We start from the raw sequence: 57,214 nt of genomic DNA, 5'->3' as shown, positions 1-57,214 counted from the left end.
TGGTTTTTACCTGCTCGAAATTGAAATGCGGGCAATAAATATCTGCGGAGATGGCAATAAATGGCGCATCGCCCAGCAAATGACGCACCTTCGCGACGCCGCCGGCGGTTTCCAGTGCGGTGCCCTCGGCGGAGTAGGTGATTTTGGCACCGAATTTGCTGCCATCGCCAAGCGTATCTTCGATTAATTGGCCCAGATGCGCGTGGTTAATAATGATGTCGGTGATGCCTGCGCGGACCAGATTGACGATATGCCAGACGATCAATGGACGACCGCGTACTTTTAGCAAGGGTTTAGGAGTGGTGTCAGTCAGTGGGCGCATACGCTCACCGCGACCTGCGGCAAAAATCATTGCTTTCATGGAGTTCAGTTTGCTCGGTTAGGCGTAAATATTATGAAGAAGTGTGCGGGAATAGCGTCATCAGAATTTGTGTTCAAATTTTTGTGATGAAATCCCGCGCAGGTTTTTAAAACGTATAGCCTATCGTCTGAGGTGTTTCTTCCAGTTTATCGATCAAGCGTACCAATGGAATCAATTCGCGATAACGCAGTGCAGTTTTGCGCACATAGTCCATTACTTGCGGTAAATCTTGCATGTAAGCCGCTTTGCCATCGCGATAATTCAGGCGGGCAAACAAGCCCAGGATTTTCAGATGTCGTTGCAAGCCCATATATTCAAAATCGCGATAAAAGGTGTCAATGTCGGGCGCGACCGGCAAACCGGCACGTTTTGCACGTTCCCAATAGCGAATCACCCAATCCAGCACTTGCGCTTCTTCCCAAGGGCGATAGACATCGCGGAGTAGGGAGGCCAGGTCGTAAGTAATCGGCCCATACAATGCGCCTTGAAAATCGAGTACGCCGGGATTGCCTGTTGGCAATGCCATCAGATTGCGCGAATGATAGTCGCGGTGGACATAAACTTGCGGCTGCGCCATATTATTGGCGAGGATCGCGTTGAAAACTGCGTCGAGACTAGCAGATTGCTCGGCCGTTAATGTGACGTTCAAATGTTTGCCGATGTACCACTCGGTGAAAATTTGTAATTCTTTTAATAAGAAAGCCCGATCATATTCAGGCAGCACATCAGGTTTGCTATGCGTTTGCAGGCTAACCAGTGCATCAATTGCCTCTAAATACAGCGCGTTGGCGTTGTCGTCGTTAAGTTGCTGCAAATAAGTTGTCGGTCCGAAGTCGGATAGCAGTAAAAAGCCTTGTTCAATGTCTTGCGCCAGAATTTTTGGTGTTGACATTCCGGCATCACTAAACAGGCCCGCAACAAAGATGAACGGGCGCACGTCTTCTTGCGGCTGAGGGGCATCCATCACGATCAGGGTCGCGCCATCGACTGCATCCGGATCAATCGCATCGATTCTGAAATAACGCCTGAAACTGGCGTCAGCAGAGGCTGGGCGGATTGATGCGGCAACGGTTGGATGGCTTTCCAGCGTGGATAGCCATGCCATTATTTGCGTCAGGCGCAGATCAGGTATCGCAGCTGATGAAGAGGGGTCGCCTTGGGGTGACGTTTGAGGTAATAAGTGAGGCGATGTCATTAAGCGATCCAGGAATACGGTTGTAGGTAGTCAGTTCCCATATAATAAGGGATTAATTTTAAAAAATCGCCTGCGATGGTGTTTGCTCAATGCATTTCTTGACACGGTTTTTATCAGTGCCCCCTTCACAATCATCTTCGCAATCATTGTTGTCGCCCCGATCACGTCCTCAGAAGCACGGACGTTACGTTGCGTCAACACGCCGATTGCCATCATTACCGTTGCCGCGTGTGCGGCGTCTGGCTTGGCTGATTGCTTCAGCGTTGGCGGCTGCAATGCCTGTCGCGACGGCAATATTCGTCTCGCCGGCGGCAATGGCGCAAGTTCAGCCTCCTGCCGCCAGGCCGCCACGTGTCGATGAAAGTAATTTGCCAACAACTGTTGAAGCTGACCAGATGACCGGGCGCCCTGATCGCGTGCTGAATCTCGATAACAATGTCGAGTTGACGCGGGGACAGACAGAAATCAAAGCAGACAAAGCTACTTATCGGATAGTCGAAAACGAAGTCGAAGCGCACGGCTGCGTACGCATGAATCGTTACGGTGATCAATATACTGGGAATGACCTGCAACTAAATATGGACTCGGGCCAAGGGTTTTTGACCCAACCGACTTACAAATTTGGGATAAACGGCGGTCATGGCGATGCTGAACGCTACAATTTTGAAGATGAAGACCATGCCAAGGCGATAGCCGGTACGTATACGACTTGTGCCGGGACTAAGCCAGACTGGTATATCAAGTCCAGCACGATGGATATCGATACCGGGATTTCTGAAGGTATTGCGCACGGGGGTGTGTTGTATTTCAAGAGCGTCCCGATCCTGGCCTCGCCGATTATGTCGTTCCCGCTCTCGGGCGATCGTCAGTCAGGCTTCTTGCCACCGACCATAGGTACTACGAGTACCGGTGGTTTTGAGTTCAGCGTACCTTATTATTTCAATATTGCCCCTAATCGTGACCTGACCCTGACGCCGAATGTGATTACGCGACGTGGTGTGCAGTTGGGTGCTGAAGGGCGTTATTTAGGTGAGGGCTACAGCGGCGTGACCCGGCTTGAATATCTGCCGGACGACGCCATCACCAAAACCAATCGTTATGCTATTGCATCGACCCACACGCAAGTTCTGGGTGGTGGTTTTGGCATGTCATGGAATGTTAATTACGCATCAGATAATCAATACCCGGATGATTTTGCCCGGTCGATTACACAGAGCGCGCAACGTTTGTTGAATCGCGAGTTGGATCTGACCTATGCCGGGAATTTCGGCAGCGTGACCGCGCTGGCTTCGCGTTATCAGGTATTGCAAGATTTCGATGCCAACGGCAATCCATTGATAGCACGTCCTTATGACCGCTTGCCGCAAGTGACTTACAACGTCGGACGTCAGGATGTCGGCGGATTTGACTGGATGGTGAACGCGCAATATACCCGCTTCAAAAATAGTGCCTACGATGTCCCCACCAGCGTGCAGTTGCCGGGCGAGGGCGATCGGATCTACATCAATCCGCAGATTTCCTATCCGATTATCGGTGCTAGTTATTTCGTGACACCAAAGCTGCAACTGGATGCGACTTCGTACAGCTTGACGGATGTTGTGCCGGGCTCGGCGAAGAGTTTTAGCCGGGTATTGCCGACCTTCTCGTTAGACGGTGGTTTGACCTTTGAGCGCGATGCAAAATTGTTCGGCAATGCGGTCACGCAAACCTTGGAGCCGCGTTTATTTTATGTCCGCACGCCGTATAAGGATCAAAATAACTATCCGTTATTTGATACTGGCGTATCCGATTTCAACTTTGCGCAAATTTTTACCGAGAATAGTTTTTCGGGACATGATCGCATCAGTGATGCAAATCAGCTAACAACGGCGGTGACTTCGCGTTTTATTGAAGAAAGTGGCATCGAACGTTTACGTCTGGCGATTGGTCAGCGGTTTTATTTCACGCCGCCATTGGTTTCGCTCGATAGCAGTATTGTCAACAGCCGTTCCGATTTATTGCTGGCCGCAGGTGGGCAGTTAACGCGCACCGTTGGCATCGACAGCAACATCCAGTACAGCCAAAGTAATAGCCAATTAGTCCGCGCCGATTACAATATTCGTTGGCAGCCAGCCCCGAAAGAAGTAATTAATCTGGCATACCGGTTGGATCGCACGCCTACCGCCGTAGTACTGAATAATAACGAAATTCTGAAGCAGGTTGATCTATCCGCTCAATGGCCAATTTCCAAGCGTTGGTACGGTGTTGGGCGAGTTAACTACTCGTTGGAGGACAGAAAAGTTGCTGAAGGTTTGGTCGGCTTAGAGTATAAAGCTGATTGTTGGGTTTTCCGCGTAGTGGCGCAGCGGACGCCGACCTCGACGGCACAGGCTAGTTCGGCGCTATTTTTCCAGCTTGAATTGAATGGATTGACGAAACTCGGCTCTAACCCGATGCAGGCGTTGCGTAGCAGCGTTCCGGGTTATCAGAATGTAAATCAACCTGACAACATCATCAATAATTGAATCCGTCATACTTATATATGAATGCTCACCTCACTATGCGTATAGCTAATACACCAGCCAACAAGTCGGTCACTAAGTTAGTCAACAAGTCAGCTACCAAATCTACATTAGCTGTAATAATTGTCTCGATGTTATGCAGTGCAGTGCCTTCGGTCTGGGCGCAAAATTCAGCTGCCAGCAAGTCCGGTCCGCCAACGATGGTTGCCCCAACTACTACGGCAGCACCTGCACCAGCGGGCGTTACGAGCCCTTCAACTGCAACACCGCAGACCATCGATGCGATTGTTGCAGTGGTTAATAATGAAGTCATCACGCGGCAGGAATTAGCACAGCGTCTTCGTGACGTGATCCAGCGCATGAAAGCGCAGGGAGTAGAAGCTCCGCCGCCTGCTGATTTGCAAAAGCAATTGCTGGAAAGGTTGATTCTTGAGCGCGCCCAAGTACAGGCGGCGAAAGAGTTCGGTCTGTCGGTCGACGATAAAATGCTGGACACAGCGATTGGCCGGATCGCAGAGCAAAACAAGTTATCAATGGCCGATTTCCGCAAACAGCTGGATCATGATCAAATTCCTTATGCTTCTTTCAGAGAAGATATTCGTAAAGAAATTTTGTTGCAGCGTCTGCGTGAGCGTGAAGTTGACAACAAAATTCAGATTACCGAATCGGAAGTCGATAATTATCTGACCGCTGAAGCGAACAACAAGCTCACCCAGCCAGTGCAGCAAGAAGTCAATCTGGCGCAGATTTTGATCCGTGTACCTGAAAACGCTACCGCTGCGCAAGTTGCACAGCGCCGCCAGCGTGCCGAAGAAGCAATGCAACAACTGCGTACCGGCGGTAATTTTGGCAAAGTCGCGGCGACTTACTCCGATGCGCCAGATGCCCTTAGTGGCGGTGAACTGGGATGGCGTCCGCAAGATCGTTTGCCGCAATTGTTTCTTGATGCTGTGATATCGCTAAAGCCGGGACAGGTTTCGACGATTTTACAAAGTGCCAACGGCTTCCACATTATCAAAGTCAATGACAAGCGCGCGGCAGCCAATGTGGAGAAGCCAGCAGCAGTTGCTCCGGTCGAACAAACGCATGCGCGTCATATTTTGATCAAAGTGACGCCAACCGTGTCGGCAGTTGAAGCCAAGCGTCGTTTGCTGGAATTAAAAGAGCGTCTGGATAATCATGCCGCGACGTTTGAAGACCTGGCTAAATTGTATTCAAACGATCTGTCAGCTTCTAAAGGCGGCGATCTGGGTTGGATCTATCCTGGCGATACTGTGCCGGAATTTCAGCGTGCCATGGATGCACTCAAACCGGGACAAATCAGCGAGCCGATTGAATCACCGTTCGGCTATCACCTGATTCAGGTATTGGAGCGCAAAACCGACACAGTCTCATCAGACCGCAAACGCCTTGCTGCACGTCAGGCAATTCGTGAGCGTAAACAAGAAGAAGCCACCAACGACTGGCTGCGCGAGTTGCGCGACCGTGCTTACGTTGAATACCGTTCAGACGATAATTAATTACACAATTTGCGCCTTTAATGGCGCAATTTGCCTCGCGGAAATGTCCTGATGGTGTGACCGCGAGGTGTGTAGACCAGCCAGCATGACTACCTTATCTCCGCAATGACCGCTCAGAAATTTCCTGCCTCTGCCATCCCAACTGATGTCTTCCGACGTCCGGTTCTTGCTATCACCTGCGGCGAACCGGCTGGCATTGGACCGGAAATTTCGATCAAGGCAGCGTGGGAACTACGGGCTGAAATCAATAGCGTCCTTATCGGCGACGCTGCATTTTTAGCGATGATCGCAGCCGAAATGGATCCTGCGATTAAATTGGTCGCTTTGTCCGAAAGGGCGTTTAGTCATGACGGCTTGCCGAGTTTTGGCCCAGATCGGATTGCAGTCGTTGATTGTCCCTTCAGCGTGCATGTGCGACCAGGCATACTGGAACCGCGCAATGGACGCACCATTCTGAAAACACTGGATATTGCGATTACCGGTGCATTAGAAAAACACTTTGATGGCATCGTTACTGCGCCGCTACAAAAAAGCACTATCAATGACGCCGGTGTACATTTCACCGGCCATACCGAATATCTGGCCGAAAAAACCGGCACTGCCCAAGTGGTGATGATGCTGGCGACAGACCGCACTACGCCACCGTTGCGCGTAGCATTGGCGACTACGCACCTGGCGTTGAAAGATGTTGCCGCAGCAATTACTGCCGATAGTCTGAACCGCACCTTAGAGATTCTGGAACACGATTTACGATCCAAATTTGGCATCGCCCAACCGCGAATTTTGGTGACAGGTTTAAACCCGCATGCGGGTGAAGGCGGTTATCTGGGGCGCGAAGAAATCGACGTTATCGGGCCGGTATTAGAGGCTGCTAAAGCCAAAGGCATGGCAGTCAGTGGGCCATATCCAGCCGATACGCTATTTCAGCAAAAATATCTGGATCAGGCTGATTGCGTGCTGGCGATGTATCACGACCAAGGTTTGCCGGTCTTGAAATATGCCAGTTTTGGCCATGGTATTAATATTACGCTGGGGCTACCGATTATCCGCACCTCGGTCGATCACGGGACAGCACTGGATTTGGCGGCTGCCGGGTTGGGTGTGGCCGACCATGGCAGTATGCTGGCCGCGTTAAAGGCGGCAGCGCAAATGGTGCGTTCGGCTGCGAATCCCAGCGCTGCGGAATAATGTAATCGAACAACGTAGACTAAAGAGTCATCCAGCAAAAACGCCATCCTGTCGCGCCAGTGTTTAGTTTGCTGAAACAGAGCGCAGCGGATGGCATTATCTTTTGCATCGCGCAGTGTCTTATTTTTGCCGACGCATTGCATCAACTCATCGCACTAATTCATCGCTTTAACACATCACCACAATGAAACATATTCCACGTAAGCGCTTCGGCCAGAATTTTCTCACCGACCAGTTAGTCCTGAGCGACATCATCACCGCAATCGCGCCGCAAGCGGATGACAATATGGTGGAGATTGGCCCCGGTCTGGCAGCCATGACCAGCCTATTGCTGAAGTCGGTAAAACAGTTGCATGTGGTTGAACTTGATCGTGATTTGGTGACGCGTCTTGAGAAAACCTTTGATACAACGCGGCTGCACATTCATTCTGCCGATGCGTTGAAATTTGATTTCAGCAGCATTCCCCGGCTAGGCGAAGGTAAGCTGCGCGTAGTCGGCAATCTGCCTTACAACATTTCCAGTCCATTACTATTTCACCTCACCGAGATCGCGCCGCTGGTGCAGGATCAACACTTTATGCTGCAAAAAGAAGTGGTGCAGCGCATGGTCGCCGAACCCGGCAGCAAAACCTTCGGTCGGCTTTCGGTGATGCTGCAATGGCGTTACAAGATGCAATTGATGTTCATCGTGCCGCCGACCGCATTCGATCCGCCACCACGGGTTGAGTCTGCAATTGTGCGCATGATCCCGATTGCGGAACCGTTGGCTTGTGATCAGAAAAAGCTTGAAGATGTCGTCCTAAAAGCCTTCACGCAGCGCCGCAAAGTCATCCGTAACGGCTTAGCGGGGATGTTCACCGAAAATGATTTGATCGATGCCGATGTAGATCCGCAAGCACGGCCTGAAACCATCTCAATGGAAAAATTTGTCGGGCTGGCAAATCGATTGAAATAATCTTCTGCCTTGGCATCTGTTCACGGCAATAAAAAGGCCGATACCCTTATCAGGATATCGGCCTCAGCCATTCACAGCGTCTATTACGCATCTAAGTAAGCATCTAAGTGAGCATCTTTTTCAAGTCGGACCAATCAGTAGCGGCCCGACTTCGATCGTTTTCTCGATAGCGTTTCTACGTCACCGTGGTTACAGCTTTTCGCTAGTCCAATGTCCAGCTTTGCGCTCGATCAACTCAATCTTATAGCCATCGGTACTTTAAAGTAATCGACTAATGGACTGGCATTTAGCATTTAAAATCAAGCGCTTATAAAAATCACTGCTGTCCATTTATTTTTTTTGAAAATGGACAAATCTTAGCCCTCAAGTCCATTCGAAATTTGTCGTTCACCACGGTTCCGCATTGATGCTGGTGGCTATCGACCAATAGCTACCAGTCTATTATTCAACGCCAAGGGTCTGCATCAGGCAAAGTGCGGCCGATATGTACCAAGCGCCACTGCCCGCAAACGCGTTCGCCGATAGGTGTAGTTGCGGATGCGGCAAAGGCTGCGGTCGAGCGTGTATCAGACTCAATCGACTACCTCCTGACATTTGTTGAGGCCAGCAATAGGCGAATTGCTGCAATGGAACCCTAGTCAGAGTGCTTCCTGATTGGTTAATGCAGGATGTTGATGTCCACGGTGTATACCCTCCTGGACGTATGCCGAAGCCGTCGGCGCGAGCGTTCGTCGACTATTTGATCACAGCGCTGGCGGCGGCCGACTGTCCGTGATCCCTGCTGTCATGGTTTGATTTGTGATCTAAATAGCTTCAAAAGCGATCAGGATGTTTTCGTGACGCAGTTTTGAAGAGCACTCACTTGTATTTGTCTGCCAATTCTCGCAATGGAGTAATTCGCTCAATAAGGCACATTTCCTCTTGTGCAATGTTTGCCTGGGTTGACACTGTACGCTTCACGAACGCGATTAACTAATTACGAAATTCTGGCCCCGCACACAGAATTTCTGACAGGTCCGAGTGCTTTCATTCAGGCTCTCCATTGCATTTACATTGGCCAAAGTGATATATAAACTACAAAAGCCATGCATGAACAATCGATACCGATTTAATCAAGAAGTGTCGAAGAACATCACACGTACCAAACATAATAGCGACAAATACAATTACTCCTAACGCGAACCTAGCGCTAACAGCAAGCCACCTTCCATGTGATTAACCTACTGCATCATCACAATCAGAGATGGTGACGTTCTGAAGATTGTTGCTATCATTCTTATAATTCTGATCCATATTTTCCTTTATCAATTCGGCTGTTTCAACCTAGCTAAACATTTGACACATGTAATGGCTCTCGCGCTCGATATCCAGGTTTAGGAAAGCGCCGCTCGACTTGGACGCCAATACTCCGCACAACTCTCCAGCTCGAAAGAGTTTGTTGTACTCATCGCAATTGGCCGTCCCTGCGGTTTCGAGCGGTTTTACTTTTATCGCGATTTGAATCAACTCGCGATAAACTGCCGCTTCATCAATTGCGTGATCAAGGCCATCAAGCAGATATTTTTTTTGCCGAGTTTGATTGAACCAATCAAACTCGGCTGCGTTCCAGAGCCGCCGCATGAAAACATCCATTGGTTCTTGTACCTCTGGTCCCAGGCGTGCCATTCCGCACGCCATCACATAGGCTTCAAATTTTTTTGAAGGTTTCATAAGCAATTTTCCTAGCTAGTAACAAACAGATCGCCAACTCAGGCAGTGCGCGGTGCGTTGCTGTTTCATCTAATTACGGCGCTGATGTGTAGTACTTCAAGCAACGCGGGGCACCATATCTTTATCGACGCGACACCGTTCGAGCCCAAGATGCAGCGCGCGGAGCTGGCGAAGAACTACGTCGGCTTGTTCTGATCGCGCGCCGTTTAGAACATGTGCCGTATGCCCGCCATGACGCCGCTCTGACACTTGCCCGTGCCGACGGAGCCGCCGGCGTCGAGCGCGATGACGGCATTGCCAGCGTTGTTCATGCAGCCTATCGCCGAATACAGCGAGGTTCGTTTCGACAGGAAGTAACTGAGTCGCGCCACCAGCATTGTGGTGTCGCCACCGCCGTTCCTGACATTGCGGCGCGCGGCCTGAACGTCCAGCTGCGGCGCCGGTGACAGCGGCTGAGTCACGCCGGCATAGTACAAATCCGAGTTGGATGCATCGGTGGAGGCGCACACTCGGCGGGCGATGACGCCGGCGCCGATTTTGGTGGAGCCTCCGCTTTATGTCTTATGGTGATGCGTGGTGCTACTCGGCATCCCGCTGGCGATCCGGTGCGGCGTCGCGGAAGGCTGGCAATGCTTCGCAGTTGGCGTCGATGCGCGTCAGCGTTGGGTAAGGCGAGAGATCGCATTCGAAGCGGCGCGCATTGTAGAGTTGCGGGGACAGGCAGCAATCGGCCATGGTCGGTGTGTCGCCGTGACAAAAGGCTCCGGTGGCGCTGTCGCTCGCCAGTTGCTGCTCCAGTCCCTGCAGGCCGAGCGTGACCCAGTGGCGATACCAGGCATTCTTCTGGTCCGGTGTCACCTGTAATTGTTCGCTCAGGTATTTCAGCACACGCAGATTGTTCAACGGATGGATGTCGCAGGCGATTGCTTGCGACAGCGCGCGTACGCGGGCGCGTCCAGCGGTGTCCGATGGCAGCAGCGGCAGTATAGGGCGGGTCTCGTCCAGGTACTCAATGATGGCTAGCGACTGCGTCAGCAGCAGGCTGTCATCCTCCAGCACTGGCAGCAGGTGCTGGGGATTTAGCGCGTCGAATGCGGCGCTGAATTGTTCGCCGCCGTTGCGCGACAGGTGGATGTAGGCCTCATCGGCATTGAGCTGCTTCAGGTTCAGTGCAATGCGCACGCGATAGGACGCGGAGCTACGGTAATAGGTATGCAGTTTCATGTTGCGGTGCTTTCAGTGACGGTAGGAGATGGGATAAGGGCTGATTTTGCCCGGCTTTGCAGCCGACCCATTGCTAGCAGGGCACAGGCGGCAAGCACGGCGGGAATGGCCAGCAGCAGGAAAATGGCCTGGTTGCTCAGTTGCGCAGCTAGCAGCGCGCCACCGACCATGGAACCGACCACTGCGCCGCTGCGGCCGACGGCTGAGGCCCAGCTGACGCCAGTAGCGCGGCTGGTGGTCGGATAGAAAGCGGCCGCCAGCGCGCTGACGCCGACCTGCGAGCCGCTAACGCCGAAGCCGACGCCGAACACGGCCAGCACCAGCACGGGGACGTTATTGGTCGACAGACCGACAGCCACGATGCATACGGCTGCCGCCAGGTAGGCGATCGCCAACACGCGTTGGGGACGGTAGCGGTCCATCCAGCGACCCAGAAGGATGGCGCCGGCGGTGCCGCCGATCTGGAACGCGGAGCTGATGAAGGACGCCTGCGACAAGCTGTGACCCGCACCACTTAGCAACATCGGCAACCAGCTGGAGAGCAGGTAGATTATCAAGAGACTCATGAAGAAGGTGCTCCACAACAGCAACGTGCCGCCCAGCAGGCCGGGACGGAACAGCTGCGCCACCGGGGAACCGGGTAGCTTGCGATCGCTGACCACTAGCTGCGGCAGGGTGTGCTCGGATCGCGCCTTGATCCGGGAGGCGATGGCGGCGATGGCGACGGCGCCGCGACCGCGCATCACCATCCAGCGCAACGATTCCGGTAGCGCCATCCACAGTACCGGTAGCAGCAACAGCGGCAAGGCGCCGCCGATCAGCAGCACGCCACGCCAGCCTATCGATGCCAGAAGCTGCGCGGCGATCAGGCCGCCGAACGCGGAACCTAGCGTGAAGCCACAGAACATCAGCGTCACCAGGCTGGCGCGGCGTGGCTGCGGGCAGTATTCGGAAGTCAGTGTGATTGCGCTCGGCATCGCGCCGCCCAGCCCCAGGCCGGTGAGAAAGCGTAGCGCTAGCAGCATCGGCAGGCCGGTGGCGAAGGCCGATAGCAGGCTGGCGACGGCGAAGAAGCCAACCGATAGCAGCAGCACTGGCTTACGGCCGTAGCGGTCCGCCAGTGGGCCGAGCAGCAGCGCGCCGGACATCAGGCCGAACAGGCCGATGCCAAACAGCGGCGCCAGGCTGGCGGTCGTCAGATGCCATTCGGCGCGTAGCGCCGGGGCGATGAAGCCGATCGATGCGGTGTCGAACCCGTCGATGGCGACCACCAGAAAACACAATACCAACAGCTGTTTCTGGAAGCGGGAAAAGGGATGGCCGTCGATGAACTGCTGGACATCCATAGTGGGTGAGGTAGTCATCATGTCTCCGCGTGTTGTCGGATGCGGCCAGCCAGCAGGCGGCAGGCTTCTGTGGCCTGCTGGCTGGCCGCAACGGTGTATCAGACCATCTTGACTGTAATCGGCGTCAGGCCCGCGATGTGCGCGACCATGGTTTGGCCGCGCACCACCGCGCCGACGCCTTCGGGTGTGCCGGTCATGATCAGGTCACCCGGCTGCAGCTCGAACAGCGTCGACAGTTGGGCGATGGTTTCGCTGACGGACCAGATCAGGTGCGTGAGGTCGCTGCTTTGGGTGGTTTTGTCATCGACTTTCAGCTCGATGGCGCCACTACGTACTTCGCCGCTGTCGGCCAGGCGAGTCAGCGGGCCGATGGGCGCCGAATAATCGAAGGCCTTGCCAATTTCCCATGGCCGGCCTTGTTCGCGCATGCGCATCTGCAGGTCGCGGCGCGTCATATCCAAACCGACGGAGTAACCGAAGATGTGGACTGCCGCCTCCTCTGGCGCAATGTCTTTGCCGCCCTTGCCGATGGCGACTACCAGCTCAATCTCATGATGGTAGTTCTCGGTGCTGGCCGGGTATGGCAGTTGCGCCGTGGCACCAGCGGGCACCGGTACCACCGAGGCGGCATCGTTCGGTTTGCAGAAGAAGAACGGCGGTTCGCGATCCGGGTCGAAACCCATTTCGCGGGCGTGCGCCGCGTAATTACGGCCGACGCAGTAGATGCGGCGTACCGGGAAGGTGGCGTCCGAACCGTTGACGGGCAGGCCGACGATGGCTTGCGGGGGAAAAATGAAATTGGCAGTCATGATGTGCTCTTGATGTGATGAGAGGTTTAATCGGGTAGGAAGGCTTCGCGCAGCAGGCCCATGGCTTGCTGCACCGGTCGATCGGAAAAGCTGAACAACACCACGTCCTCGGGCGCATCGAAAGCGACGGTGGCCCACGAAGGCACCACGAAGGTGTCGTGCGGCACAAAGCTGAAGCGGGTGTTAGCGATAGTTACACTGCCGCTGCCCTCGACCACGTTGTAGACGGTGCCGTCGGTGCTGCGGTGGCGCTGACCTCGGAAGCCTTTCGGCAGCAGCTGCATGCAGGCACCGATGGTCGGCATTGGTGAACCACCGGTCAACGGGTTGATGTAGCGAAGCTTGACGCCGTGCCAGGCATCGACCGCCTGGGTGCGGCGTAGCGTTTCCAGTGCCTCGCGGGTGCGGGCATAGGGATAATTGAACACCGGCGAGTTGAGTGTCGCATGCTGCTGTTTTACGGGTGCCATGTTGTTGCCGTAGGCGGCGTAGCTCTGGCCTTCCGGGCGCGCCACATGCTGGATTGTTTCCTCACCGTTTTCGGCAAAGCCGGCGTCGAAGAAGCGCAGCATCGGAATATCGAGGCCGTCGAGCCAGACCACCGGCTCCGTGTGGCCGTCGATGCCGGGATTGCCATGGTCGTGCCAAGTCCAGGATGGGGTGATGATGAAGTCGCCGGGATGCATGATAGTGCGTTCGCCATCGACGGCCGTGTAGGCGCCCCTGCCGCTAACGATGAAGCGCAGCGCGGCTTGCGTATGGCGATGCGCCGGAGCGACTTCGCCCGGCAGAATCAGTTGCAGTCCGGCATACAGTGATTGCGTGATCGACGCCCGGCCGGGCAGAGCGGGATTTTCCAGCACGAGCACGCGGCGCACGGCTTCCTCGGCCGAGATCAGTTCCCCGGCGCGGTGCAGGTGCGGCAGGATATCTTCGTAGCGCCACAGGGCCGGCACATACGGCGGCGTCGGTTCTTTCGGCACCAGCGTGTGCAGCGAGGCCCACAGTGGGGCCAGGTGTAGCTGCTGCATGTCGTCGTACAGGGACTGGCGGGCGGCGATCAGATCGTTATGCATGCTGGTGCTCCTTGTCGGTGACGGTGGCCAGGCAGGTGTCGGCGGTCCAGCCGTACAACCATTCCAGGGCGTTGTAGAAGCCGTTGGCATCGCGCCCCTTCCAAAGATCGTTGCGCACCAGGCGTTCGACACCAGACGCGTGGTACAGCCGGCCCATTTCGCGCGCCGACAGCACCACGCGGGCGGTGCGGGCGATGCGCGATTGCTGGTACAGTGCGAATGCGGCCGTCATGTCGTAGTTGCAGTGACTGATCGCTTCGCCCAGCGTCACTGCGTCTTCCAGCGCCATGCAGGCGCCCTGCGCCAGGTACTGCAGCATCGGGTGGGCGGCGTCGCCCAGCAGCGTGATGCGGCCGGCGGTCCAGTTGCCGACCGGCTCGCGGTCGGCGGTGCTCCATCGGCGCCAGTTGTCCGGCATCTCCAGCAACTGGCGTGGCAGTGCGTCGATGCCGGTGAAGTAGGACAGTACCTCTTCCTTGCTGCCGTCGCGTACATCCCATACTTCTGCATCGCGGCTGTGGAAGGTGACCACCAGGTTGTATTGTTCGCCACCGCGCAGCGGGTAGTGGACCAGGTGACAGTTGGGGCCGACCCACACGACCGGTGCGTTCATGCGTAGCGGCATCGGCATGCGTTCGGCTGGCACTACGGCACGGTACACCACGTGGCCGGAGACACGCACGTCGTCACCGACCACGTGCTGGCGCACCACCGACTTGACGCCGTCGCAGCCGATCAGGTAGCCGGCGCGGAAGGTACGGCCCTGGTGATCGGTCACGGTGACGCCGGTGGCATCCTGCCTGACGCTGTCGATATGACAAGAAGTGATCAGTTCGACCTGCGGGGTTTTTCGTACCTGTTCCAGGATGGCGGTGTGGATGTCGGCGCGGTGGATCACTGCATAGGGGTTGCCGAAGCGCCGACGGAACGGCTCGCCGACTTCGAATGTACCGACTTCGGTGGCGTCCACAGCATCCATCATCACCAGACGTTCCGTGAACACAGCGCGATCGCGCACGGCAGCCCCCACTCCCAGCGCGTCCAGCGCGGCGAAGGCGTTAGGCCCAAGTTGAATGCCGGCGCCAATCTCGCTCATGACGGCGGCTTGTTCCAGCACAGTTACCCGTATGCCGAGGCGCGCCAGCGACAGTGCTGCTGCCATGCCGCCGATACCGCCACCGGCGATCAGGATGGACGGAAGTTCAGTATTATCAGATTTCATGATGGTCTCCATACGTCTCGTGAATGGCATCACTTTGCGCTTTTTAAGCTATTTATGAAATGGATGAAACTTGATTGTTATAATCAAGTTTTTAAATAATGGTGGGTGATGTCATGGCCCGTTTTGACCTCGAACTGCTGCTAGTCTTCGACGAGATCTACAAGACCCGTAACGTGACGCGCGCGGCGGATAATCTCGGCCTGCCGCAATCGACGGTCAGTATTGCTCTGGCCAAACTGCGCGAGCATTTCAACGACCGCCTGTTCAGCCGTACCGCCAAAGGCATGGAGCCGACGCCGCGCGCGCAGAACGCTATCGCCGATGTGCGGAGCTCGATTCAGGCGTTGCAGCATGCACTGGCCGAGCAGCCCGTATTCGAACCTGCCGACAGCAAGCGTGAGTTCCGCATCTGCATGACGGACATCAGCGAAGTGGTGCTGCTGCCGCAGCTGCTGAACCATCTAAGGAAAGTTGGGCCGGGCATTCGCCTCGACGTTTCGAAGATTTCACCGGGCAGCCCGGCCGATCTGGCCGATGGCACGGTCGATCTGGCGGTCGGTTTCATGCCGCACCTGGAGGCGGGTTTCTACCAGCAGACGCTGTTCAACCAGCATTTCACCTGCCTGGTGTCGACCGACCATCCGCGTATAGGTAAGACTCTGCGGCTTGAGGCACTTCAGCGCGAGGCGCATGTGGTGGTGCGCACCTCCGGTACCGGCCACGCCATCGTCGACAAGGTGCTGGCGCAAGAATCAGTGCAGCGTAACATCGCACTCCAACTGCCGAGTTTCCTCGGCGTAGCCCGCATCGTCGCGGAGACTGAGATGATTGCCATCGTGCCGCATCGCTATGGCGTAGCCATGGCAGGACGCGAGCATATCCGCTTGTTTCCTGTGCCGGTCAAGTTGCCCAGCTTCTCGGTCAAACAGCATTGGCACGAGCGCTATCACGCGGATGCGTCGAATCGCTGGCTGCGCCAAGTGATGGCGCAACTATTTTCTGAAAGTATCGCCAAAACAGATGGATAGTTGGCTTGCTAGCGGGTTGTAACATTTGAATATAGAGTGATGCTTCGAAAACAACGACCCAATGCGGGATTGCAGAGCTTCGATATGACGCAGTCAAAATCAGCGCCGTGGGTCAAATTCGCGTCAGCGGCAACGGCAACGGTTCTAAACTTTTTTGGATAATTTCCGCCATATTGATCGACTTGCGTAAATATATGGTCTGCCCGCGGGCAGACCATAAGCTAGCCGGCCAACAGTTCCATAAGGCTGGTGCGCGCCACCTCGGCAGCCGCGACGACCAGGGGATTGCTCGGCTGTTGGGCCTGCAGCACCATGCACAAGGTCGTTTCCAGCTCCGGATTGGCGATTTTTTGCCAAGACAGCGCTGGCAAACCAGAGCCCCGCCCTACCAACCGTGGCATGATCGAGTAACCCATACCCTGCGCCACTAGCTCCATCGTCGAGAACGACGCGTCGACCTGCAACGTGACGTTCACGCCCAAGCCAAGCCGAGAGGCCGCGGATTCGACCGTAACACGGATCGAATGATTTCCATGTGGCAAAATGAGCGGCAACTTGGCCACGGCGGCCAGGCTCACGCGTTCAACATCGGCACCGACCGGATTGGCGCCGATTAGGTACAGCGGTTCGGCGACGATCGGCATGATCTTGATATTTGGGGAAGCGGCGGGGTTGTACACCAGTGCAAAATCGAGTTGGCCCAGTAGCACCGCATCGTACAGGGCGCCGGACAAGCCTTCGACCACGCTGATCGCCGCGCGCGGGTAGAGTTCACTCAGTTTCGGCAACAGCATCGGGATGCAGGCACGGCCAATGCTGGGCGCCATGCCGATTACGAGCTGGCCGGAAAAGGCTGATTCCGAGTCGCGCACCGCAATCGCGGCCGAATCCATCAAATGCAGCACCGCGCGCGCATATTCGAGGAATTTCTTGCCCGCTTCAGTCAGCAGGACGCCACGGCCGTGGCGATAGAAAAGGCTTGCGCGCAGCTCGACCTCAAGCGCGCGCACCTGCCGGCTCAAGGTCGACTGGCCAATGTCGAGGAGGTCGGCTGCCTTGATATAACTGCCCGTTTCGGCGATACGCACGAAGTGGCGAATCTGGGTAATCTCCATACTGGCTCAGCAATCGTAGTTAGGTGTTACCCGCAAACACAAAATAGTGTACAGCCCATGCGCCGCGCATGTCGAGTAGGCACGGAGATCGCCCGGGCAGCTCAGACGCGCAGCTGTTCTCGTCGCGATGCGATCGTCTTCTCCAATCTAGCCGCTGATTGCTGAAGGCGCTCCAGCCATTGCCGGATCTGGTGCATGTCCGCTCTAGGCGGCACCGCGCTCAGGCGCAGTACCAGTAGCACGTGCCCGGATGCATCGTGCACCGGAACCGACAAGTGTCGAACGTCGTAGGCCACGTCTTCCAGCAGTTCGTCTGGCTCATGCAGGCTGGCGCGCTCTTTGGCCGCTGCGAGGAGACGCCGCTCCTGTCCTGGCGTGCGATGCGGATTCGAATACAGCGCGACCATCTCGTCAAGATTCTCGTCGTCGTTCGGGCCCTGCAGCGAGATTGACCAGCCGCGGCTGCGTACCCTTTCGAGCTGGGCCAGCGAACTATCGATCGTTTCCTGGTCCGGGCGACTTAGGCGCTTCAACCACTCGCTGTCGGCGGGCGCACCCGGGTTGCCCACGAAAAGCGGACCTAGGGGCGGCGCACACGGCACGCGGAAGCCGAGCCGGCTGCGCAGGCGCCAGTGCGGCGAACAATTTTCAACCGCGACGTAGACGACGTCGCCGCCGACTGCTGCAATGATGCTGCATTCCGCATTCAGTTCGGTCGCCACAGCTTCCATCTCGTCACGACCCATCTCGGCCAGCCGCACCGCCTGAATGGTCTCGCGCTCGGCGGCCGCCACTAGCGGCCCCGGCGAGAAGCGTCCGTAACCACGCTGGAAAAACAGCAGCGGCGCCGTATCGCGCTCTAGCTGCATGTCAAGCGCACCGCCCAGCACGATGTAGTGGTCGCCCACTTCGGTCACGCTGGCGTAATCGCAGTCGATCCATGCCACCACGCCGTCGAGCACTGGGTTGCCAGCCGGGCTGGGGTGCCAGGCTATGCCGGCGAACTTGTCCTCTACTTGGGAGGCAAAATGCTGGCAGATGGTTTCCTGATCGGCCGCAAGGATATTCACGCAAAAGGTCGAAGAGCCGCTCATGCGCGCAAAGGTGCGTGACGTTTTCATCGGCAGGTAGGCGATCAGCGGCGGATCAAGCGAGACCGAGGTGAAGGAGCCGATCACCATACCAGTCGCCAAGCCGTTCTCGTCCATACAGGTCACGATGGCGACACCGGTCGGGTAGCTTCCGAGCACTTCCCGAAAACGGGCGCCGTCAATTTGTCTTGCTGGGTTAAGGATTTGCATAAATGTCTCACTGTCTCGTCATGAATGATTCTTATCGCACCGTGATGAAACTTGAGTGGGCGGGTCGTTTTATATATTATATAGTTCTAGAATATAAATTCAACAAATTTAACGACATTTTGAATAAGTCTTGCGCGCGGGTTTTCCTATCTATGCGATTTCCGCATATTAGCCTTGAAGGTATTCGCCTTGTTTCACATCGAGCAAGCGCTAACAATACGTTACGTTGACAGCAAAAAAGCTGTTCAGGGAACCCCGGAGACAAACTAATACTATGGACAGATTAAAAGACAAAGTCGCTATCGTGTTTGGCGCAGGACCGAATATCGGCGGCACCATTGCTCATTTCCTGGCACGCGAAGGCGCTAAAGTATGCGTGAGCGATGTGAAGGAAGAGGCCGCGACCGCGACCGCCGAATTCATTATCGGACGCGGCTGGAAGGCCATGGGCATGGTGGGCGACGCCCGCAATGACGACGACGTCAAGCGCATCGTCGCCAAGACCGTCGAACAATACGGGCGCCTCGATGTCGTGGTGAATATGGCGGGCCGGGTGCACTGGGATGACGTACTCGGCATGCAGCTCGACGACTGGAACGACTCGGTTGCCAGCTTTGCCACAGCCGGACTGTTGACCACACAGCACGCCGCGCGCGCCATGTTGGCTTGCGGTTCGCAAGGCAGCATCATCCACTTGCTGTCGACCGCTGCCCACTTCGGCGAGGCCGATGGCGCCGCCTACTGCGCGGCAAAAGCAGCGCTGCTGAATTTTGCCCGTTCCGCGGCCATGGACCTGTCCCATCATGGCATCCGCGTCAACACCGTCACGCCGTGCTCGATGGAGCACCAGCTCTGGACAACGATGCGTGACGAAATGTTCGATCCCGACTGGCGGCAGCCGGAGCGGCGCGGCTTTTATTCGCGCCAGGAATACCTTGACCAGTTGCCGCTACGCCGCTTTCCACGCGCGGCCGACCTGGCCTGGGCCACGGTCTTCCTCGCGTCAGACGAATCGTCATGCATGACCGGTGCCGACCTGCCGGTCGATGCCGGTTTGCGCCACAAGTATCCCACCTGGACGCCGGGCAGTCACGATCCACGCCACATCAACGATTACGCGCGTGCCACTCGCGTGACGCGCTACGGCGAAGAGCAGGAGCTGCTGACCGATCTGCTGGGCGACCCGATTGAACGTTCTTAAAATTTAGACGGAGGCAAATATGAACAACATCCCGGACCAACGGCACGAAGAGCGTGCCCAAAAATTCAAACAGCTCACCGAATGCAGCCGCTGCAAACCGATGGGGCGCCTGCTGCGCAAATTCTGGCAGCCGGTGGCGCTGGCTGAGAGTGTGCCGGTGAGCGGCGCGATTCCCCTCACGATCATGGGCGAAGAACTGACCCTGTACCGCGGTGACAGCGGCGCCCTGCACCTAGTCGGCGGCCGCTGCGCACATCGCCGCACGCTGCTTCATACCGGCTGGGTGGTGGGTGAGGAAATCCGCTGTATCTACCACGGCTGGCAGTTCGACGCCAAGGGCGCCTGTGTCCGGCGTCCCGCCGAAGCGAACACCGGCATGCCGCGCACCCAGATCGCGGCCTATCCGGTCAAGGAATATTTGGGCCTCGTCTTTGCTTATTTGGGTGAGGGCGAGCCGCCTGAATTTGATCTGCCGCGCAAGCTCCTGCTTGAGGGCGAAGGCACGCTGGTTGCCAACGGCCGCGAACGCTGGGACAACAATTGGTTCCAGCAAGTGGAGAATTCGCTCGACGCCGTCCACGTCAGCTTCGTGCACATGGCGCTGACGGTAGGCCCGTTCGGGGCGGCCGTGACCGGCGCGATTCCCGAGCTGTCATACGATGAAACCTCATCGGGCATTCGCCAGACCGCACTGCGCTCGGCCACCAATGTTCGCGTCAGCGACTGGACCTTCCCTAACAATAACCACGTCACCGTGCCGGGTCTTTCCCCGGAAGATCCCTGGATCGATGTGTTCGTGTGGATGATCCCGAACGACGAAGAGAACACCACACGCTTCATGATCTACGGCCAGCAGGCCGGCGCCACAGAGGAATCCCGCAAGCGCTTCCAGGATTATTTCGCCAAATACGGCAAATACGATCCGGCCGAGCACCATGACGAATTGTTCGCCTCGCACGTCTGGGACAATCCGGAAGACACCTTTGTCGGCCTGACCGCCGCCCAGGATTACCTGTCGATTCGCGGCCAGGCACGCATCACGGCGCGCGAGGATGAGATCCTCGGCCGTTCCGACCTCGGCATCGTAACCTTGCGCAAACTGTTCTTCCGCGAACTGGAGTTGCAGGAAGCGGGCCAGCCGACCAAGTCCTGGCGTTCATCGACCGATTCGGTGCATCTGCCGAAGCAGCCGGGTCAGGAAAGCACTGCCTGATCGACAAGCGTACCGGCGGCGAAGCCAGCCAATGGCTGGCTTCGCCGCCCTGCCTCCCACTTCTTCTTCCTATACCCTATGCTCGATCTCATCCCCCATGACTCGCTTTCCGAGGAGTTGCTGCAGTTTCGCTCCTCCATCCGCCGTTTTGTCGAACGTGAACTGATTCCGCTTGAACACGCCGTTGGCGCGAACGGCATGCTCCCGCCCGACCAGGCGGCCATCCTGCGCGAACGCGCCAAGAAAGCCGGCTTCTGGTTGATGGACGTGCCAGAAGAGTTCGGTGGACAGGGGCTGCCACTCCTGGCACTCGCTGTGTTCTGGGAAGAGGTCGGACGGAGCACCGTCGCCTCCTGGGTGCGCGACCATGGCCTGTTCGGGCCGACAGTCGGCCCTATCCTGCTCGGTTTGAACGAGGCCCAGCGCGAAAACTATTTGTACCCGGTGCTCGACGGCACCAAGCGCTCCTGCTTCGCACAAACCGAGCCCGATGCCGGCTCGGATCCGTCGATGATGCGCACTCGCGCCGTGCGTACCGCCAGCGGCTACCGGATCACCGGTGTGAAACGGTATATCACCCGTGCGGCGGTGGCCGATTTTGCCGTTGTCATGGCTGTCACCGATCCAGAGAAGGGCGCGCGTGGCGGTATCTCCTGTTTCATCGTCGATATAGGCGCCCCGGGCGTGAAACTGGCGAGCTCGGAAAAGACCTTGATGGGTGACTCCCCGTGCGAAATCAGCTTCGAGGATGTCGAAATCCCGTTGGCCAACCTGGTTGGCGAGGAGGGGCAAGGTTTTGCCTTGGCCCAGGGCTATATCAATTACGGCCGTGTGCGCCAAGGCGCGCATGCCTGCGGCGCGGCCGAGCGTTGCTTGGCGCTGACGGCCGAGTATGCGCACCAGCGAAAGACCTTTGGCGAAGTGCTGGCCGCGCGCCAAGGCGTGCAGTGGATGATCGCCGACGCCTTCACCGAGCTGTATTGCACACGTCTTCTAGTGTATGACGCAGCGCGCAAAACCGATGCGGGACGGGAAGCGCGCATGGAGACCTTCATGATTAAGACCTTCGGCGTCGAGGCGGGCTTCCGGATCATCGACACATGCATGCAGCTACACGGCGGCATGGGCTTGACCGAGGACACCCCGATCGAGCGCTTCTGGCGCGATTTACGCAGCTATCGCATCACCGAAGGACCCACCGAGGTGCTGCGCACTACGCTTGCGCGGCAGATTCTGAAACATTACAGCTGATGAACCGGAGCCAAACATGAACAACGCACTTGATTCCATCTTAGTCATCGAACTCGGTACTGTCCTGACCGCGCCGCTTGCCGGCATGATGCTCGCCGATCTCGGCGCCCGCGTCATCAAGGTCGAGCACCCGAGCGGGGGTGACCCGTTTCGCCGCCATGCGGGCAAGTTGTACAGCCCGCACTTCTCGTCCTACAACCGCAACAAGGAAAGCATCCAGCTTGATCTGCAATCCGATTCAGGGAAGGCCGATCTCCTGACTCTGCTGGCCCGTGCCGACGTCCTGCTGGAAAATTATCGCCCCGGCGTGATGGCGCGCCTAGGGCTGACCGAAGCGGCGTTGAAAGAAATCAATCCGGGCTTGGTCTGGTGCTCGATCACCGGCTTCGGTACCGAAGGCCCATACCGCGATCGCCCCTGCTACGACGCGGTGGCCCTTGGCCTAAGCGGCCTGGACAGCCTGATGCTCGATCCGGAGCAGCCGGCAATGACCGGCCCGACGATTTCCGATAACGTCACCGGCATGTATGCCAGCTACGGCATCCTGGGCGCGCTGATGCGGCGCGGTTGCACCGGAGAGGGCGCACGCGTCGAGGTCAACATGCTTGAGGCCTCAATCGCCTTCTCGCCGGAGGGCTTCGCGCAGTATACCCGGCTCGGCATCTGCCCGATGCCGCACACCCGGGTGGCGATCTCGCAATCGTACGCATTTCCCTGTGCGGACGGGAGGCTTGTCACAGTGCACCTGTCCTCAGTCGAGAAGTTCTGGCAGGCTTTTGTGGCGGTGATCGAACGCCCGGACCTGCTGATCGACGAACGCTTCCTGACCCCAGGACTCCGCACCAGCAACTATTCGCTGCTGAACGAGGTAGCGGCCCAGATCTTCCGTACCGGTACACGCGATGAATGGTGTGAGCGGCTGGCCCAGCACGATGTGCCAGCCGCCCCCGTTTATACCGTGCCCGAGGTGATGGAAGACCCGCAGGTCAAGCAGGCCGGGACCTTCTACGAGGTTGTGCACCCTGAGCACGGAAAGATGGTCGGCATCCACCGGCCGGTGACCATCGATGGCGCACGCGGGCCGACCACCCGCGCGGCGCCAGTCCTGGGCGAACACAGCGCCGCGATCCGCGCCGAGTTCAAGCTGGGTTGACGACGCCAGCGCGCCAATTCATTCCTTACTTTTAAAGAGCACACCATGAACCAACAACAGATCAGTGACATTGCCGACTTGCTCTGGGCGGCAGAGGCGGGGCGCGCCCCGTGCGCGCCCCTGCGCGAACGCATCCTGGCCGCGGCCGGCGGTGACGACCCGGTCGCTTGCGCCTACGCAGTCCAGCAACATAATGTGCGGCGCCGCATCGAAACGGGGGGGCGCGTGGTCGGGCGTAAGATCGGCCTGACCTCGGTCGCCGTGCAGAACCAGTTGGGCGTCGACTCGCCCGACTTCGGTATGCTGTTTGCCGACATGGCCTTTGGCGACGGTGAAGAAATTCCACTCTTGCGTACCCTGCAGCCGAAAGTGGAAGCCGAAATCGCGCTGGTGCTGGAGCGCGACCTTACGTTTGAGCGTCATACCTTCGCAGACCTCATTTCGGCCACCGCCTATGCGCTGCCAGCGATCGAGGTGGTGGGAAGCCGCATCGAAAACTGGAGCATCAAGCTGCTCGACACGGTGGCCGACAATGCGTCCTCCGGCGTGTTCGTGCTGGGCTCACGGCCCGTCAAACTAGGCCGCCTGGATCTAGGCAACTGCGCGATGACGATGGAACGGCGCGGCGAACAGGTTTCCGCTGGCAGCGGCGCGGCTTGTCTTGCCAATCCGCTCAATGCGGCGGTCTGGCTGGCCGACATGATGGTGCGCGTCGGTACGCCCCTGCGCGCCGGCGACATATTATTGACCGGGGCCCTGGGTCCTATGGTCACGGTAGCCGCTGGTGACCAGTTCGTCACGCACATCGAAGGCCTGGGCGAGCTGCGCGCAGTTTTCGGAAACTAACAAGGATTTCAGCATGACTCAACAGACGAAAAAACGGGTTGCCATCATCGGTCCGGGAAATATCGGCACCGACCTAATGATCAAGATTCTTCGAAACGGCAAGCACGTCGAGATGGGCGCCATGGTCGGCATCGATGCGGCTTCCGACGGCCTGGCGCGAGCCGAACGCATGGGAGTGGCCGTCACCCACGAAGGCGTGGAGGGCCTGGCCCGGCTGCCAATGTTCGACGAGATCGACATCGTATTCGACGCCACCTCGGCCGGCGCCCATGTCCGAAACGACGCCTTCCTGCGCGGCCTGCGTCCTTCGCTGCGCATGATCGACCTGACCCCGGCCGCCATCGGACCATATTGCATCCCGGTGGTCAACGGCGACAAACATGTTGACGCACCGAACGTCAACATGGTCACCTGCGGCGGCCAGGCAACCATCCCGATGGTTGCCGCAGTCGCGCGTGTGGCCCAGGTGTACTACGCCGAGATCGTAGCGTCGATTGCCAGTAAGTCGGCCGGTCCCGGCACCCGAGCCAACATCGACGAGTTCACGGAAACCACGTCGCGGGCGATCGTGGAAGTCGGCGGTGCGCAACACGGCAAGGCGATTATCGTACTGAACCCAGCTGAGCCACCGCTGATCATGCGCGACACCATCTATTGTCTGGCCGCGCTGGATGCAGATCAGGAAGCGATCCGCGCCTCGGTGTGCGCCATGGCGGCCGCAGTGGCCGCCTATGTACCGGGCTATCGCCTGAAGCAGGAAGTACAGTTCGAGCGCTTCGGGCCCGAGAACGCGCCAAACGTGCCGGGCATCGGCCGCCAGGCCGGCCTGAAGGTGTCGATCTTCCTTGAGGTCGAAGGCGCCGCGCACTATCTGCCTGCTTACGCTGGCAATCTAGACATCATGACCAGCGCTGCGCTCGCGACCGCCGAGCGCATTGCATCCGGCATGAGCACCGCCCCGCGGGCGGCATAACGTTCAATGGAGAAAACCATGTTTGACCATAATAAACAGATTTACGTCTCGGACGTCACCCTGCGTGACGGAATGCACGCGGTGCGCCATCAATACTCGCTGGAGCAGGTGGTGAGCATCGCCCGGGCACTCGATGCGGCTAAGGTCGATTCGATCGAAGTAGCGCACGGCGACGGGCTGCGCGGTTCGAGCTTCAACTATGGCTTCGGCGCGCACACCGACCTCGAGTGGATCGAGGCGGTGGCCGGCAGTGTCACCCATGCCAAGGTTGCAACCTTGTTGTTGCCGGGCATCGGTACCATCCACGATTTAAAAAACGCCTATGACGCCGGCGCCCGCATCGTGCGAGTGGCGACTCACTGCACCGAAGCGGATGTCTCTCGCCAGCACATTGAGTATGCGCGCGAACTAGGCATGGACACGGTGGGTTTCCTGATGATGAGCCACATGAATACGCCGGCAGGCCTGGCGCAGCAGGCCAGACTGATGGAAAGCTACGGTGCGCAATGCGTGTATGTGGTCGACTCAGGCGGGGCGATGAACATGTACGATATCGCCGAACGCTTCAAGGCCTTCAAGGAGGTATTGAAGCCGGAGACCCAGACCGGCATGCATGCACACCATAATCTGAGCCTGGGCGTAGCAAATTCGCTGGTGGCGCTGGAACACGGCTGCGACCGCGTCGACGCCAGCCTGACCGGCATGGGCGCCGGCGCAGGCAATGCGCCGCTCGAGGTGTTCATTGCCGCGGCTGACCGCATGGGTTTGAAACATGGCTGCGATGTGAAAAAGCTGATCGACGCGGCTGAGGACCTGGTGCGTCCAATGCAGGAGCGCCCGGTGCGAGTCGACCGCGAGACCCTGGCCCTAGGCTATGCCGGCGTGTATTCGAGCTTCTTGCGTCACGCCGAAGCCGCCGCCAGCAAGTATGGTTTGCCAGCGTTTGACATCCTTGTCGAACTGGGCAAGCGCCGCATGGTCGGCGGCCAGGAAGACATGATCGTCGACGTTGCCCTGGATATGCTGAAACTGCGCGCGATGGCTGCAGCATGAAGCTGCTTTCCCCCGAACCGTAGATAAGTGGCGTCACTGCCGCGAACGTTCACACGTTCCAGTACGGGCGCCCACCCGCGATCCCTCAGACAGGTGTTTCATGCATCGTTACCCGCAACGCAACGACTTTCGACTTGGCACCCGGGCACATTCGACACGCGACCGACCGATGCAAAAATCGTATATCAGCCATGCATAGTTTCTAGTTGCAAAATTCTGCGTAAATGTGGAGAATTCTAGAATATAACTTCCAGAGCATTAATCTGGTAAATAATTAAAGGAGACCATCTCATGCCCCAAGCGCCAATTCGCCGCACCGGGAGACGACCAGCCAGCCCAATCCGGTGTGTGCTGCGCGTGTTTCCGACTCCATGCTCACCCCGGCACGCATGGGCGCGCGGCAAACATCTTCATCAGCATCACCGCTTTTCGCTTCAATAATTGGTCGCACATCGAGCCTACGTCAGATAGGCCGCGACAGTCGAGCAGTACCAGATTTCAATCAGGTGACGCTTGCAACATCTGTCTGGGGTTTGGCAGGAGGGCCTTTGTCGGCCTTGCATACAATAATAATGGAGACACCATGAAGAAGTTTGTAGTTGGTATGACCGCGTTGTGCGCGTCGACCGTTTCGTTCGCTCAGATCGCGACAAGCGCCCCGGAAGCCCAAGCCGCTAGCCTGAAAATCTATGGCGTCGCCGATATTTCGCTCGCCCAGTACAAGACCTCGGGCGTGTCGAAGACCGCCATGCACTCCGGTGGCTCGGGTTCGCGCATCGGCTTTCTTGGTAGCGAAGACCTGGGGCTGGGATGGATGGTCAATGCCCGGCTCGAGAGCGGCGTCAACCTGGACACGGGCACCTTGAGTTCCACCAATGGCAACTCAAACCGCCTGTTCAGCCGGCAAGCTTATATCGAGCTAAAGAACAACGAACTGGGAGCCGTTCGCTTTGGCAGACAGGAAGGTCCCTCATACAATTTCTTCCCGACTTACGATCCGATGCTACTGCCAGCTATGGATGCCTGGGGCGTGCTTACGACCCTAGGCAATCCAGCGCCTGGAAAAGCCTCCGGAAACGGGACCTCGACGGGCTTCATGATCAATCCGACCGCGCGCACGGAAAACACGATTGGCTATATCTCCCCGCGTCTCGTCGGCGTGCAGGCCAACCTGTCGTATAGTTTGAACGAAGGCGTGGCCACACAACCAAGTTTACTGGAAGCGGGGTTGGACTATGTAGCAGGTCCCCTGCAGGTTGGCGTTCTGTATGTGAAAGCTGGCAGCACGCCCGGTGCTGGTGCCATCCTGGCTACCGATTCTAACTCCGAGATCGCGATCGGCGCAAAATATCAGGCTGGTCCCATCCAACCGTATTTCAGCTACATCCGGCGCGAGTCAACCGATCCGACGCGTGGCGCTGGCGGCCGCGTTCTCAATGGCAACGCAGAGACCGTCAAGCTGTTTGGTCTGGTGATTCCGGTCTCCCAGCGCGGTGCCGTGCGCATTACCTATGGCCGGTATGCGAGCGGTATGGTCGACAGCGATGCAACGAACTACGGCATGGCCTACACCTACGAAGTCAACCCTAGGTTAATGCTGATGGCCGCCGTGACCCGCCTGACGCAAGGCAATGCAGCACGCTACCCGGTGTTCGTGAGTCCCCAGCCCGACGCAGGTAAGCCGGTCACCGCCGTGACGACAGGCGTGACCTGGCGCTTCTGATTCTCCTTGTCTGCAAACGCGGCACCGGGTGTTCCACACCCGGATTGAAGTTCTAACTTAGGATTTAACATGTCAACAAAATCACCCTGGTATTACATTATTCACTGGCTGCGCCTGTACTTTGGAGCTCACCTGCTGTTTTCCGGTCTGCGTTATGCAGTGTCCGGGTATGTCCCCGAGATTCCCGGAGTTGGTGGAGAGTGGGTGCAAGCAAATGCCAACATCTATCTGTACCAGATGATCAAGTACTTGGAGATCGTCACCGGCGCCATGATTTTCTTTAACCGCTTCACGGTGGTGGGATTGATCTTGGAATTCCCGGCCACCGTAAATATATTCTGGCTCAACACCTTCATCGTGGCCACCCCGCGCCAATTGTTCACGGGACCTCAGGAATTGTTCATGAATGGCGTGCTGCTGCTGGCCTACAGCGGATGGATCTACGCCGCGACCCGTCCGAAACTTGAGCCGCTGTGGTTGTGGGATGGCGCACTTGCTTACCGGCCCGGGATTGGCAGTCGCATCAGCTGTAAAGACAACGTGCGCGGTACTAAATTTAATAGCGAGGTGAACTGATGGATAAAAATAAATGGATTGCCGTAGTAGTGTGTCTGTGCCTGACGGCCGGCGCCTATATCGGCTCGACGGGTCTGTTCTACACGGATTTCCGGCCGATTCGCAACTATGACCTAATCTCCTTTGCCGGCTCATGGGGTGGGCTCATCTACATGCTTATCCGCGATCGGAAACGCACGGTCTGATCTCTGGACCGCTTGCAAGTACAACAACAAGGAGACAATCATGGAAACGAGTCGTAGAAAATTTGTACAGATGTCGGCACTGATGGCGTCAAGCTGGGCAGTCACGCCAGCTTGGGCCTTCCTCAACGACGGCGCCGCCATGCCGGGCGCTGGGAGTGTGCAAGTTCCCGATGCCATTTATACGCTGGTGGATTATTGCCTGAACACGCGCTACGAGGCTCTGCCGGCGGATGTCGTGGCCGTCACCAAGACCCAAATCCTGGATACGGTAGCGGTCGCGCTGCCGGCGCTCCGCGCCGATGGCATCAAACAAGTGTATGCCTGGAGCCGCGAAACCGGTGGAACCGCCGAAAGCCTGATCCTCGGCACGAACATCCGGATGCCGGCGGAGAAGGCGGCACGCCTGAATGCCTCGATGGCCGCTGCCCTTGAGTTCGATGACACCTACGAGCCCTCCCTGATGCATGCCTCCTGCGTCACCGTCCCCGTCGCATTAGCGGTGTCGGATTTCATGGGCCACGTCAGTGGCAAGGAACTCATTGCCGCTGTCGCCATCGGTACCGATGCGGCCTGCCGTCTGTCTCGTGCCGGTTCGCCCGGTGTATCGCCATTCATCGTCGGCTGGGATCCGACCCCGATGTACGGCTTCCTGGCCGCCGCGCTGGTCGCTGGCCGCCTGATGGGACTGACGCGCGAGCAGCTGGTGGCCGCGGTCGGACTGGCTTACCATCAACTCTCTGGCAACGCCCAGGCCAGCATCGACGGCACCCTTGCCAAGCGTCTCGGCGCCGGCTTTGCTGCCTACGGCGGCGTGATGTCGGCGCGCCTGGCCAAGCATGGCGTGTTCGGTTCCGATCATGTCCTGCAGGGCGTCAAGGGCTTGTTCAAGCAATACCACGGTGGCAAATACTCCGAGGAAGCATTGCTGGGAGGGCTCGGTACCCGCTTCGCGGGCATCGACATCGCGCCGAAGCCCTATCCATGCTGCAGGGGAGGGCATGTTGCCATCGATGGCATCCTCGACATCGTCAAGACCAACGATATTAAGGCCTCCGATGTGGAGGGTGTGATCATCTACAGCCCGCCGGCCGAGATCATGCTGCTGGGTGCACCGCTGGAAAAGAAGCAGAATCCGAAGACCATCGTCGAAGCCCAATTCAGCAATCCATGGATGGTGGCGGTGGCGATCCAGGACCGGGAAGTCGGCCTGCGTCATTTTTCCGAGGCAGCATTGCAGCGGGCCGATCTGCGCGCACTTGCCAGGCGCATGGTTACTGTCGAAGACAAAAGCCTGACGCGTCCGGACGGCGGACCCGGATTCGTGCGCCTCGAGCTCAAGACGAAAAGTGGCAAGACCTATACCAAATTGGTGAAGTTTGCAAAAGGCGATCCGAAGAATCCGATGTCGCCGGACGAATACAAGAAGAAGGTGCTTGAGTGCACGGATGCGGCCGGCATGAAGCGCGCGCAAGCGATCGCTCTCATGGTGCGCATCCTGAATCTGGAAGCGGAGACCGACGTGTCGGCATTGAACGCTGCGATGTCGATCGGCTGAGTGCTGGGATAGCGTGGCCGGGTATTAAGACACGACGCTTTTGCGTTCCGGCCCCTAACCTATGCGTTTATCACATAGCAGACATTTATACTTGGCATTGAATGCATGATGGACAGATATGACAATCTCCAAACACCATATAAAGAATAGATCAATGCTGGAGACAATCTTCAAGTGCGCTGCCGACATGGCCCGTCATGTGTCGTGCCGCACGTTTATCGAGCCGTTGGCTCGCCTCGTTCTCCCGCTGCTTGGAGTTGTCGTGATGGGAACCGGCACCACGGCCGCAGCGCAGTCGCCGGTGCGCCAGCTCGACATCGCCGACTACCGCGGCTACCTCGCAGAGGACCACCCGGTGCGCCAAGGCATGCGAAAATTCGCGCAACTGGTGGATGCAGGGAGTGCGGGCAACCTGCACGTGAACCTACGTGCCGGCGCCTTGCCCGGTACACCGGCAAAACAGATCGCCGCGCTGCAGGCAGGCAAAACGGGTGCGCCGGCGCTGATGCTGGTAGCCAGCACTGGCCTGTCGGTGGTCGCGAAAGAATTCGAACTGCTCGACTTGCCATTCTTGGTGCGCGACGAGCAACAGGCCGATGCCTTGCTCGATGGCGCTTTTGGTAACGCTTTGCTGGCGCGCATGGCGCCGACCGGCCTTGTCGGGCTGGCATGGTGGGAAAACGGTTTTCGCCAGATCACGACCTCGAGCGGGCCAATACGCCGTGCCGAGGATCTGCACGGGCTGAACTTCCGTGTCATTGGCGAACCTGTTTTTGTCGACACGGCGCGCGTCATGGGCACCAACCCCGTGCCGTTGCCGTTCAATGAACTATATGAAGCGCTGAAATCGCGGCGCGTCGATGCGCAAGATAATTTCACCTCCCAGATCCTGGCCGGCCGCCTGTACGAAGTGCAGTCGTCACTGAGCCTGACCAACCATTCGTATAGCCCTTTGGTACTGGTAGCGAATGCGGCATTTTGGAAGAGCTTGAGCACTGCGCAGCAGCGCGTTCTGCAAACGGCCGCGATCGAAGCGGGGCACTTTCAACGCCAGGTAGTGCGCTATGAAGCACGCGCGGCACTCGTAGCACTTGCGCAACATGGCCTAGCTATCAACCAGCTCGACGAATCTGAATTAAAAAAACTGAACGATCTGACGGAGTCTGTGCGCGAGCAGTATTTCGGCCGCTACAAGGGCGATCTGCGGCAGTTGTACCAAGCCGAAATCGGTCGGGTTCAGTGAATCGAGCGGCCTGCCGTCCCACGTCGCTACCCTGAACTGGAGCGGTCCATACGGAGTTCAAACCGTCCGTTACGCGGCAATATAAGCATAAACATAGAAAGACGAGACATCCCCATGACAAACAATAAAACACCGAGTTACGCATGGCATGCGCATAGGAGGCATTTCCAGTGATCACCGATAAACAACTGAACACCATTTCGATCGTAGTGGGCTTGCTGCTGACAGCCTATGTGGCGCAAGATTTGCATTTCAATCCGCGCTGGTATGGCGACAATGGCCCGGGCGTCGGAAAGCTCCCGCGCGGGATCGTCTCTGGTTATATGGGCATCGCCTATGGAAAAGGCCAGGTTGCCGAAGCGGCGAAGCTGTACTACACCCCGAAGACGATCGACGTGACGCCCAAAGCGGTTTACCGCAGCGACTCGCCGCCCCTGACCTCCACAGTGCGCGAGGTGGTCGCTGAAGGCTTGAACGTCGTGGTTCATCATTGCGTCGACGCCAGCGGCAACCAACCTGCGAATGAGGTCGTCGACATGTTCCGCACCGAGAACGGACGCATCGTCTGGCGCAAGACCATCGCGCAGGCGCTGGACGGGCAGTCCTGCGCCTGCAGCAGCCTGGGCAAACCTGTCAATCTCGGGCTGAAATGAAGTTCCCGATGAACCGGGCTATACGCGTTCCCGCGCTTTCAAGCAAAGTCCGGTCATCAAAATAACAATTATCTGGAGATAAGAATCATGGCATTTTCCAATCCCGCTGGCCTCAGCACCACCAACAAGTTCGATATCTGGTTCCTCGGTAAGCTGTTATTGATTTTTTTTCGCGTCATGCTCGGCGCCTGGATGATCGTCAGCGGCGCCAGCCACCTGCTTCCGTTGTTCGGGTTCCCGCCGATCTTTCCTCAACCGCTGGGCACCCTGCATCCATCTAACGTGATGCTCGTGTCGCTGCTCGAAGTCGGCCTGTTCGACATTGTCAAAACGGTTGAACTGGTCGTCGGCCTGTGCCTGGTATTCAATATCTTCGTTCCGCTCGCCTTGGCTGTCGCATTGCCTGTCTCGTACATGGTGTTCCATAACTCGATCGTGTTGAACGCTCGCTATGACCGAATCTTCAGCACCTTTATGGCGGTGTGGTGCCTGTACATGAATATTATTCTGGTGCTGGCGCATATCCGCTATTACCTGCCAATGTTGAAGATGAATGCCCCGATGGGCAAGCTGGAGGACTTCAAGCTGCTCCCATCGATTTTCAGCAATTCCGAACAGGAACGAAGCAATGCCGCGGATTGATCCGTGTGGCATTCTGGACGGGTATCGGCGGCACTGCTGCACGGTCCCAAAGAAGACATTTGATTAACTCAATATAGTGGAACTAACATGGCGGACTACTCCAACCCGGCTGCATTGGCCAAGAACAGGCGACGCGCCATTATTGCAAGCTACCTTGGCACGACGCTTGAGTACTACGATTTTCTTTTGTACGGCGTCGCTGCGGCAATCGCCTTCCCGCACATCTTTTTCGTTAATATGGACCCGCTGCTCGGAACGTTGTCGGCGTTCGCGACCCTGGCAGCAGGCTATTTCGCGCGCCCCTTGGGCGCGGTCGTGTTCGGGCATTACGGTGACAGGTTTGGCCGCAAGAAGATCCTGATGATGACGCTGATGATGATGGGCGGCGCGAGCGTACTTATCGGCCTATTGCCGACCTATCATCAGATAGGCATCATGGCGCCAATTCTGCTGGTGGTGCTGCGCCTAATTCAGGGCTTCGCCATCGGCGGCGAATGGGGTGGCGCTACCCTGATGTCTATGGAACACGCGAAGCCCGGGGGGCGCGGCCTGGCGGTATCGATCGTCGCCTCGGGCGGACCGAGCGGCGCCGTGCTCGGCACGCTGGTGATGATGCTGTTCTCCAAGCTGCCGAACGAAGAGTTCCTGGCCTGGGGCTGGCGCGTGCCCTTCTTGCTCAGCGCACTGCTGGTGGTGCTCGGCCTGGTCATGCGGATGCGTCTGGACGAAACACCGGAGTTCGAGGAGGCACGCAAGAGGCGTCTGGCTTCCGGCAAGAAGCCGAGCGTGCTGCCTGTGGTGACGGTCTTCCGCCACAACCGCCTGCAAGTATTGTCGGGTGTGATCGGCGGCCTGGCGCCGCTGGCATTCGCCACTTTTGCTGCAGCCTTCCTGCTCAATTACGCGGTCACTGTGGGGCATACCCGCACCAGCGCGCTGCTTGCCATGACGGTCGCCAATTTGATCCATATCTTCTCGATGCCGTGTTTTGGAGCGCTATCCGATCGCTTCGGCCGTCGCCCGCTACTGATCACCGGGGCACTCCTCGGTGCCGTGCTAATCTGGCCGATTTTCCTGCTGGTCAATGAGGGCAGCACTGGCGGCTTGATCCTGGCGTTGGTGCTTGCGCTGCCGCTGGTGCAGGCCATGATGGGTGGCCCGGTCAACACTTGGATGGGCGAGAAGTTCGCGGCCGACGTGCGCTACAGCGGCATCGCCGTGACCTTCCAATTGGCATCGACTATCGGTTCGGGCTTGGCGCCATTGATTGCATCGGGGCTACTGGCTCTGAAGGGAGGTGGCGATCCGATCTACGTCGCGACGTTCTTCGGTGGCATGTGTGTGATCAGCGCGATTGCCTTTTTCTTCAGCGCGGAGCGCTTCGACCACGAGCTGCCCCTGCACACGGCCGGCTCGGAAGAAGCGCTGGACGCTGCCCGCGAGCGATCGGAGGCCGACTCACCCAAGGCGCAAGTGGGTTAATTGGCCGATGCTGGCGCCCACAAGGCGCAGGCATTCGCAGCGAGGGCGGGCGAACTGGCGCGGACCGCAGTTCGCAACACTCTTCGGTACTGATTTAACAAGGGCCTGCAGCGTGATCGCCGCGGGCCCTTGGCGTATCTACGGCCACCGTGCAGCGCCCGTCGAAGCATCCGGCATCGGTTCGGTATCACAGCATCCCTTCACGCATCAACGCGAGCGGTTGCCATGCCCGCAGGGCTCACGCCAGCATAGGCAGGCCGCGCAAGCGCGGCAGTGGGGGGATAGTGGATGAGTACCGGCAGCGCGCGATGGCCGGCGGTTCCGCTCTGATCTGGGCGGTGATTTCGAAGGGAATGTCCGAGCGGAGAAAGAATTTTCTCCGAGGTCTTGCAGGTACGCGCTCTTGTCCTGAACCAGGCCGGCGCGCGCCAGCAATTGCCTGTTACAGGTCGAGCACCAGGCGCTCGCCTTTCGCGCGGGAGCAACAGACCATCATCGACTTGTTGCAGGCGCGCTGGGAAGCCGTGAGCACCTCGTCGCGATGATCCACTTCGCCCTCCAGCACTGCGACTTCGCAGCAGCCGCAAATGCCGGCCTCGCAGGAGGAGTCAACGGCGATGCCATTCTCGGTGAGCACTTGCAGCAAGGTTGACTCGATCGGCACGCGCAATTCGATTCCGGTACGGGCTAGCTGGACGACGAAGCTATCGCCGCTGCTGGTGACTGTCTGCGTCGGGGCGAAGCGCTCGAGGTGGACCGTCTCCGGTGCGCGTCCCGCGGCAGCGCTCTCAAAGGCAGTGAGCATCGGGCCCGGGCCACAGCAATAGAAATGCACCTCTACTGGTGCGGCCGTTACGATGGCCTCCAGGTTTAGTACCGCGTTCGCTTCTTCGTCCAAGTGCAGGTGGACACGCTCGCCAAAGCGCGACAGCTCGGGCAAGAAGGCGAGATCGGCGCGCGAGCGGCTGGCGTACCACAGCTCGAAGGATGCCCCGATGCTTTCAAGGCGCTCTGCCATGCACAAGATAGGTGTAATGCCGATACCGCCGGCGAACAGCACCGTGTGCTCAGCATTTTCCGTCAGCGGAAAATGATTGCGTGGCTGCGACAGTTCCAGGATCGTGCCGACCCGCAGCGTTTCGTGCATGTAACGCGAACCGCCGCGGCTGTTCGGGTCGAGCTTGACGCCGACCAGGTAGCGCCGCGCCGAAGCGCTCGCCTGCAGCAGCGAATAGGAGCGCGTGATTCCGTTGGCCAAGTGAACGTCGACGTGGGCTCCAGGGCCGGCCTCGGGGAGCGGTCCGCCGTCCGGGCGCACGAATTCGTACACCTGGATGTCCCTGGTCGAATAAGTGATCGACTGCAGGCGGACCTGCAGCCGGGCGTGCCCGCTAGCAGTGGAAACAGGAGAGGTCGGGGACATGGTGTTCAACCCCACGTCGACTGGACGGTGACCGTCATGGCGCCGATGTCTTCGATCTCGCAGTACATGACGTCGCCTGGCAGCACCTGGCCTACGCCAGCGCAGGTGCCGCTCATGATGATGTCGCCCGGGTGCAAGGTATAGTAGCTCGAAGCCCAGGCGATCTGCTCGGCGATGCCGATGATCATTTCGGCCGTGTTCGCCTTCTGACGCAATTCGCCGTTAACGCACAGGCTGATATCGAGCTTCTGCGCATCCGCGATGTCCTCGGCGGGTACCAGCCAGGGACCTAGCACTGCGTAGCTGTCGACCGATTTGCGCAGCGAACGGTCCTCGGGTCCGCGCACCGTCATGTCGAGTGCGATCGAATATCCCGCGACATATGACATTGCGTCCGCCTGCGACACATTTGCCGCCGTCTTGCCGATCACGACCCCGAGTTCCATTTCGTGATGGGAAAGGCGCTCCGGAAAGCGCAGCGACACGCCCTCGGCCTGGCCGACCAGGCAACTCGCGGCCTTCAGAAACAACCCTTGCTCCTTGACGCCTCCTTTGTAGCGGTCGGTAAACGTGGCCTGGTCGGCATTTGCCTCGGTCACGTGATCAATGTAGTTGACCGGCACACCGATGATCTTGCCCGGATTCGCCACCGGGCTCAGGAAGCGTACTTCCCCGATTGGTTTAGACGAGGCGGTCGGCAGCAGGCGCTCAACCGCCGCCCGTATCGTGTCGAGATGGGCAATGAGTAAGTCGCCCGGCGCAGCGGGGTAGCGTGCGGGGGGGAGAGCCTCCAGGGCCGCGCTAACGTCATAGACCTTGCCATCGACGACGGCGCCAAGTTGTTGTTGGTCGTACCAGCAGATTTTCATGATAGATCGTCTTTCATTTGAAACATGTCATGGGCGGTTAGGCTGTTTGAACTTCTTCCGTCAGCACATTGAGACGACGCAGCACATCGGCGTCGGACACGATGAACAGGCGCGCGTCTCCTTCGCTTCGGCTTGAGAACCAGTTGTGCTGCGGCACCGTGAAGGTGTCGCGCGGGCCCCAGGCGATCGACTGATCGCCGACTCGGCTTTCGCCATAGCCTTCGACCACGGTGCAAACCAGATTTGCATTGGTGCGCGTCGGCAACGTTTGTATGCCGGCGTCGAGCTGCAGCATCGAGGTTTCGAGCGATGGCAAGGCGCCGTCGCCGTTCAGGGGATTGATATAGCGTATACGGCGCGCACCGTCGGGCGAGACTGGCGCATGGGCAAGCGCCCGCACCGCGTCCGCATACGGGTAGCGAAACACCGGAGAGTGGGCGCGGCGATCGCTGATCGTGTATGGCACGATATTCGGTGAGCCGAAAGCCGCATCCATCATCGTGACCGGCGGCTCGATGACTGGGCCCGGCTGGAATATGACTGTGCCAAAATTCTGGTGCAGCGGCACGTCAAGCACGTCGAGCCAGACCACCGGTTCCGTGCCTTCGTGGCGGTGCTCGTGCCAGCACATGCCAGGCGTGAGTACCAGGTCGCCAAATTCCATCGGACATTTCTTGCCGTCGACCAGGGTGACCGCGCCCGAGCCCTCAAGCAGGAAGCGTAACGCGTTCATGGTGTGGCGGTGCGGCCGGGCCGTCTCGCCGGGTAGCAGGCATTGCAAAGCAGCGAGCACATTGCCGCAGGTGTATTCGTCGGCAAGCGACTTTGCATGCGGACTCAGCATCTGCAGCACGCGCCGCTGGACCGACGCCGGTGAAGTTTCCGCGAAGGCCAGGTCGACCAGCGGACGGGTTTCTGCCCAGTGCCAGATATAGCCGGCACTGGGGCCCGGCGGCGTCTTGTGGGCATTTGGGCTTGCCCATAACGGCGCCAGGCGCGCGGCGTGCCAACGTTCATACGACTCGGGATTGGACTGACTCATCGTGGCGCCTTACAGTTTGAAGGATTCGAAGGTGCTCGGATGGAACAGGTCTTCAGGTGTTACGAGCCGCGACGACAGCCCTTGCTGGTGGTGGTGGTCGAAGAATTTCTCCAGCACGTGGCGATTGCCGTCGATGCCGTAGGACCAGAAGTCCTCGCCCATCAAGTCGCGCGCTTCCTTCAAGCGTTCTTCCGCGAAGGGCAGGGTGATTTTGGTGGCCGAGGTGTCGCTCAGGTGTTCCAGCGCCAGGTGCTTCGATTGATTGAAGGCCTTGTAGACGGCGCCCGGCAGCCATGGATGCCGATCCGCAAGTTCGCGCCGCACGCCCATGATGTGCATGATCGGGAAGATGCGCGTGCGGCGGTAATAGTCCTGCGCCGCAGCAACCGGATCCGGGTACAGCCAGCCAATGTTCGGCGTGCCGGCCGGTACATCCGGGTGGCGTGGCGCGATATAGGCGTCAATCTCCCCTTTGGCCAACAGGCTAGAAATGGTTTCACCTTCAGGCGCGTCTTCCAGCTTGACGTTCTCCGGCAGTGTCAGCTTGATTTTTTCCGGCCGCCCCGCATGCGAAATGCCGCCGCGTACCCATGTCACGTCCGACGGCGTGATTTGATGGTCGTCCTGCAGAAAGGAGCGTACCCAGACGTTCGCAGTGAGCTGGTATTCAGGTAGTCCGATGCGGCACCCGCGCAGGTCTTCCGGCTTCTTAATGCGATCTGTGCGTACGTAAATGGCTGTGTGACGGAAGGCGCGCGACAGGAACACCGGCACCGCGACATAGGGCAGGTTGCCGGCCGCGGCCTTCACCGTGGAACTGGAGAGCGACAACTCACAGATGTCGAATTCTTCGCCGCGGAAGGCGCGGAAGAAAATTTCTTCCGGTGACAGAGTCATGAAGATCGGATTGACGCCATCGATCTGGACGGCGCCATCGATCAGGGGACGGCAGCGGTCGTAGTTACCGATGGCTACGGAGAGATTGAGCTTGTTCATGTGTTCCTTGACTAGTAAGACCTTATCGACGATCACCCCTGGCATTGCCGCTCCATGCGCAGGAAAGCCCTCTCGGGCAGGCCTGTCGTACACGGTATGCGCATCGCTGATGGATGGATGCTGCTATTTTTTGCGATCGAAGCTATTGATGCAACGCGTAAAGCTTCATTTCAGTTATGCTGCCAAGGCATGAATGGCCGGGCATCCACTCGGTGCGCCCCGGCCAGCGCCGCTCCCATCGCCGTTTCCTACGGACTTGCGCTTCGCTTGCCATTGGTTTTTTGCAATGTCTCGTGTTACCATTTTTTATTCCAGTCAGGAGAATCTTTGAACAGCCATGTCCTTAATTACTAATCGTCCCCGCCGTTCCGGGGAACACCGTACCAGCGCCGCCTCGCGCGAGCGCATTCTCGATGCCTCGTTTGAGGTCATCTGCGAAGACGGCTATAGTGGCGCGACCATGGCGAAGGTCGCAAAGAAAGCTGAGCTGCCGGTGGGAAGCGTCTATTGGCACTTCGAGAACAAGGACTTGCTGCTGGCAGCGTTGATCGAGACCAGCTTCGAGCGCTGGCACAGTCAGATCATCTCGCGCCACCAGCCGTTGCCGGGAGAGGCATTCGAGCAACATATCGAGCGCATCTTCGGCAACTCCGAAGCAGACCGTCAATATGATGCAGCTGACTTTTGGCGTCTCGGTGTCATCCTGAGTGTGGAAAAATCGGTGCGCGAGCAGGTAGCGCGCGAGCGTTTCCTGAAGATCCGGCAGATCCAGCGTGCGGAGCTCGCCTCCTGGTGGCATAAGACCGTGTCGGCGGAATTGCTCGCGCACGACCCCGATCTGCCGGAGCGCCTCAGCGGCTTTACTCTCGCGCTGCTGGACGGGAACGCGATCGCCGGCGCCTCGGGTGAAGCGATCCAGGCCTTCCGTCCGATGCTCGCATCGAGCCTGATCCACCTGGTGTCGCAGGCGACAGTCAGCTTGGCGGCGGCAACCCCGCAGCCGGCACCCGTTCCGGCCCGGAAGGCCCGGAAGGCCCGCAAGCGGTAGCCCCGACCCCGACCCCGACCCCGACCGCCAGGAGCGCGGGCGGCACCAAAGGTGCAGCGGCCCAGGCATAATTAATCAAGCTGTTTTTTTTCGCAACGCGCCTCTCCTCGCGCTATGTGAACCACAAGACCGGTGCATCTATTGCCGGCTGCTCGTCGTTCTCGTTCTCCTTCGTCCATGCGCTTTAATACCAAATCATCGCTACCCCCTTGCAAAAATAAAATATTGATTCTAGAATATATATTCAGCTATTATGTATCAAACATTCTGGTACTGCGGTGCCACGAAGAGTAAAAGGCTGTGCATGAGGTCAGTTCTACCTATCGACCAGACGGCGGGAATGGGACCCGGCAGCATAAAGTAAGCAATTGACATTAGTTCTTAATGGAGGAAGACGTGGCGATCATTACCGAAGAAAACACAAGTAAGCGCATCAAGACCAAAAGCTGGGACATCCACTATCACGAGGCAGGCGAGGGTCACCCCCTCGTCCTGGTCCACGGTGGCGGGCCCGGCGCTTCGGCCTGGAGCAACTACAACCCGAATATCGCAACCTTGGCCAAGAAATACCGCGTGCTGGCTGTTGATCTTCCAGGATGGGGTAAGTCGCAGTCGGTCACTTACGACAAGCGCGACAACAGCGGTGCGCTGGCCGAATTCCTCGAAGCACTGGGAATTCGACAGGCGGCTTTTGTCGGCAATTCGATGGGTGGCTCATCCTGCATACGCTTGGCCTATGAATGCCCCGATCTGGTATCGCACCTGATCACCATGGGATCGTCGGCCGGTGTACCGGGCATCTTTGATCCGGCTGGCCTCAGCGAAGGCGTGAAGGCATTGGAAGCGGCCTACTTAAATCCGTCCATCAATACCATGCGCAAGTTCGTCGAGGGCATGGCGTTCGACACGCGCCACGTCACCGATGAACTGCTAGCCGAGCGCGTCAAAGCGGCCTTGGCGCGCCCCGACCACATCGAAGGCTGGAAGAGTGGCCATGGCAAACCAATGGTGAAGCTCGAGCCGCTGCGCGTGGCCACCATCACTGCGCCGACCCTCTTGATGCATGGCCGCGACGACCGCACGGTCCACTTCAGTTCTTCACTGACGCTGGCCCGTTCAATCGCCGACTCGCGCGTGTACATCGTCAATCGCTGCGGCCACTGGGTCCAGCTCGAACACACGGACGAGTTCAACCGCGTGATCGATTCCTTCATCGAGAGCCGTCCGGTCGCCGTAAAGCAGGCCACCTGACGGCAGGCTGGCTTCTGTTAGCGCCTGGTAGGTTTGTTGGGACTAAATATAGATTCCAGAGCCTTGGCTAAATAAAAAATTGGAGACACCGGATGATCAAGTCGCTTGCATATCTTGGAATAAATTCCCCGCACTATAAGGAATGGGAAATCTTCGGCCCGGAAGTGCTGGGCCTGCAACATGCCGGCTATGGTCCGGACGGCGCGGTCCATCTCCGGCTAGATGAAGCCGCCCACCGCATCGCCATTCACCCTGGGGAGCGCGACGCGATCGCCTATATCGGCTGGAGCGTTAAGGACGAGGCCAGTGCGAAAACCATCACTGACCGGATTACCGCATACGGCCTCGAAGTAACGCGTTCGCGCACGCAAGAGAGTGCGCAGCGCAAGGTTGAAGGCTTCTACTGGTTTCACGATCCGTCGGGCTTTCGCCATGAGCTAAGCTGGGGCCAGTATCATACGGTCGCGCCGTTCCATCCGGGCCGGGCCTTAAAGGGCTTTCGTACTGCGGAGCAGGGTCTGGGACACATCGTGCTGGCCGTCGCCGATCTCGACGAAGGCGACCGTTTCTACCGCGAGGTACTCGGTTTCCATCAGTCCGACATCGTCAGGGATGGCCCGCTCGAGGCACATTTTTATCACATCAACGGGCGCCATCATTCGCTGGCGATCACCAGCCTGCCGACCCGCGATGTGGCCTTCCTGCACCTGATGATCGAGGCGAACTCACTTGACGACGTCGGTACTGCGCACGACATGTGCGAGCAGCGCGGCATTCCGATCACGACGACGCTGGGCCGACATAGCAACGACCAGATGATTTCCTTCTACATGTACACGCCGTCCGGTTTCCGGCTTGAATATGGCTGGGGCGGCCTGGATGTCGATCATGACCTCTGGGTGCCGCGCACCTATGACAAGCCCAGTAGCTGGGGCCATCGCCGCCAGCACCAAGAGCTGACCGCGCTGAAGATGGTCGACACGCCGTCGAGTTGACCAGGTCAGACAACAAAAGACAGGCATTCTCCCGGTTGCCTGTGCTACCGGGACCTCACAATAATCGTTAAATAGGAGTGCACCATGCATCCGGTACGAGAAACTATCATTGGCAATATCGATCGCTTCGTCAACGAAGAGGTACCCAGCAACGAGTTGGGCCGCGTAACGGACGAAGGCGCAAAACTGATACGAGAAAGCGGCCTGGTGCGCATGCTGCAGCCTAAGGAGTATGGCGGATATGAAGCTGACCCGTGCGAGTTTTACCAGTCCGTGATGGAGCTGGCATCGAAGGCGTCGTCACTCGGCTGGGTCGGCTCCGTGGTCGGCGTGCACCCGTTCCAGTTCGGTCAGGGCGATCCGCGCCTGCAGGAAGAAGTCTGGGGCGAGGACAACGATACCTGGACCGCCTCGCCATATGCTCCGATCGGCAAGGCGCGCCGCGTCGATGGTGGCTTCATTCTGAGTGGACAATGGCCGTTCTCGTCGGGTACTGACCATTGCAAGTGGGCCGTACTCGGCGGCATGGCCGAAAGCGAGACCGGGTCGCCCGGCGAGTTCACTGTTCCTTACCACTTCGTGCTACCGCGCGCTGACTACGACATCCTGCAGGACTCTTGGCAAGTGATGGGCCTGGCCGGTACCGGCAGCAAGGACCTGGTGGTGAATGAGGTCTTCGTGCCGGCCTACCGTACCTACAACGTGCAAGATCTGAACGATTGCGTGTATGCCTCGCGCAATCGTCCGGGCAGCCCGCTGTACCAGATTCCGTTCGATTTATTCTTCCCGGGAGCGATCTCGGCCGCCACAATGGGCATTGCGGCAGGAGTGGTAAACCGCTTCGCCGAATACACTGGCAGCCGTGTTACCCGCATGGGTGCCAAGCAGACGCAGAACCCGTACCATATGGCTTCGCTCGGCGCCGCCCTGGCCGACATCGATGCTTCCCGTCAGCACGTTCTCGGCGAGATCAGCGACATTTATCAGTTCGTTCTGGCCGGCGGTAAGGTCACCAAGGAAATGAAACACAAGGCCCGCGTGAACCAGGTGCGCGCCGTGCGCCGTGCCGCCGAAGCAGCCGCGTCGGTGTTTAAACACGCCGGCGGAAATGCCAGCCGCATCACCAATCCGATCCAACGGACTTGGCGCGATCTGTCGGTCGCCATGGGCCACGCCTGCAACGTCGACGATCCGGTATACGCCGCCTACGCCGGCTCGCTATACGGCGTTCCCATTCCGCGCGGTGTGATTATTTGATACGCGAATGCAGTTCATAACGGCACCTGCTACTGCGCGAATAGTCCTGCTTCTTCAAGGACTAACTGGCCGGCTGTCAAAACAGCTACGTCACCGATTCCATTATGCAATTCGGCAAGCGTCAGACCAGCCAGGTCTTGGGGCGATACGTGTGATTAACGCGGATGTCGTCGAGGGACGTAAGTTCGGCAATCGATCTTGCAGCACATACACCCGGTTCAAGCGTCGGGGGGGAGTCTGGCGTATGGCGCCGCTTGATTAACGCCGTCAGTGGTGACAGCGATTTGGAAATGCTGACGATCGACAGTACGGCGGTGCGCGCCCACCAACACGCTGCCGGCGCCTCAAAAAAAAGGCTGTCAAGCGATAGGTCGCTTGCGTGGTGAATGGACAAGTAAGATTCACGCGTTTGTCGATGCACTCGGTAATCCGAGTGCGCTGGCAGTCATTCCGCCTAAGCCCAATAGGGTGGTTCAGCGTAGTTATGATCGTCATTTGTACAAAGACCGTAATTTGGTAGAGCGCTTTTTTAATCGAATTCAACAATTCCGTCGAATCGCAACACGCTATGAAAAACTGGTTAGCAGCTCCCTGTCTTTTCCTAATCTCTTTTGCACTTATATTTGGATCGTTCGATTGTTAACAGAACCTAGAGAGGTTGAAAATAATGCTTGTATTGGTTACAGTAAAACGTGTGGTTGATTACAACGTCAAGGTCAGGATCAAAAGCGACGGCAGCGGCGTGGATATCGCCAATGTCAAAATGGCCATGAACCCGTTTGACGAAATCGCCGTGGAAGAAGCGGTCCGCTTGAAAGAAGCCGGCTCTGCCACCGAAGTCATCGCCGTCTCCTGCGGCGTCGCGCAAAGCCAGGAAACGTTACGCATGGCATTGGCCATCGGCGCCGACCGCGCCATTCTGGCAGAAGTCGATGCCGGCACCGATCTGCAGCCGCTGGCCGTAGCCAAGTTGCTCAAAGCCATCGTTGACAAAGAGCAGCCGCAACTGATCATCCTCGGCAAGCAAGCCATCGATGACGATAGCAACCAGACGGGCCAGATGCTCGCTGCTCTACTTGGCTGGCCACAAGCGACTTTTGCCTCCAAAATCACGGTCGACGGCGATAACGTTAGCGTTACGCGCGAAGTCGACGGCGGCCTGGAAACATTGTCCTTGACCTTGCCTGCCATCATCACCACCGACCTGCGCCTGAACGAGCCGCGTTACGTGACGTTACCCAACATTATGAAAGCCAAGAAAAAGACGCTTGACATCGTCAAGCCGGCCGACTTAGGCGTGGACGTGACGGCACGTCTTAAAACCCTCAAAGTCGTCGAGCCCGCCAAACGCAGCGCCGGCGTCAAAGTTCCCGATGTCGCCACACTGGTAGCAAAGCTGAAGATCGAAGCCAAGGTCATTTGACCTTCTAATCCGATCTTCGGCCCTCCTACAACAGATAAAGAGAGATCCCATGACCGCCCTAGTCATCGCCGAACACGACAACGCCAGTCTTAAAAGCAGCACCTTGAATACTGTCACCGCCGCCCGGAAAGCCGGTGGCGACGTCCATATTCTGATCGCCGGCCACAACGCCCAAGCCGCCGCTGACGCCGCTGCCAAGCTGACCGGCGTCACCAAAGTCCTGGTTGCCGACGCCCCCTACTTCGCCGACGGCCTCGCAGAGAACATCGCCGCGCAAGTCCTGGCGATTGCAAAGGATTACAGCCACATCTTGGCCCCTGCCACCGCCTATGGTAAAAACATCTTGCCGCGCGTGGCTGCTGCATTGGACGTGGCGCAAATTTCTGAAATCATCAAGGTCGACAGCTCCGACACCTTCGATCGCCCAATCTACGCCGGCAACGCCATTGCTACGGTGCAGAGCTCGGATGCCATCAAAGTCATTACCGTGCGCGGCACTGCTTTCGATGCAGCAGCCGAAGGCGGCACGGCTACGATCGAGTCGGTTTCCGCAGCAGCCGATGTGGGCCTGTCTCGTTTCGTTAGCCGCGAAATTACCAAGTCCGAACGCCCCGAACTGACAACGGCCAAGATCATCATCTCAGGAGGCCGCGGTTTCGGCTCAGCCGACAACTTCAAGATGCTGGAGCCGCTGGCTGACAAGCTGGGCGCCGCCATGGGCGCTTCGCGCGCCGCCGTCGACGCAGGTTACGTGCCCAATGACTGGCAAGTCGGCCAGACCGGCAAGATTGTCGCGCCGCAGCTATATATCGCAATCGGCATTTCTGGCGCCATCCAGCATTTGGCCGGAATGAAAGACTCCAAGGTCATCGTAGCGATCAACAAAGACCAAGAAGCACCGATCTTCAGCGTGGCTGATTATGGTCTGGTGGGCGACCTGTTTGAAATTGTGCCGCAGCTCACGGATGCGCTCGGTTAATCGACGGAAATCGGTGATCGTGCATTACTAAGCGGGCTTTGAGGTCAGACCGGCCCCCGTTCAGTCGTCGGTCGGCGGTGACATTTTTCGGGTAGCTGGACGCAGTTAGCGTACGGATCGAGGAAGATGGCAGCGTGAGGGCGGAGCGCATGGTCGTCGCTATCGACTGCGGGCAGGTCGTCAATCCCGACATTGTCGATCGGAAGGGTGGAGAGCAGGAAAGCTTGAACGAAAGCGTCTTCCGTATGATGAGGAGGAGCGATGAAATCTGGTGAGCTGCAGCAGTGAAGCGTGCACAAGATACCATTCCAACAATATTACATAAACATGGATAAGAAACTTTTCAATCAACAGGTTGAGGCGGATGTCAGGCGCGCACTTGAGGAAGACGTCGGCGGCGGGGATCTGACGGCAGCGCTTATCCCCAAGCTGCAGATAAGTCACGCGATCATTATCTGTCGTGAATCAGCGGTCATTTGCGGACGGCCTTGGGTGATGGAGACGCTCAAGCAGATCGCTCCTTCCGCAAAGGTGGACTGGTATGTTCCGGATGGACAGCAATGCGATGCTAATCAAAAAATTGCCGAGATCAGTGGAGTTGCACGCGAACTGTTAACGGCTGAACGCACCTGTTTGAATTTTCTGCAGACACTTAGCGCAGTTGCGACAAAAACTGCGAAATATGTCGATACGGTGAAGGATACGCGGGCCGCGATTCTTGATACGCGCAAAACCATTCCTGGGCTTCGTGTGGCGGAAAAATACGCGGTGCGATGCGGTGGCGGAAAAAATCACCGCATGGGACTGTATGACGCCATCCTTATCAAGGAAAACCATATTGCGGCTGCAGGTGGATTGACCGCTGCTTACCAGGCAGCATTGCGTATTGCAGATACCGTCAAGTTCATCCAGGTCGAAGTCGAAACCATCAAGCAACTCGAAGAAGCGCTGCAGGCAGGTGTGTCGATGGTACTGCTGGATAACATGTCACTTGATCAGATTCGGCAGGCGGTGAAGATTGCCGATGGACGCTGCAGCCTTGAAATCTCTGGTGGAGTGACCTTTGAAAGTCTCAGGGGGCTGGCAGAAACAGGAGTCGACCGTATTTCTGTTGGCGGTTTGATCAAGAGCATTCAGGCAGTCGACTTTTCAATGCGCTTTAATGAAGTTCCAGTGGAAAGATAGAAGCATCAAGCGGAATTTTCGTCCCGAGTTGTGCTCGCCCGAGCATTTCTACTGCCCCTAACAAGCGCGGATTGCGAGCCTTCCAATCTGCACCCCCAAACAAGAGTTTATGCATCCAGTGGGTAGTGGTGTTGGCGCCGACATGTTTTTGACCCAGACTGCCGGAAATGGTTGACCCACCCAGATGCTTGGCAAACGCAAGCACAGCGCGGAATCTGATTGGACGCGCATGGATCAGCCAGAATCAGCAACCTGGGTCAAAAACACGTCGGCGCCAACAGCCGATGGTATCGTCGCGTTTGAGTCGGTTACGGGGGAGAATGTCAGAGCGTATATTGAAGGTCTTGCGGAGTATTGAAGAATCGAAGGTAGAAGCTGCGGGACCGCGACCCGATCAGTTCAACTCAACACTCTACGCCTAGGCACGGCGGTCAGAATCCCACACGTGAGCGACGGGCTACGCCGCTCTTTTTAGACTCACCGCGCGTAGCGCCTGATCACCAAGCCCCAGTATTGGTCATCGAGGACCAGGGCTCTTGGGGTGCAAGAGGCTCACCGGACTGTAGCAGTTCAATCGATATGTTATCCGGTGATCGCACGAATGCCATATGGCCGTCCCGAGGAGGGCGATTGATCGTCACTCCATGAAAGGCTAGTCGTTGACACGTTGCATAGATATCTGGGACCTCATATGCCACATGGCCAAAATTCCGTCCGCCAGTGTACTCTTCCGGATCCCAATTGTAGGTAAGTTCCAGTTCAGCGCCCTGGTCCCCAGGTGCAGCAAGGTAGACTAAAGTGAACCGCCCTTTAGGATACTCTCGCTGGCGGACCACCTCTAAACCGAGGGCATCTCGGTAAAATCCTAAGGAGGTATCGAGATCGGCCACACGGACCATGGTGTGCAGGTATTTCATTCCGGACTCCTTTAATTATCAGCCGCTATATTAACAATTTTTTGCGAGTTCATTGTCTTGCCTGCAGCCAGCCAATCATTAACCCCTCTCGGCTGGCACCCGTGCCCGCTTCACTACTGGCAGAATCGTGCTATAGCAAATATTCTGCTACCGTTCGACGAGGAAATTCCCTCTAGTGGCCAAGTTTGATCATGTAAAGTGTTGGTGCCGGTTGAATATTCACCCAGGCTGCCGATTGTGACTGCCCCAAAGAGTCTTAAGACTGCCGTTGAATCTATAGGTTGGGCGAAGCAGTCTATAGTAGGGAAACTGAAGTCAGTCAATCCGGGTGATGCTTCGAAAACCTTTATTTTGAGGTCGCTATTTTATTGGATGTGGATAAAAATGCGCATCAAACGCAAGCCTAAAAAATTGGTAATGTTTCCTGTGCGCTATCGCGTAACGTCCTTCGGGCAGTCTCAAATTCAGGGAAAATCGACTGTACTGTAGCCCAGAAGCGCGGGCTGTGATTCATTTCGCGCAAGTGGGATAGTTCATGTGCGATCACATAATCGATGATCGGTAACGCAAAATGCATCAATCGCCAGTTCAGGCGAATTTTGCCATCGGCGGTGCATGATCCCCATTGCGTGGTGGCGGACGATAGCGCGTACGACTTATACCGGACGCCCAGCTTCTCTGCATACACTGGCAGTCGCTCGCCGAATACGCGTTTGGCCTCAAGCTGCAACCAGCCTAATACGCGATCCTTTAATTGTTCCTCGGTGGCATCGGCTGGCAGAGAAACCGTCAATGTTGCTGCGGCGGCATCAAAGGCAATCCCCGCGGTTTGCGTGGCGCGTAAGCGTAGCGTGATGTTGGCGCCCAGATAGGGCAATGCGCCTCCGTCGCGCCAGATCATTTGCGGCTGCAATCTGTGCGCCGAGCGATCGCGGTATTCATGCAGTTTGGTAAAAATCCAGCGTTTCTTCTCGCGAATAGCGCTTTCAATTTCAACCACAGTCACCCATTTTGGCGCAGTAACGCGTAAACCATCGTCATTAATCACAAAACCGATGGAGCGCCGTTTTGAGCGTAGTAGCGCATAGTCCAGCACATGGGCATCAATATGCAGCCGACGTTTGCCAGCCGCCAATGGGGCGGGTTCCTGTGGCTGATGCTGCGGTAGGGAGGATGCGGGCGGCGAAGCGATAACCGGACCGGTTGACGGCGCAGGCTGATGAGCGTTATTCGCCTCAACACTGAATAAATCCAATTGGCGGGCAAGCGGCTGCGCCGGTGAGGCCGGTCGCAGTGTTGGCCGCTGTTTAGGAGCCGCTTGTGGCGGCTTTTGTTGCAAAAATTTCAAGTTAGTGGCCGTTAGGTAACGAAATTCACGAAATAGGGCGGTGCCTATCGAAATTGCGTCTCCACATTGCCCAAAAGTATGATTTATACAATTACTACGGGATTTACGGGAGATAACTATTTCGAGTAGACATGCGGTGAAATCACACGCATTTCAGATTCTATCCAATTTTCGACTTTCTCCATCATCTCGGCGCTGTTTAGGCCTTCAGGGGAAATCGGCTTACCAATCGAGACCGTAATCATGCCCGGTTTTTTGATGAACGAATTTTTAGGCCAGCACTCGCCAGCATTAACTGCGATGGGGACGACGACGGCGTTGGTTTCAATCGCCAGCCGGGTGCCACCATGTTTGTATTTGCCTTTTTGTCCCACCGGAATCCGTGTGCCTTCTGGGAACATGATGATCCACTGTCCATCGGCCAGTCGTCTGCGTCCTTGCGTGACCACTTGGGCGAAAGCGTCGCGACCTTTGCGATCAATCGGAATCATGCGCAACAGCGCGATGCCCCAGCCGAAAAAAGGAATGTAAGTCAGCGATTTTTTGAAGACGAATACTAGCGGGCGTGGCGTCATCGGCAGCAAAAAAATGGTTTCCCATGCCGATTGATGCTTGGACAAGACGATAGCCGGTGCGTCGGGAAAGTTTTCAGCGCCTTTAATTTGGTAACGAATACCGCAGAGAACCTTTGCCAGCCAGATGATAAATACGTTCCAGCGCGAGGTCAGGTAATAACGTCTGGCATACGGAAACGGTGCGAAAAAAAGGCAGGCTATGGCCCAAATCACCGTGGCGATCGTCATGATGACAAAAAATAGTACTGATCGCACAAAAAGAGAAAACTGCAGCATACATACTCCAAGAATATTAATCGCAATCCAGGACGAGCCTCAGCGATATGCGGCATCGCATGATCAGCGTTCGGTCTTTAACTCAGCCAGAGCCTGGATAGTGGTGATGGTGCGCGCGTCTAAAAATGACGCTCAACAGTGATACTTAAACGGCGACTTCTGCCGGTTTTTTTAACAGAAAATCGACCGCCGCCGCCAAATCGGGAAATACCATCGTGCCCGGCGGCAAACCGCCTTTTGCACGGGTTTGTTCGCCCTTGCCGGTCAATACCAGAAACGGCGCGCAACCGGCCACAAAGCCAGCTTGTATATCACGCAGTGAATCGCCGACGACCGGCACACCGTTGCGCAAACTGGTCTCGAAACGTTTGGCAATATCGATGAACATTCCCGGCTTCGGTTTGCGACAGTCGCAATTGTCATCGGCGGCATGTGGACAAAAGAAAATCGCATCAATTTCTGCACCGACTAATTGCGCCGCAGTATGCATCTTTTGATGGATTTCGTTCAGCATCTGCATGTTCAGCAAACCACGCGCAATCCCGGACTGATTGGTCGCCACTACCACGCGATAACCGGCCTGATTCAAGCGTGCGATAGCCTCTAGTGAGCCCTTGATCGGCAGCCATTCATCAGGTGACTTGATGAATGCGTCGGAGTCATGATTAATTACACCGTCGCGATCAAGAATGATCAATTTTATGTTTTGGCCCATAGCGATCTCAGGCTGCTAGCTTCGAAATGTCGGCAACCTGATTCAACATCAGGTGCAGATTCGACAGCAACGCCAATCGGTTATTGCGCAACTGCACATCCTCTGCCATTACCATGACATCGTTAAAAAACGCATCCACTTCGGTACGCAAACGCGCAAGCGATTGCAGCGCCCCGGCAAAGTCGCCGTGCGCAAAAGCGCTATCGACTTGCGGTTTCAGATCAATCATGGCGGCGAACAGATTGATTTCAGCAGCATCTTGTAACAAGGTCTGTTGGACGGTGCCGGTATCGACGACATCGTTCTTTTTCAGAATGTTGGTAATGCGCTTATTTGCCGCTGCCAGTGCTTCGGCTTCAGGCAGCGCTGCAAAGGCTTGTACTGCATCAAGTCTTTCGATGATGTTGGTCAGTGTGTCTGGTTGCTGAGCGACGACTGCTTCGATCTGGTTAGGCGCATAACCGCGTTCACGCAAGATGCCACGCAAGCGGTCGTACATAAAACTCAGCACATCTGCGCTTGGATCTTTGAAATTGGTATTGTCGGCAAACGGTTGTGCTGCGCTTTGCAACAATTGTTTCAGTGATAACGGCAGGCGTTTTTCCAGCAACATTCGCAGTACACCCAACGCGTGACGACGCAGCGCAAATGGATCTTTATCGCCGGTCGGTTGCAAACCTATGCCCCAAATGCCGACCAGTGTTTCGAGTTTGTCAGCGAGGGCAATCGCGGTGCTGGTGTCGGTAGTTGGCAGCGCATCGCCTGCAAAGCGCGGTTGATAATGCTCGGAAATCGCCAGCGCAACGTCATGCGTTTCGCCGTCATGACGGGCATAGTACGTGCCCATGATGCCTTGCAGCTCAGGAAACTCGCCCACCATGTCGGTCAGCAAATCGGCTTTCGCCAGTTCTGCACCGCGTGAGGCTTGGGTTGCCAGTGAAGGATCGGTACTGAGCAGCTTGGCAATGGCGACGGCTAATGCTTGCACCCGTTGCGTGCGTTGAAACTGATTACCCAGTTTGTTGTGATACACCACATTCGCCAGCAGCGGTACGCGATCTGCCAGCGTTTTCTTCTGATCTTGCTCAAAGAAAAATTTGGCATCCGCCAGACGTGGACGCACGACGCGTTCATTGCCTTGGATGATGTGTTGCGGATCGTTGGTTTGCAGATTGGAGACGATCAGAAAGCGCGACCGTAGCTTGCCAGCAGCATCGGTGAGCGCAAAATATTTCTGATTAGTCTGCATCGTCAGAATCAGACATTCTTGCGGAACCGACAGGAATTCGTCTTCAAAATGGCAGGGATAGACGACCGGCCATTCGACCAGCGCCGTAACTTCATCCAGCAACGATTCAGGCATCAACACCAGATCGTCGCCTGCCGCGGCTAATAACGCGCTGCGGATTTGCTCTTTACGTTGATCGAAACTGGCGACAACTTTGCCTTCGCTTGCCAGCGTTTCGACGTAGCTTTCTGCATCCGCAATCGTGATCGCACCCTTAGAAAGAAAGCGATGACCGCCGGTAATCCGATCGGCGTTCAGGCCTAATAAGCGTAACGGGATCACGTCTTCGCCATGCAATGCAATCAGGCGATGTGCAGGGCGCACGAAATGGACGGTTTCGCCAGCGTGGGGGCCGTGCTGAAGCTGATAGCTCATTTGTTTCGGGATCGGCAGCTTGGCAATCGTTTCTTCCAGCACGATTTGCAAACCGGCTTCTAGCGCTGCGCCTTTTGCGGTGTAGCTATAGAAAAAACTTTCGGCTTTGCCATCGATGGCGCGTTCGAGTTGATCCGGTGTAATCAGCACGGCTTTGGTTGCAGCTGCCAGCGCGGCTAATTTCTTGATGAGCGGGACGCTCGGTTGGCCTTCTGCGTCTAGTGCAACCGATACCGGCAGCACTTTTTCGCGCATGATCTTATCCAATGACACTGCCCGCACGTGGCTGATAATCACTGCCAGACGACGCGGTGTGGCGTAAGTGGTGGCGACGGCATCGTGCGTCAAAAAATCGCGGGCTTTCAAGCCATTGAAGATACCGTTGGCAAATGCATTGCCAAGTTTTTCAAGCGCCTTCGGCGGCAATTCTTCAGTAAAAATTTCGATTAGAAGGGTGGAACTCATGCTGCTTCACTCCCTGCGCGACGTGCCACTGTCGTGGTGTACTCGTCGCCAAATTCTTTTAACAATAATGGGGCATTTTTCTCGTTCAGTTCCCACATCGGGAACCCGAGATTTTCACGCGATTCGTAATACGCTTTTGCTACTTCGCGTGAGAGATTGCGAATGCGGCCCATGTAAGCGGCCCGTTCGGTGACAGAAATCGCACCGCGTGCGTCCAGCAGATTAAAGGTGTGGGCGGCTTTCAAGACCATTTCATAGGCTGGCAGAGCTAATGGCACTGCAAGTAATTTCTTGGCTTGCGCTTCGTAGCTGCCGAATAGCGGAAACAGAAACTCGGTGTCGGCGTACTCAAAGTTGTAAGTCGATTGCTCGACCTCGTTCTGGTGGAATACATCGCCATAGCTGAGATGTTTTTTGACATCATTTTCGACCCATTCGGTCCAGACCAGATCGTAGACGTTTTCAACGCCTTGCAAATACATGGCCAGCCGCTCGATGCCGTAGGTAATTTCGCCCAATACGGGTTTGCAGTCCAGACCGCCAACTTGCTGAAAATAGGTGAATTGGGTGACTTCCATGCCGTTCAGCCAGACTTCCCAGCCCAGACCCCATGCACCCAAAGTCGGATTTTCCCAGTCATCTTCTACAAAACGCACGTCGTTTTTTTGTAAATCCAAGCCCAATGCCTCTAGCGAGCCGAGGTAAAGATCGAGAATGTTTTCTGGCGCAGGTTTCAGGACGACTTGATATTGATAGTAGTGCTGCATCCGATTCGGATTGTTGCCATAGCGACCATCTTTAGGGCGGCGGGACGGTTGTACGTAGGCAGCACGCCAAGGCTCTGGCCCGATAGCGCGCAGAAAAGTGGCCGTGTGTGAGGTGCCAGCGCCCACTTCCATATCGTACGGTTGTAACAACGCACATCCCTGAGCGCCCCAATAGTCTTGCAATTTGAGAATAATTTGTTGAAAAGTAAGCATTATTTTTTGTGCTGCTCCATGCGGTGGGGTCGATTGCTGGAAAGCAAATAGCGTTTCGCTGAAAGCAGCGATTTTAGCGGGTTTTAGTCATAAATGGCTATTCCTAGCCGTTGTATCTGAGGGCGGATTCACTTCGGGTAGCCGCCCTCAGACGTGCTTCAGTTATTCTTAGACGCCGATTTTTTGCGCCCGGCCAGCCATGCGCCTGCCAGCAGCAACGCCGCCAGTATCAGCAGTAAGCGGTTGCCAACCACAATATACGGTGTATTGCCGGTAAAACCCTGCACCGTGGCGGCTAGCGTGCCGGAGGTAAGCGGCGGCAAGTGAGCGCTGAGATTGCCATGCGGATCGATCACGGCGGTGGTGCCGGTGTTGGTTGCGCGTAACATCGGGCGGCCGGTTTCGATGGCGCGCATTTGTGAAATCTGCAAATGTTGTGGCAAGGCAATGGAGTCGCCGAACCAGGCGATATTCGACATATTCAGCAATATCGTTGCCGCAGGATGACCGGCAGCCTCAGAAGCGGCTAGTTGCGCCGCGATTTCGTCGCCAAACAAATCTTCATAGCAAATATTCGGTAATACCCATTGGTCTTTGACGGCGAAGGGCGGCTGAATCACTGCGCCGCGGTTAAAGTCGCCGAGGGGGATGTTCATCAGATTGACGAACCAGTGAAAACCGTAGGGGATAAATTCGCCAAATGGGACTAAATGGTGTTTGTCGTAACGGTAAATTGTTGATTTGTCGGTCGAACTGGGGGCAGTCTCTGGTGAAAATCCCAGCACGCTGTTGGCATATAGATTGGGGCCGTCGGTGATGGGGATGCCGAGGGCAATATGGCTGCCGGATTGCTGGGCGAATTGGGCGATGGCGGGCAGATATTCTGGTGGTAATTGGGTTTGTAGTAACGGCACTGCAATTTCGGGCGTGGCGATCAGATCGGCTGGCGCGGCGCTGATCAGATTTTTATACAGGTCTAATGCCTGGTCGATCCGGGCTGGATCAAATTTCATTTCCTGTGGGATGTTGCCTTGCAGTAGTCGTACTGAAATCGGCTTGCCGCTTGGTTCGGTCCAGTTGATGGTGTGCAGTCCGAAGCCGGCTAGCAGAACGGCTATTGCTATTAGGCTGGGGAGTTTTTTCTTTGGTAATAGTGCTAGACAGCCGCTGATGAAGGCTGCGATTGCGCCGATGCCATAGACGCCGATTATTGGGGCGTAGCCAGCTAGCGGGCTGGTGGTGTGGGCGTAGCCGGATACCAGCCAGGGGAAGCCGGTAAATAGCCAGCCGCGACACCATTCGTTCAGGGCCCAGAGGGCGGGGAAAATTGCCAATGCGGTGATTAGGCTGGAGGCTGACCAGCGGTTGCGTAACCAGACGGTTATTGCTGCTGCTGTTCCTGTGTATAGGCCGACTAATAGTGCTAGCAGCGCTACCGCTAACGCGGCGATCCAGCCTGGCATGCCGCCATAGACGTGCATGCTGATGTAGAGCCAGTAGACGCCGCAGACGCTCCAGCCGAATCCGAATGCCCAGCCTATTATCAGGGCGTGCTTTACTGAGTCGATTCTAAGTAGGCATCCGATGAGTAATGCCAGGGTTAGCAATTGGATTGGCCATGCGTTGAAGGGGGCGAAGGCTAGTACGTTTAGCGCACCTAGCAGGGCGGCTATTGGGAGGTGGTGCCATTTGAAGCTTAATGTCATGGGCTGGTGGTGTTTGATATGGGGATGTTCGGTTATTTGGTAATTGAAACGGTTTGTTCTCCGTGGATGCAGGCCGGGCTATCCCCGGCGAACTAACCACGGAGCAAAAACCGTTTCAATTAACATCCATCAGAACAAAACCATCCGTTCCAACCATAACGCTAAGAATTCTGATCCGGCAACGTCCCCTGAATCTTCTCAACCAACAAAACATGCACCTGCCGCGGATCAGCGCGCAAAACCTCAAACCTCACATGATCAAAAACAAACGCATCCCCCTTACGAGGAACCCGACCCAGATGATTAGCAATCAGCCCACCAATGGTATCCACGTCCTCATCAGAAAAATGCGTATCCAGCGCCTCATTGAATTGCGAAATCTCAGTCAACGCCTTAACCCGCCAGCGCGCCCCATGATCGCCATCCCGAATCACCAGAATATTGTCCTCTTCCTCATCAAAGTCATATTCATCCTCGATGTCGCCGACGATTTGCTCCAACACGTCCTCAATCGTAATCAGCCCCGCTACGCCACCATATTCATCAACAACAATCGCCATATGATTACGATTAGCGCGAAAATCGCGTAACAACACATTTAGACGTTTTGATTCAGGAATAAAGATCGCCGGTCGCAACATATCGCGCACATCGAACGAATCTTCCGCGTAATAGCGCAATAAATCCTTCGCCAGCAACACACCAATAACCTTATCGCGATCCCCATCCACAGCAGGAAAACGGGAATGCGCCGTCGATAAGACCTCCGGCATCCATTCTTCAATCGGCTTGGTAATATCGATCATATCCATCTGAGAACGCGGCACCATGATGTCGCGCGTGGAAAGATCGGAAACCTGAAAAACACCTTCGATCATCGATAAAGCATCGGCATCGATCAAGTTACGCTCATGCGCATCTTGCAGTACGTCGAGTAGCTCGGCGCGGTTTTCAGGCTCGGGGGAAATGAGGGCGGTCAGGCGTTCAAACAAAGACCTGTGGGGTTTAGCGTCAAATGATTTGACGCTACTAGAGTGCTCGGGCATATGGCGTTAGCCTTGGATTTACGTTGTTTCGGATGCAATAGGATACAACAAATATGTGACGGGACGACGAAACGTGCCCTAGAGGAGACATTTTAGTGGCGCGAATGACGCGATGCGCCATTCATGACGTTGCTCGGAAACAAAAAATGGGCAATGCATCGCCGCATTGCCCATCATATATTGCCGATATTGCAATTATTTCTTCATTTCATCTTTAGTCATACCGTCTTTAGCCATGCCATCCTTAGCCATGCCATCTTTACTCATGGCATCTTTATCCATAGTCGATTTCTTCATTTTAGAAGTCTTTTTCGCCATTTTATCCTTACCCATAGCGTCTTTAGACATCCCATCTTTGGCCATACTGTCTTTGGCCATATTATCTTTGCTCATCGCATCCGGTTTCATTGCATCTTGCGCATACACGCCAGTTGCTGCCAACATCAAACCAGCCATCAACAATGTAGATAAGTTCTTTTTCATGTAAATCTCCAAGTATAAAAAAATGGCGAAAGTGCCGTGTAAATCGATGATGCACAATAAGTCTGTTCAAACTCTTTCGTGTACCAGAAAGGGTTTGAATCGGCTTATCGTGCCGCTCAGACTGGATTTGCCTGAGTTGCCTAAATCATGCTTAAGCGCCACCGAACCAGTTGTACCCCTGATCCTCCCAATAACCACCGGGGTACGTATTGGTTATTGCAATTGACATGATATGTTTCGGATTTTTATAGCCGAGCTTGGTGGGCATCCTC

General features: G+C 56.8%; 52 protein-coding genes and 1 pseudogene (2 of these 53 only partly in view). 28 read left to right on the top strand and 25 right to left on the bottom strand.

All coding sequences use genetic code 11. The annotated features are described in order from the left end of the window. Both murU and C7W93_RS12125 read right to left on the bottom strand, forming a co-directional pair. Positions 1–361 carry the 5' portion of an N-acetylmuramate alpha-1-phosphate uridylyltransferase MurU gene (gene murU / locus C7W93_RS12130; RefSeq protein WP_108440231.1) on the bottom strand. 341 nt of this gene lie to the left of the window's left edge, so only the first 361 of its 702 coding nucleotides appear in the window; its start codon is at positions 359–361; its stop codon lies off the left edge, out of view. Positions 362–467: 106 nt separating this feature from the next. Further along, positions 468–1,556: an aminoglycoside phosphotransferase family protein gene (locus C7W93_RS12125; protein ID WP_108440230.1), complete on the bottom strand. Its 1,089-nt coding sequence runs from the start codon at positions 1,554–1,556 to the stop codon at positions 468–470. Positions 1,557–1,831: 275 nt separating this feature from the next. Here C7W93_RS12125 and C7W93_RS12115 point away from each other — a divergent pair, with 275 nt between their 5' ends. The 4 genes from C7W93_RS12115 (at position 1,832) to rsmA (ending at position 7,720) form a co-directional block, all read left to right on the top strand. Then, on the top strand, positions 1,832–4,060 hold the full coding sequence (locus C7W93_RS12115) for an LPS-assembly protein LptD (protein ID WP_108440644.1): 2,229 nt from the start codon (positions 1,832–1,834) through the stop codon (positions 4,058–4,060). 35 nt (positions 4,061–4,095) lie between these two features. After that, a complete protein-coding gene (locus tag C7W93_RS12110; protein WP_108440228.1) occupies positions 4,096–5,577 on the top strand; it encodes a peptidylprolyl isomerase in 1,482 nt (493 codons plus the stop codon). Between the two features lie 105 nt (positions 5,578–5,682). Beyond that, the gene (gene pdxA / locus C7W93_RS12105; protein ID WP_108440227.1) at positions 5,683–6,765 is read left to right on the top strand and encodes a 4-hydroxythreonine-4-phosphate dehydrogenase PdxA; all 1,083 of its coding nucleotides are present in this window, start codon (positions 5,683–5,685) and stop codon (positions 6,763–6,765) included. 184 nt (positions 6,766–6,949) lie between these two features. Continuing rightward, positions 6,950–7,720 carry a 16S rRNA (adenine(1518)-N(6)/adenine(1519)-N(6))-dimethyltransferase RsmA gene (gene rsmA, locus C7W93_RS12100; RefSeq protein ID WP_108440226.1) on the top strand — a complete coding sequence of 257 codons (771 nt, stop codon included), beginning with the start codon at positions 6,950–6,952 and terminating at the stop codon, positions 7,718–7,720. 1,323 nt (positions 7,721–9,043) lie between these two features. Here the strand turns inward: rsmA and C7W93_RS12095 are convergent. From C7W93_RS12095 to C7W93_RS12065, 7 genes are all read right to left on the bottom strand, one after another. Further along, on the bottom strand, positions 9,044–9,430 hold the full coding sequence (locus C7W93_RS12095) for a hypothetical protein (RefSeq protein ID WP_108440225.1): 387 nt from the start codon (positions 9,428–9,430) through the stop codon (positions 9,044–9,046). A gap of 206 nt (positions 9,431–9,636) precedes the next feature. After that, on the bottom strand, positions 9,637–9,966 hold the full coding sequence (locus C7W93_RS12090) for a porin (protein ID WP_108440224.1): 330 nt from the start codon (positions 9,964–9,966) through the stop codon (positions 9,637–9,639). Between the two features lie 43 nt (positions 9,967–10,009). Continuing rightward, complete coding sequence (maiA, locus tag C7W93_RS12085; RefSeq protein WP_108440223.1) at positions 10,010–10,654, bottom strand: maleylacetoacetate isomerase; 645 nt, start codon at positions 10,652–10,654, stop codon at positions 10,010–10,012. Further along, entirely contained in the window at positions 10,651–12,018 is a 1,368-nt protein-coding gene (locus C7W93_RS12080) for an MFS transporter (protein WP_108440222.1), read from the bottom strand. Before C7W93_RS12080 ends, maiA begins: the two co-directional genes overlap by 4 nt. Before the next feature lie 80 nt (positions 12,019–12,098). Next, positions 12,099–12,809, bottom strand: a complete 711-nt coding sequence (locus C7W93_RS12075; protein ID WP_108440221.1) for a fumarylacetoacetate hydrolase family protein — start codon at positions 12,807–12,809, stop codon at positions 12,099–12,101. Between the two features lie 26 nt (positions 12,810–12,835). Continuing rightward, positions 12,836–13,885 carry a gentisate 1,2-dioxygenase gene (gene gtdA, locus C7W93_RS12070; RefSeq protein ID WP_108440220.1) on the bottom strand — a complete coding sequence of 350 codons (1,050 nt, stop codon included), beginning with the start codon at positions 13,883–13,885 and terminating at the stop codon, positions 12,836–12,838. After that, positions 13,878–15,107 (bottom strand): 3-hydroxybenzoate 6-monooxygenase, encoded by a 1,230-nt coding sequence (locus C7W93_RS12065; protein WP_108440219.1) that lies wholly within the window; start codon positions 15,105–15,107, stop codon positions 13,878–13,880. Before C7W93_RS12065 ends, gtdA begins: the two co-directional genes overlap by 8 nt. A 113-nt stretch (positions 15,108–15,220) precedes the next feature. Here C7W93_RS12065 and C7W93_RS12060 point away from each other — a divergent pair, with 113 nt between their 5' ends. After that, positions 15,221–16,135 carry a LysR family transcriptional regulator gene (locus C7W93_RS12060; protein ID WP_108440643.1) on the top strand — a complete coding sequence of 305 codons (915 nt, stop codon included), beginning with the start codon at positions 15,221–15,223 and terminating at the stop codon, positions 16,133–16,135. Positions 16,136–16,356: 221 nt separating this feature from the next. On the opposite strand, the gene C7W93_RS12055 is transcribed toward C7W93_RS12060, so the two are convergent. After that, positions 16,357–17,250, bottom strand: a complete 894-nt coding sequence (locus tag C7W93_RS12055) for a LysR family transcriptional regulator (RefSeq protein WP_108440218.1) — start codon at positions 17,248–17,250, stop codon at positions 16,357–16,359. A 101-nt stretch (positions 17,251–17,351) separates the two neighbouring features. Further along, positions 17,352–18,551: a flavin reductase gene (locus C7W93_RS12050; protein ID WP_108440217.1), complete on the bottom strand. Its 1,200-nt coding sequence runs from the start codon at positions 18,549–18,551 to the stop codon at positions 17,352–17,354. A gap of 274 nt (positions 18,552–18,825) precedes the next feature. On the opposite strand from C7W93_RS12050, the gene C7W93_RS12045 reads away from it, so the two are divergent. From C7W93_RS12045 to C7W93_RS11975, 15 genes are all read left to right on the top strand, one after another. Then, complete coding sequence (locus tag C7W93_RS12045; RefSeq protein WP_108440216.1) at positions 18,826–19,752, top strand: SDR family NAD(P)-dependent oxidoreductase; 927 nt, start codon at positions 18,826–18,828, stop codon at positions 19,750–19,752. A 19-nt stretch (positions 19,753–19,771) separates the two neighbouring features. Beyond that, entirely contained in the window at positions 19,772–20,965 is a 1,194-nt protein-coding gene (locus C7W93_RS12040; protein ID WP_108440215.1) for a Rieske 2Fe-2S domain-containing protein, read from the top strand. A gap of 78 nt (positions 20,966–21,043) precedes the next feature. Then, positions 21,044–22,216 (top strand): acyl-CoA dehydrogenase family protein, encoded by a 1,173-nt coding sequence (locus C7W93_RS12035; protein WP_108440214.1) that lies wholly within the window; start codon positions 21,044–21,046, stop codon positions 22,214–22,216. Positions 22,217–22,232: 16 nt separating this feature from the next. After that, the gene (locus tag C7W93_RS12030; RefSeq protein ID WP_108440213.1) at positions 22,233–23,369 is read left to right on the top strand and encodes a CaiB/BaiF CoA-transferase family protein; all 1,137 of its coding nucleotides are present in this window, start codon (positions 22,233–22,235) and stop codon (positions 23,367–23,369) included. A 45-nt stretch (positions 23,370–23,414) separates the two neighbouring features. After that, positions 23,415–24,215, top strand: a complete 801-nt coding sequence (locus tag C7W93_RS12025) for a fumarylacetoacetate hydrolase family protein (RefSeq protein ID WP_108440212.1) — start codon at positions 23,415–23,417, stop codon at positions 24,213–24,215. 13 nt (positions 24,216–24,228) lie between these two features. After that, the gene (locus tag C7W93_RS12020; RefSeq protein ID WP_108440211.1) at positions 24,229–25,188 is read left to right on the top strand and encodes an acetaldehyde dehydrogenase (acetylating); all 960 of its coding nucleotides are present in this window, start codon (positions 24,229–24,231) and stop codon (positions 25,186–25,188) included. Between the two features lie 18 nt (positions 25,189–25,206). Continuing rightward, positions 25,207–26,241 carry a 4-hydroxy-2-oxovalerate aldolase gene (gene dmpG / locus C7W93_RS12015; protein ID WP_108440210.1) on the top strand — a complete coding sequence of 345 codons (1,035 nt, stop codon included), beginning with the start codon at positions 25,207–25,209 and terminating at the stop codon, positions 26,239–26,241. A gap of 583 nt (positions 26,242–26,824) precedes the next feature. Beyond that, positions 26,825–27,964, top strand: coding sequence for a porin (locus C7W93_RS12010; RefSeq protein ID WP_108440209.1), 1,140 nt, complete (start codon positions 26,825–26,827; stop codon positions 27,962–27,964). Positions 27,965–28,033: 69 nt separating this feature from the next. Beyond that, positions 28,034–28,540: a hypothetical protein gene (locus C7W93_RS12005; RefSeq protein WP_108440208.1), complete on the top strand. Its 507-nt coding sequence runs from the start codon at positions 28,034–28,036 to the stop codon at positions 28,538–28,540. Continuing rightward, the gene (locus C7W93_RS12000; RefSeq protein ID WP_108440207.1) at positions 28,540–28,725 is read left to right on the top strand and encodes a hypothetical protein; all 186 of its coding nucleotides are present in this window, start codon (positions 28,540–28,542) and stop codon (positions 28,723–28,725) included. Before C7W93_RS12005 ends, C7W93_RS12000 begins: the two co-directional genes overlap by 1 nt. Positions 28,726–28,765: 40 nt before the next feature. Beyond that, positions 28,766–30,280, top strand: a complete 1,515-nt coding sequence (locus C7W93_RS11995) for an MmgE/PrpD family protein (protein WP_201747206.1) — start codon at positions 28,766–28,768, stop codon at positions 30,278–30,280. A 154-nt stretch (positions 30,281–30,434) separates the two neighbouring features. After that, complete coding sequence (locus C7W93_RS11990) at positions 30,435–31,523, top strand: DctP family TRAP transporter solute-binding subunit (protein ID WP_108440206.1); 1,089 nt, start codon at positions 30,435–30,437, stop codon at positions 31,521–31,523. 170 nt (positions 31,524–31,693) lie between these two features. Further along, positions 31,694–32,176 (top strand): nuclear transport factor 2 family protein, encoded by a 483-nt coding sequence (locus C7W93_RS11985; protein WP_108440205.1) that lies wholly within the window; start codon positions 31,694–31,696, stop codon positions 32,174–32,176. An 87-nt stretch (positions 32,177–32,263) separates the two neighbouring features. After that, positions 32,264–32,818: a DoxX family protein gene (locus C7W93_RS11980; protein WP_108440204.1), complete on the top strand. Its 555-nt coding sequence runs from the start codon at positions 32,264–32,266 to the stop codon at positions 32,816–32,818. Between the two features lie 87 nt (positions 32,819–32,905). Then, positions 32,906–34,300 carry an MFS transporter gene (locus tag C7W93_RS11975; protein ID WP_108440203.1) on the top strand — a complete coding sequence of 465 codons (1,395 nt, stop codon included), beginning with the start codon at positions 32,906–32,908 and terminating at the stop codon, positions 34,298–34,300. A 442-nt stretch (positions 34,301–34,742) separates the two neighbouring features. Here C7W93_RS11975 and C7W93_RS11970 read toward each other — a convergent pair whose 3' ends face one another. From C7W93_RS11970 to C7W93_RS11955, 4 genes are read right to left on the bottom strand one after another with little or no spacing between them, the layout of a single operon-like run. Next, the gene (locus C7W93_RS11970; protein WP_108440202.1) at positions 34,743–35,723 is read right to left on the bottom strand and encodes a PDR/VanB family oxidoreductase; all 981 of its coding nucleotides are present in this window, start codon (positions 35,721–35,723) and stop codon (positions 34,743–34,745) included. Between the two features lie 5 nt (positions 35,724–35,728). Continuing rightward, positions 35,729–36,592, bottom strand: coding sequence for a fumarylacetoacetate hydrolase family protein (locus tag C7W93_RS11965; RefSeq protein WP_108440201.1), 864 nt, complete (start codon positions 36,590–36,592; stop codon positions 35,729–35,731). Between the two features lie 37 nt (positions 36,593–36,629). Beyond that, positions 36,630–37,634, bottom strand: a complete 1,005-nt coding sequence (locus tag C7W93_RS11960; RefSeq protein WP_108440200.1) for a cupin domain-containing protein — start codon at positions 37,632–37,634, stop codon at positions 36,630–36,632. A gap of 9 nt (positions 37,635–37,643) precedes the next feature. Beyond that, positions 37,644–38,630, bottom strand: coding sequence for a 4,5-dihydroxyphthalate decarboxylase (locus tag C7W93_RS11955; protein ID WP_108440641.1), 987 nt, complete (start codon positions 38,628–38,630; stop codon positions 37,644–37,646). A gap of 337 nt (positions 38,631–38,967) precedes the next feature. Here C7W93_RS11955 and C7W93_RS11945 point away from each other — a divergent pair, with 337 nt between their 5' ends. The 8 genes and pseudogenes from C7W93_RS11945 (at position 38,968) to nadC (ending at position 46,768) form a co-directional block, all read left to right on the top strand. Then, entirely contained in the window at positions 38,968–39,678 is a 711-nt protein-coding gene (locus C7W93_RS11945) for a TetR/AcrR family transcriptional regulator (protein WP_108440198.1), read from the top strand. A 396-nt stretch (positions 39,679–40,074) separates the two neighbouring features. After that, complete coding sequence (locus tag C7W93_RS11940; RefSeq protein WP_108440640.1) at positions 40,075–40,929, top strand: alpha/beta fold hydrolase; 855 nt, start codon at positions 40,075–40,077, stop codon at positions 40,927–40,929. Between the two features lie 92 nt (positions 40,930–41,021). Beyond that, positions 41,022–41,924 (top strand): VOC family protein, encoded by a 903-nt coding sequence (locus C7W93_RS11935; protein ID WP_108440197.1) that lies wholly within the window; start codon positions 41,022–41,024, stop codon positions 41,922–41,924. Between the two features lie 84 nt (positions 41,925–42,008). Then, positions 42,009–43,181 carry a hydroxylase gene (locus tag C7W93_RS11930; protein ID WP_108440196.1) on the top strand — a complete coding sequence of 391 codons (1,173 nt, stop codon included), beginning with the start codon at positions 42,009–42,011 and terminating at the stop codon, positions 43,179–43,181. 348 nt (positions 43,182–43,529) lie between these two features. Continuing rightward, positions 43,530–43,811 (top strand): annotated as a pseudogene (locus tag C7W93_RS25070) (transposase); the annotation flags it as partial. Between the two features lie 37 nt (positions 43,812–43,848). Beyond that, positions 43,849–44,604: an electron transfer flavoprotein subunit beta/FixA family protein gene (locus tag C7W93_RS11920; protein WP_108440194.1), complete on the top strand. Its 756-nt coding sequence runs from the start codon at positions 43,849–43,851 to the stop codon at positions 44,602–44,604. Between the two features lie 49 nt (positions 44,605–44,653). Continuing rightward, entirely contained in the window at positions 44,654–45,583 is a 930-nt protein-coding gene (locus C7W93_RS11915) for an electron transfer flavoprotein subunit alpha/FixB family protein (RefSeq protein WP_108440193.1), read from the top strand. 327 nt (positions 45,584–45,910) lie between these two features. Continuing rightward, positions 45,911–46,768 carry a carboxylating nicotinate-nucleotide diphosphorylase gene (nadC, locus tag C7W93_RS11910; RefSeq protein WP_108440192.1) on the top strand — a complete coding sequence of 286 codons (858 nt, stop codon included), beginning with the start codon at positions 45,911–45,913 and terminating at the stop codon, positions 46,766–46,768. Positions 46,769–47,265: 497 nt separating this feature from the next. On the opposite strand, the gene C7W93_RS11905 is transcribed toward nadC, so the two are convergent. From C7W93_RS11905 to C7W93_RS11860, 10 genes are all read right to left on the bottom strand, one after another. Further along, complete coding sequence (locus tag C7W93_RS11905) at positions 47,266–47,667, bottom strand: VOC family protein (RefSeq protein WP_225869878.1); 402 nt, start codon at positions 47,665–47,667, stop codon at positions 47,266–47,268. A 421-nt stretch (positions 47,668–48,088) separates the two neighbouring features. After that, positions 48,089–49,033, bottom strand: a complete 945-nt coding sequence (locus C7W93_RS11900; protein WP_225869818.1) for a SprT family zinc-dependent metalloprotease — start codon at positions 49,031–49,033, stop codon at positions 48,089–48,091. Positions 49,034–49,149: 116 nt separating this feature from the next. Next, positions 49,150–49,884 carry a 1-acyl-sn-glycerol-3-phosphate acyltransferase gene (locus tag C7W93_RS11895; RefSeq protein ID WP_108440190.1) on the bottom strand — a complete coding sequence of 245 codons (735 nt, stop codon included), beginning with the start codon at positions 49,882–49,884 and terminating at the stop codon, positions 49,150–49,152. A 145-nt stretch (positions 49,885–50,029) separates the two neighbouring features. Further along, positions 50,030–50,587, bottom strand: a complete 558-nt coding sequence (gene gmhB, locus C7W93_RS11890) for a D-glycero-beta-D-manno-heptose 1,7-bisphosphate 7-phosphatase (RefSeq protein WP_108440638.1) — start codon at positions 50,585–50,587, stop codon at positions 50,030–50,032. A gap of 19 nt (positions 50,588–50,606) precedes the next feature. Continuing rightward, positions 50,607–52,727: a glycine--tRNA ligase subunit beta gene (gene glyS / locus C7W93_RS11885; protein ID WP_108440189.1), complete on the bottom strand. Its 2,121-nt coding sequence runs from the start codon at positions 52,725–52,727 to the stop codon at positions 50,607–50,609. Beyond that, entirely contained in the window at positions 52,724–53,707 is a 984-nt protein-coding gene (glyQ, locus tag C7W93_RS11880) for a glycine--tRNA ligase subunit alpha (protein WP_108440188.1), read from the bottom strand. The genes glyS and glyQ overlap by 4 nt, the downstream gene beginning before the upstream one ends. 158 nt (positions 53,708–53,865) lie before the next feature. Further along, complete coding sequence (lnt, locus tag C7W93_RS11875; protein WP_108440187.1) at positions 53,866–55,413, bottom strand: apolipoprotein N-acyltransferase; 1,548 nt, start codon at positions 55,411–55,413, stop codon at positions 53,866–53,868. Positions 55,414–55,574: 161 nt separating this feature from the next. After that, positions 55,575–56,459, bottom strand: coding sequence for an HlyC/CorC family transporter (locus C7W93_RS11870; protein WP_108440186.1), 885 nt, complete (start codon positions 56,457–56,459; stop codon positions 55,575–55,577). Between the two features lie 195 nt (positions 56,460–56,654). Continuing rightward, the gene (locus C7W93_RS11865) at positions 56,655–56,942 is read right to left on the bottom strand and encodes a pentapeptide MXKDX repeat protein (protein WP_108440185.1); all 288 of its coding nucleotides are present in this window, start codon (positions 56,940–56,942) and stop codon (positions 56,655–56,657) included. A gap of 151 nt (positions 56,943–57,093) precedes the next feature. Continuing rightward, on the bottom strand, positions 57,094–57,214 hold the 3' portion of the coding sequence (locus C7W93_RS11860) for a molybdopterin-dependent oxidoreductase (protein WP_108440184.1). It continues 665 nt past the right edge of the window; the window shows 121 of its 786 coding nt (coding positions 666–786); its start codon lies off the right edge, out of view — the gene reads right to left on this strand; its stop codon occupies positions 57,094–57,096.

The organism is Glaciimonas sp. PCH181 (genome assembly GCF_003056055.1).
GTDB lineage: Bacteria > Pseudomonadota > Gammaproteobacteria > Burkholderiales > Burkholderiaceae_D > Glaciimonas.
Note: the sequence above shows the minus strand (reverse complement) of the source record. Positions and strands in the feature narration are given on the sequence as shown.

What these genes read in the sequence shown, in the direction of transcription:
- C7W93_RS11865 (WP_108440185.1), bottom strand. Translation starts at nt 56,942, where the DNA reads ATGAAAAAGAACTTATCTACATTGTTGATGGCTGGTTTGATGTTGGCA.
- C7W93_RS11905 (WP_225869878.1), bottom strand. Translation starts at nt 47,667, where the DNA reads ATGGTCCGTGTGGCCGATCTCGATACCTCCTTAGGATTTTACCGAGAT.
- rsmA (WP_108440226.1), top strand. Translation starts at nt 6,950, where the DNA reads ATGAAACATATTCCACGTAAGCGCTTCGGCCAGAATTTTCTCACCGAC.
- C7W93_RS12020 (WP_108440211.1), top strand. Translation starts at nt 24,229, where the DNA reads ATGACTCAACAGACGAAAAAACGGGTTGCCATCATCGGTCCGGGAAAT.
- C7W93_RS11935 (WP_108440197.1), top strand. Translation starts at nt 41,022, where the DNA reads ATGATCAAGTCGCTTGCATATCTTGGAATAAATTCCCCGCACTATAAG.
- C7W93_RS11870 (WP_108440186.1), bottom strand. Translation starts at nt 56,459, where the DNA reads ATGCCCGAGCACTCTAGTAGCGTCAAATCATTTGACGCTAAACCCCAC.
- C7W93_RS11895 (WP_108440190.1), bottom strand. Translation starts at nt 49,884, where the DNA reads ATGCTGCAGTTTTCTCTTTTTGTGCGATCAGTACTATTTTTTGTCATC.
- dmpG (WP_108440210.1), top strand. Translation starts at nt 25,207, where the DNA reads ATGTTTGACCATAATAAACAGATTTACGTCTCGGACGTCACCCTGCGT.
- C7W93_RS12030 (WP_108440213.1), top strand. Translation starts at nt 22,233, where the DNA reads ATGAACAACGCACTTGATTCCATCTTAGTCATCGAACTCGGTACTGTC.
- C7W93_RS12125 (WP_108440230.1), bottom strand. Translation starts at nt 1,556, where the DNA reads ATGACATCGCCTCACTTATTACCTCAAACGTCACCCCAAGGCGACCCC.
- C7W93_RS11945 (WP_108440198.1), top strand. Translation starts at nt 38,968, where the DNA reads ATGTCCTTAATTACTAATCGTCCCCGCCGTTCCGGGGAACACCGTACC.
- C7W93_RS12075 (WP_108440221.1), bottom strand. Translation starts at nt 12,809, where the DNA reads ATGACTGCCAATTTCATTTTTCCCCCGCAAGCCATCGTCGGCCTGCCC.
- maiA (WP_108440223.1), bottom strand. Translation starts at nt 10,654, where the DNA reads ATGAAACTGCATACCTATTACCGTAGCTCCGCGTCCTATCGCGTGCGC.
- C7W93_RS12025 (WP_108440212.1), top strand. Translation starts at nt 23,415, where the DNA reads ATGAACCAACAACAGATCAGTGACATTGCCGACTTGCTCTGGGCGGCA.
- C7W93_RS11930 (WP_108440196.1), top strand. Translation starts at nt 42,009, where the DNA reads ATGCATCCGGTACGAGAAACTATCATTGGCAATATCGATCGCTTCGTC.
- gtdA (WP_108440220.1), bottom strand. Translation starts at nt 13,885, where the DNA reads ATGCATAACGATCTGATCGCCGCCCGCCAGTCCCTGTACGACGACATG.
- C7W93_RS11990 (WP_108440206.1), top strand. Translation starts at nt 30,435, where the DNA reads ATGCTGGAGACAATCTTCAAGTGCGCTGCCGACATGGCCCGTCATGTG.
- lnt (WP_108440187.1), bottom strand. Translation starts at nt 55,413, where the DNA reads ATGACATTAAGCTTCAAATGGCACCACCTCCCAATAGCCGCCCTGCTA.
- glyS (WP_108440189.1), bottom strand. Translation starts at nt 52,727, where the DNA reads ATGAGTTCCACCCTTCTAATCGAAATTTTTACTGAAGAATTGCCGCCG.
- C7W93_RS11960 (WP_108440200.1), bottom strand. Translation starts at nt 37,634, where the DNA reads ATGAGTCAGTCCAATCCCGAGTCGTATGAACGTTGGCACGCCGCGCGC.
- C7W93_RS11920 (WP_108440194.1), top strand. Translation starts at nt 43,849, where the DNA reads ATGCTTGTATTGGTTACAGTAAAACGTGTGGTTGATTACAACGTCAAG.
- glyQ (WP_108440188.1), bottom strand. Translation starts at nt 53,707, where the DNA reads ATGCTTACTTTTCAACAAATTATTCTCAAATTGCAAGACTATTGGGGC.
- nadC (WP_108440192.1), top strand. Translation starts at nt 45,911, where the DNA reads ATGGATAAGAAACTTTTCAATCAACAGGTTGAGGCGGATGTCAGGCGC.
- C7W93_RS11915 (WP_108440193.1), top strand. Translation starts at nt 44,654, where the DNA reads ATGACCGCCCTAGTCATCGCCGAACACGACAACGCCAGTCTTAAAAGC.
- C7W93_RS11975 (WP_108440203.1), top strand. Translation starts at nt 32,906, where the DNA reads ATGGCGGACTACTCCAACCCGGCTGCATTGGCCAAGAACAGGCGACGC.
- C7W93_RS12060 (WP_108440643.1), top strand. Translation starts at nt 15,221, where the DNA reads ATGGCCCGTTTTGACCTCGAACTGCTGCTAGTCTTCGACGAGATCTAC.
- C7W93_RS12065 (WP_108440219.1), bottom strand. Translation starts at nt 15,107, where the DNA reads ATGAAATCTGATAATACTGAACTTCCGTCCATCCTGATCGCCGGTGGC.
- C7W93_RS12000 (WP_108440207.1), top strand. Translation starts at nt 28,540, where the DNA reads ATGGATAAAAATAAATGGATTGCCGTAGTAGTGTGTCTGTGCCTGACG.
- C7W93_RS12035 (WP_108440214.1), top strand. Translation starts at nt 21,044, where the DNA reads ATGCTCGATCTCATCCCCCATGACTCGCTTTCCGAGGAGTTGCTGCAG.
- C7W93_RS12050 (WP_108440217.1), bottom strand. Translation starts at nt 18,551, where the DNA reads ATGCAAATCCTTAACCCAGCAAGACAAATTGACGGCGCCCGTTTTCGG.
- C7W93_RS12005 (WP_108440208.1), top strand. Translation starts at nt 28,034, where the DNA reads ATGTCAACAAAATCACCCTGGTATTACATTATTCACTGGCTGCGCCTG.
- C7W93_RS12115 (WP_108440644.1), top strand. Translation starts at nt 1,832, where the DNA reads ATGCCTGTCGCGACGGCAATATTCGTCTCGCCGGCGGCAATGGCGCAA.
- C7W93_RS11995 (WP_201747206.1), top strand. Translation starts at nt 28,766, where the DNA reads ATGGAAACGAGTCGTAGAAAATTTGTACAGATGTCGGCACTGATGGCG.
- C7W93_RS11980 (WP_108440204.1), top strand. Translation starts at nt 32,264, where the DNA reads ATGGCATTTTCCAATCCCGCTGGCCTCAGCACCACCAACAAGTTCGAT.
- C7W93_RS12040 (WP_108440215.1), top strand. Translation starts at nt 19,772, where the DNA reads ATGAACAACATCCCGGACCAACGGCACGAAGAGCGTGCCCAAAAATTC.
- C7W93_RS11955 (WP_108440641.1), bottom strand. Translation starts at nt 38,630, where the DNA reads ATGAACAAGCTCAATCTCTCCGTAGCCATCGGTAACTACGACCGCTGC.
- C7W93_RS12010 (WP_108440209.1), top strand. Translation starts at nt 26,825, where the DNA reads ATGAAGAAGTTTGTAGTTGGTATGACCGCGTTGTGCGCGTCGACCGTT.
- pdxA (WP_108440227.1), top strand. Translation starts at nt 5,683, where the DNA reads ATGACCGCTCAGAAATTTCCTGCCTCTGCCATCCCAACTGATGTCTTC.
- C7W93_RS12055 (WP_108440218.1), bottom strand. Translation starts at nt 17,250, where the DNA reads ATGGAGATTACCCAGATTCGCCACTTCGTGCGTATCGCCGAAACGGGC.
- C7W93_RS12095 (WP_108440225.1), bottom strand. Translation starts at nt 9,430, where the DNA reads ATGAAACCTTCAAAAAAATTTGAAGCCTATGTGATGGCGTGCGGAATG.
- C7W93_RS12110 (WP_108440228.1), top strand. Translation starts at nt 4,096, where the DNA reads ATGCGTATAGCTAATACACCAGCCAACAAGTCGGTCACTAAGTTAGTC.
- C7W93_RS11965 (WP_108440201.1), bottom strand. Translation starts at nt 36,592, where the DNA reads ATGAAAATCTGCTGGTACGACCAACAACAACTTGGCGCCGTCGTCGAT.
- C7W93_RS12045 (WP_108440216.1), top strand. Translation starts at nt 18,826, where the DNA reads ATGGACAGATTAAAAGACAAAGTCGCTATCGTGTTTGGCGCAGGACCG.
- C7W93_RS12080 (WP_108440222.1), bottom strand. Translation starts at nt 12,018, where the DNA reads ATGACTACCTCACCCACTATGGATGTCCAGCAGTTCATCGACGGCCAT.
- C7W93_RS11970 (WP_108440202.1), bottom strand. Translation starts at nt 35,723, where the DNA reads ATGTCCCCGACCTCTCCTGTTTCCACTGCTAGCGGGCACGCCCGGCTG.